Annotated in this window: 58 protein-coding genes and 3 pseudogenes (1 of these 61 cut by a window edge); 36 read left to right on the top strand and 25 right to left on the bottom strand. The window is 60.3% G+C overall.

Annotated features, from left to right (window positions below; genetic code table 11):
* From rbbA to BMZ91_RS15565, 15 genes are all read left to right on the top strand, one after another.
* Positions 1–876, top strand: partial view of a ribosome-associated ATPase/putative transporter RbbA gene (gene rbbA / locus BMZ91_RS15635; RefSeq protein ID WP_092840919.1) — the 3' end only. It extends 1,857 nt beyond the left edge of the window; 876 of the gene's 2,733 nt are visible here — the last part of the coding sequence; its start codon lies beyond the left edge, outside the window; its stop codon occupies positions 874–876.
* Between the two features lies 1 nt (position 877).
* Positions 878–1,999, top strand: a complete 1,122-nt coding sequence (locus BMZ91_RS15630) for an ABC transporter permease (RefSeq protein ID WP_092840917.1) — start codon at positions 878–880, stop codon at positions 1,997–1,999.
* Positions 2,000–2,143: 144 nt separating this feature from the next.
* Positions 2,144–3,592, top strand: a complete 1,449-nt coding sequence (locus BMZ91_RS15625) for a YfcC family protein (RefSeq protein ID WP_092840915.1) — start codon at positions 2,144–2,146, stop codon at positions 3,590–3,592.
* Between the two features lie 14 nt (positions 3,593–3,606).
* Positions 3,607–4,836, top strand: a complete 1,230-nt coding sequence (locus BMZ91_RS15620) for an arginine deiminase (protein WP_092840913.1) — start codon at positions 3,607–3,609, stop codon at positions 4,834–4,836.
* 18 nt (positions 4,837–4,854) lie between these two features.
* A complete protein-coding gene (gene argF, locus BMZ91_RS15615; protein WP_092840911.1) occupies positions 4,855–5,856 on the top strand; it encodes an ornithine carbamoyltransferase in 1,002 nt (333 codons plus the stop codon).
* Between the two features lies 1 nt (position 5,857).
* A complete protein-coding gene (gene arcC / locus BMZ91_RS15610; protein WP_092840909.1) occupies positions 5,858–6,781 on the top strand; it encodes a carbamate kinase in 924 nt (307 codons plus the stop codon).
* Positions 6,778–8,172 (top strand): F0F1 ATP synthase subunit beta, encoded by a 1,395-nt coding sequence (atpD, locus tag BMZ91_RS15605; RefSeq protein ID WP_092840907.1) that lies wholly within the window; start codon positions 6,778–6,780, stop codon positions 8,170–8,172. Before arcC ends, atpD begins: the two co-directional genes overlap by 4 nt.
* Positions 8,169–8,579, top strand: coding sequence for an ATPase (locus BMZ91_RS15600; protein WP_092840905.1), 411 nt, complete (start codon positions 8,169–8,171; stop codon positions 8,577–8,579). Before atpD ends, BMZ91_RS15600 begins: the two co-directional genes overlap by 4 nt.
* Positions 8,576–8,863: an AtpZ/AtpI family protein gene (locus BMZ91_RS15595; RefSeq protein ID WP_080456807.1), complete on the top strand. Its 288-nt coding sequence runs from the start codon at positions 8,576–8,578 to the stop codon at positions 8,861–8,863. Before BMZ91_RS15600 ends, BMZ91_RS15595 begins: the two co-directional genes overlap by 4 nt.
* Positions 8,860–9,159 (top strand): ATP synthase subunit AtpR, encoded by a 300-nt coding sequence (locus tag BMZ91_RS15590; RefSeq protein ID WP_218145676.1) that lies wholly within the window; start codon positions 8,860–8,862, stop codon positions 9,157–9,159. The genes BMZ91_RS15595 and BMZ91_RS15590 overlap by 4 nt, the downstream gene beginning before the upstream one ends.
* On the top strand, positions 9,156–9,851 hold the full coding sequence (locus BMZ91_RS15585) for a F0F1 ATP synthase subunit A (RefSeq protein WP_092840903.1): 696 nt from the start codon (positions 9,156–9,158) through the stop codon (positions 9,849–9,851). Before BMZ91_RS15590 ends, BMZ91_RS15585 begins: the two co-directional genes overlap by 4 nt.
* The gene (locus tag BMZ91_RS15580; RefSeq protein WP_092840901.1) at positions 9,848–10,135 is read left to right on the top strand and encodes a F0F1 ATP synthase subunit C; all 288 of its coding nucleotides are present in this window, start codon (positions 9,848–9,850) and stop codon (positions 10,133–10,135) included. Before BMZ91_RS15585 ends, BMZ91_RS15580 begins: the two co-directional genes overlap by 4 nt.
* A 3-nt stretch (positions 10,136–10,138) precedes the next feature.
* The gene (locus BMZ91_RS15575; RefSeq protein WP_092840899.1) at positions 10,139–10,909 is read left to right on the top strand and encodes a F0F1 ATP synthase subunit B family protein; all 771 of its coding nucleotides are present in this window, start codon (positions 10,139–10,141) and stop codon (positions 10,907–10,909) included.
* Positions 10,899–12,437: a F0F1 ATP synthase subunit alpha gene (locus BMZ91_RS15570; protein WP_092840897.1), complete on the top strand. Its 1,539-nt coding sequence runs from the start codon at positions 10,899–10,901 to the stop codon at positions 12,435–12,437. Before BMZ91_RS15575 ends, BMZ91_RS15570 begins: the two co-directional genes overlap by 11 nt.
* Positions 12,421–13,350 (top strand): F0F1 ATP synthase subunit gamma, encoded by a 930-nt coding sequence (locus BMZ91_RS15565; RefSeq protein ID WP_092840895.1) that lies wholly within the window; start codon positions 12,421–12,423, stop codon positions 13,348–13,350. The genes BMZ91_RS15570 and BMZ91_RS15565 overlap by 17 nt, the downstream gene beginning before the upstream one ends.
* A gap of 220 nt (positions 13,351–13,570) precedes the next feature.
* Here BMZ91_RS15565 and BMZ91_RS21160 read toward each other — a convergent pair whose 3' ends face one another.
* Together BMZ91_RS21160 and BMZ91_RS15550 are read right to left on the bottom strand one after the other, a co-directional pair.
* On the bottom strand, positions 13,571–14,167 hold the full coding sequence (locus BMZ91_RS21160) for an EF-hand domain-containing protein (protein ID WP_177193888.1): 597 nt from the start codon (positions 14,165–14,167) through the stop codon (positions 13,571–13,573).
* Positions 14,168–14,230: 63 nt separating this feature from the next.
* Positions 14,231–14,503: a hypothetical protein gene (locus BMZ91_RS15550; protein ID WP_092840891.1), complete on the bottom strand. Its 273-nt coding sequence runs from the start codon at positions 14,501–14,503 to the stop codon at positions 14,231–14,233.
* A gap of 169 nt (positions 14,504–14,672) precedes the next feature.
* On the opposite strand from BMZ91_RS15550, the gene BMZ91_RS15545 reads away from it, so the two are divergent.
* Positions 14,673–15,395: a response regulator gene (locus BMZ91_RS15545; protein ID WP_092840889.1), complete on the top strand. Its 723-nt coding sequence runs from the start codon at positions 14,673–14,675 to the stop codon at positions 15,393–15,395.
* Complete coding sequence (locus tag BMZ91_RS15540; protein WP_092840888.1) at positions 15,392–16,804, top strand: ATP-binding protein; 1,413 nt, start codon at positions 15,392–15,394, stop codon at positions 16,802–16,804. Before BMZ91_RS15545 ends, BMZ91_RS15540 begins: the two co-directional genes overlap by 4 nt.
* Positions 16,805–16,871: 67 nt before the next feature.
* Here the strand turns inward: BMZ91_RS15540 and BMZ91_RS15535 are convergent, their stop codons facing one another.
* The 4 genes from BMZ91_RS15535 to BMZ91_RS15520 form a co-directional block, all read right to left on the bottom strand.
* Entirely contained in the window at positions 16,872–17,783 is a 912-nt protein-coding gene (locus BMZ91_RS15535; RefSeq protein ID WP_092840886.1) for a cation diffusion facilitator family transporter, read from the bottom strand.
* Positions 17,784–17,884: 101 nt separating this feature from the next.
* Positions 17,885–18,586 (bottom strand): copper resistance protein B, encoded by a 702-nt coding sequence (locus BMZ91_RS15530; RefSeq protein ID WP_092840884.1) that lies wholly within the window; start codon positions 18,584–18,586, stop codon positions 17,885–17,887.
* Positions 18,587–18,612: 26 nt separating this feature from the next.
* Entirely contained in the window at positions 18,613–20,484 is a 1,872-nt protein-coding gene (locus tag BMZ91_RS15525; RefSeq protein WP_092840882.1) for a copper resistance system multicopper oxidase, read from the bottom strand.
* Between the two features lie 196 nt (positions 20,485–20,680).
* Positions 20,681–21,016, bottom strand: coding sequence for a hypothetical protein (locus tag BMZ91_RS15520; protein WP_143076355.1), 336 nt, complete (start codon positions 21,014–21,016; stop codon positions 20,681–20,683).
* Positions 21,017–21,232: 216 nt separating this feature from the next.
* Between BMZ91_RS15520 and BMZ91_RS15515 the strand changes: the two genes are divergently transcribed.
* The 3 genes from BMZ91_RS15515 to BMZ91_RS15505 are packed head-to-tail and all read left to right on the top strand — an operon-like array spanning position 21,233 to position 22,617.
* Positions 21,233–21,691, top strand: a complete 459-nt coding sequence (locus BMZ91_RS15515; protein ID WP_092840878.1) for a c-type cytochrome — start codon at positions 21,233–21,235, stop codon at positions 21,689–21,691.
* The gene (locus tag BMZ91_RS15510; protein WP_092840876.1) at positions 21,691–22,038 is read left to right on the top strand and encodes a hypothetical protein; all 348 of its coding nucleotides are present in this window, start codon (positions 21,691–21,693) and stop codon (positions 22,036–22,038) included. Before BMZ91_RS15515 ends, BMZ91_RS15510 begins: the two co-directional genes overlap by 1 nt.
* Before the next feature lie 45 nt (positions 22,039–22,083).
* Positions 22,084–22,617 carry a cupredoxin domain-containing protein gene (locus tag BMZ91_RS15505; RefSeq protein ID WP_092840874.1) on the top strand — a complete coding sequence of 178 codons (534 nt, stop codon included), beginning with the start codon at positions 22,084–22,086 and terminating at the stop codon, positions 22,615–22,617.
* A 67-nt stretch (positions 22,618–22,684) separates the two neighbouring features.
* Here the strand turns inward: BMZ91_RS15505 and BMZ91_RS15500 are convergent, their stop codons facing one another.
* On the bottom strand, positions 22,685–23,590 hold the full coding sequence (locus tag BMZ91_RS15500; protein WP_092840872.1) for an EamA family transporter: 906 nt from the start codon (positions 23,588–23,590) through the stop codon (positions 22,685–22,687).
* Between the two features lie 609 nt (positions 23,591–24,199).
* Between BMZ91_RS15500 and BMZ91_RS15490 the strand changes: the two genes are divergently transcribed.
* Positions 24,200–25,240, top strand: coding sequence for an aromatic ring-hydroxylating dioxygenase subunit alpha (locus tag BMZ91_RS15490; protein ID WP_092840867.1), 1,041 nt, complete (start codon positions 24,200–24,202; stop codon positions 25,238–25,240).
* 102 nt (positions 25,241–25,342) lie between these two features.
* The gene (locus BMZ91_RS15485; RefSeq protein ID WP_092840998.1) at positions 25,343–26,032 is read left to right on the top strand and encodes a histidine utilization transcriptional repressor HutC; all 690 of its coding nucleotides are present in this window, start codon (positions 25,343–25,345) and stop codon (positions 26,030–26,032) included.
* Between the two features lie 45 nt (positions 26,033–26,077).
* Here BMZ91_RS15485 and hutU read toward each other — a convergent pair whose 3' ends face one another.
* From hutU to hutI, 4 genes are read right to left on the bottom strand one after another with little or no spacing between them, the layout of a single operon-like run.
* Positions 26,078–27,745, bottom strand: a complete 1,668-nt coding sequence (gene hutU, locus BMZ91_RS15480) for a urocanate hydratase (protein WP_092840865.1) — start codon at positions 27,743–27,745, stop codon at positions 26,078–26,080.
* Positions 27,742–28,542, bottom strand: a complete 801-nt coding sequence (hutG, locus tag BMZ91_RS15475) for an N-formylglutamate deformylase (protein ID WP_092840863.1) — start codon at positions 28,540–28,542, stop codon at positions 27,742–27,744. Before hutG ends, hutU begins: the two co-directional genes overlap by 4 nt.
* Complete coding sequence (gene hutH / locus BMZ91_RS15470) at positions 28,539–30,077, bottom strand: histidine ammonia-lyase (RefSeq protein WP_092840861.1); 1,539 nt, start codon at positions 30,075–30,077, stop codon at positions 28,539–28,541. The genes hutG and hutH overlap by 4 nt, the downstream gene beginning before the upstream one ends.
* Positions 30,074–31,285: an imidazolonepropionase gene (gene hutI / locus BMZ91_RS15465; RefSeq protein ID WP_092840996.1), complete on the bottom strand. Its 1,212-nt coding sequence runs from the start codon at positions 31,283–31,285 to the stop codon at positions 30,074–30,076. The genes hutH and hutI overlap by 4 nt, the downstream gene beginning before the upstream one ends.
* 85 nt (positions 31,286–31,370) lie before the next feature.
* On the opposite strand from hutI, the gene BMZ91_RS15460 reads away from it, so the two are divergent.
* Positions 31,371–32,729, top strand: coding sequence for a formimidoylglutamate deiminase (locus tag BMZ91_RS15460; RefSeq protein WP_092840859.1), 1,359 nt, complete (start codon positions 31,371–31,373; stop codon positions 32,727–32,729).
* On the opposite strand, the gene BMZ91_RS15455 is transcribed toward BMZ91_RS15460, so the two are convergent.
* The 3 genes from BMZ91_RS15455 to BMZ91_RS15445 all read right to left on the bottom strand — a co-directional run bounded on the left by BMZ91_RS15455 (position 32,690) and on the right by BMZ91_RS15445 (position 35,696).
* The gene (locus BMZ91_RS15455) at positions 32,690–33,277 is read right to left on the bottom strand and encodes a HutD/Ves family protein (RefSeq protein ID WP_092840857.1); all 588 of its coding nucleotides are present in this window, start codon (positions 33,275–33,277) and stop codon (positions 32,690–32,692) included. The two genes, BMZ91_RS15460 and BMZ91_RS15455, sit on opposite strands and share 40 nt — an antisense overlap.
* Positions 33,278–33,338: 61 nt before the next feature.
* Positions 33,339–34,661, bottom strand: a complete 1,323-nt coding sequence (locus tag BMZ91_RS15450; protein WP_092840855.1) for an acetamidase/formamidase family protein — start codon at positions 34,659–34,661, stop codon at positions 33,339–33,341.
* A 111-nt stretch (positions 34,662–34,772) separates the two neighbouring features.
* Positions 34,773–35,696 carry a hypothetical protein gene (locus tag BMZ91_RS15445; protein ID WP_092840853.1) on the bottom strand — a complete coding sequence of 308 codons (924 nt, stop codon included), beginning with the start codon at positions 35,694–35,696 and terminating at the stop codon, positions 34,773–34,775.
* Positions 35,697–35,840: 144 nt separating this feature from the next.
* Here BMZ91_RS15445 and BMZ91_RS15440 point away from each other — a divergent pair, with 144 nt between their 5' ends.
* The 3 genes from BMZ91_RS15440 to BMZ91_RS15430 are packed head-to-tail and all read left to right on the top strand — an operon-like array spanning position 35,841 to position 38,281.
* Positions 35,841–36,614, top strand: coding sequence for an SDR family NAD(P)-dependent oxidoreductase (locus tag BMZ91_RS15440; RefSeq protein ID WP_092840851.1), 774 nt, complete (start codon positions 35,841–35,843; stop codon positions 36,612–36,614).
* On the top strand, positions 36,607–37,914 hold the full coding sequence (locus tag BMZ91_RS15435) for an amidase (RefSeq protein WP_177193887.1): 1,308 nt from the start codon (positions 36,607–36,609) through the stop codon (positions 37,912–37,914). Before BMZ91_RS15440 ends, BMZ91_RS15435 begins: the two co-directional genes overlap by 8 nt.
* Positions 37,901–38,281 (top strand): TSUP family transporter, encoded by a 381-nt coding sequence (locus tag BMZ91_RS15430; RefSeq protein ID WP_092840847.1) that lies wholly within the window; start codon positions 37,901–37,903, stop codon positions 38,279–38,281. The genes BMZ91_RS15435 and BMZ91_RS15430 overlap by 14 nt, the downstream gene beginning before the upstream one ends.
* Positions 38,282–38,315: 34 nt before the next feature.
* On the opposite strand, the gene BMZ91_RS21975 is transcribed toward BMZ91_RS15430, so the two are convergent.
* Positions 38,316–38,819: an acetyl-CoA carboxylase biotin carboxyl carrier protein gene (locus tag BMZ91_RS21975; protein ID WP_281243380.1), complete on the bottom strand. Its 504-nt coding sequence runs from the start codon at positions 38,817–38,819 to the stop codon at positions 38,316–38,318.
* Positions 38,779–39,666: an IclR family transcriptional regulator gene (locus tag BMZ91_RS15420; RefSeq protein WP_092840843.1), complete on the bottom strand. Its 888-nt coding sequence runs from the start codon at positions 39,664–39,666 to the stop codon at positions 38,779–38,781. Before BMZ91_RS15420 ends, BMZ91_RS21975 begins: the two co-directional genes overlap by 41 nt.
* 298 nt (positions 39,667–39,964) lie before the next feature.
* Between BMZ91_RS15420 and BMZ91_RS21830 the strand changes: the two are divergent.
* The 4 genes and pseudogenes from BMZ91_RS21830 to BMZ91_RS15405 all read left to right on the top strand — a co-directional run.
* Positions 39,965–40,694 (top strand): annotated as a pseudogene (locus BMZ91_RS21830) (ATP-binding protein); the annotation flags it as partial.
* Complete coding sequence (locus BMZ91_RS21825; RefSeq protein ID WP_342741957.1) at positions 40,692–41,153, top strand: biotin carboxylase domain-containing protein; 462 nt, start codon at positions 40,692–40,694, stop codon at positions 41,151–41,153. The pseudogene BMZ91_RS21830 and the gene BMZ91_RS21825, both read left to right, overlap by 3 nt.
* A complete protein-coding gene (locus BMZ91_RS15410; RefSeq protein WP_092840841.1) occupies positions 41,150–42,598 on the top strand; it encodes a pyruvate carboxylase subunit B in 1,449 nt (482 codons plus the stop codon). The genes BMZ91_RS21825 and BMZ91_RS15410 overlap by 4 nt, the downstream gene beginning before the upstream one ends.
* Before the next feature lie 21 nt (positions 42,599–42,619).
* Positions 42,620–43,036: a 3-keto-5-aminohexanoate cleavage protein gene (locus tag BMZ91_RS15405; RefSeq protein ID WP_245736424.1), complete on the top strand. Its 417-nt coding sequence runs from the start codon at positions 42,620–42,622 to the stop codon at positions 43,034–43,036.
* A gap of 236 nt (positions 43,037–43,272) precedes the next feature.
* Here the strand turns inward: BMZ91_RS15405 and BMZ91_RS15400 are convergent, their stop codons facing one another.
* From BMZ91_RS15400 to BMZ91_RS15375, 7 genes are read right to left on the bottom strand one after another with little or no spacing between them, the layout of a single operon-like run.
* On the bottom strand, positions 43,273–43,554 hold the full coding sequence (locus BMZ91_RS15400) for a hypothetical protein (protein WP_092840839.1): 282 nt from the start codon (positions 43,552–43,554) through the stop codon (positions 43,273–43,275).
* A complete protein-coding gene (locus BMZ91_RS15395) occupies positions 43,551–44,219 on the bottom strand; it encodes a hypothetical protein (protein WP_092840837.1) in 669 nt (222 codons plus the stop codon). The genes BMZ91_RS15400 and BMZ91_RS15395 overlap by 4 nt, the downstream gene beginning before the upstream one ends.
* Positions 44,216–44,644, bottom strand: coding sequence for a universal stress protein (locus BMZ91_RS15390; protein WP_092840835.1), 429 nt, complete (start codon positions 44,642–44,644; stop codon positions 44,216–44,218). The genes BMZ91_RS15395 and BMZ91_RS15390 overlap by 4 nt, the downstream gene beginning before the upstream one ends.
* Positions 44,645–44,656: 12 nt before the next feature.
* A complete protein-coding gene (locus tag BMZ91_RS15385; RefSeq protein ID WP_245736422.1) occupies positions 44,657–46,072 on the bottom strand; it encodes an APC family permease in 1,416 nt (471 codons plus the stop codon).
* 3 nt (positions 46,073–46,075) lie between these two features.
* Entirely contained in the window at positions 46,076–46,252 is a 177-nt protein-coding gene (locus BMZ91_RS21500; protein WP_177193886.1) for a hypothetical protein, read from the bottom strand.
* A gap of 27 nt (positions 46,253–46,279) precedes the next feature.
* The gene (locus BMZ91_RS15380; RefSeq protein ID WP_092840833.1) at positions 46,280–46,657 is read right to left on the bottom strand and encodes a hypothetical protein; all 378 of its coding nucleotides are present in this window, start codon (positions 46,655–46,657) and stop codon (positions 46,280–46,282) included.
* Positions 46,658–46,669: 12 nt separating this feature from the next.
* Positions 46,670–46,966: a hypothetical protein gene (locus BMZ91_RS15375; protein WP_245736420.1), complete on the bottom strand. Its 297-nt coding sequence runs from the start codon at positions 46,964–46,966 to the stop codon at positions 46,670–46,672.
* A gap of 289 nt (positions 46,967–47,255) precedes the next feature.
* Here BMZ91_RS15375 and BMZ91_RS15370 point away from each other — a divergent pair.
* A pseudogene (locus BMZ91_RS15370) lies at positions 47,256–47,571 on the top strand (DDE-type integrase/transposase/recombinase); the annotation flags it as partial.
* Positions 47,572–47,771: 200 nt separating this feature from the next.
* Here the strand turns inward: BMZ91_RS15370 and BMZ91_RS15365 are convergent.
* A complete protein-coding gene (locus BMZ91_RS15365) occupies positions 47,772–49,190 on the bottom strand; it encodes a PAS domain S-box protein (RefSeq protein ID WP_177193885.1) in 1,419 nt (472 codons plus the stop codon).
* 257 nt (positions 49,191–49,447) lie between these two features.
* On the opposite strand from BMZ91_RS15365, the gene BMZ91_RS15360 reads away from it, so the two are divergent.
* From BMZ91_RS15360 to BMZ91_RS15340, 5 genes and pseudogenes are all read left to right on the top strand, one after another.
* Entirely contained in the window at positions 49,448–50,683 is a 1,236-nt protein-coding gene (locus BMZ91_RS15360; RefSeq protein ID WP_092840829.1) for a putative DNA modification/repair radical SAM protein, read from the top strand.
* The gene (locus tag BMZ91_RS15355) at positions 50,683–52,113 is read left to right on the top strand and encodes a UdgX family uracil-DNA binding protein (protein ID WP_092840827.1); all 1,431 of its coding nucleotides are present in this window, start codon (positions 50,683–50,685) and stop codon (positions 52,111–52,113) included. The genes BMZ91_RS15360 and BMZ91_RS15355 overlap by 1 nt, the downstream gene beginning before the upstream one ends.
* 111 nt (positions 52,114–52,224) lie before the next feature.
* Positions 52,225–53,868 carry an FAD/NAD(P)-binding protein gene (locus BMZ91_RS15350; protein WP_092840825.1) on the top strand — a complete coding sequence of 548 codons (1,644 nt, stop codon included), beginning with the start codon at positions 52,225–52,227 and terminating at the stop codon, positions 53,866–53,868.
* Between the two features lie 103 nt (positions 53,869–53,971).
* Positions 53,972–54,124 (top strand): annotated as a pseudogene (locus BMZ91_RS15345) (pseudouridine-5'-phosphate glycosidase); the annotation flags it as partial.
* 525 nt (positions 54,125–54,649) lie between these two features.
* Positions 54,650–55,060, top strand: coding sequence for a GFA family protein (locus tag BMZ91_RS15340; protein WP_092840823.1), 411 nt, complete (start codon positions 54,650–54,652; stop codon positions 55,058–55,060).
* Positions 55,061–55,141: 81 nt separating this feature from the next.
* On the opposite strand, the gene BMZ91_RS15335 is transcribed toward BMZ91_RS15340, so the two are convergent.
* The coding region (locus tag BMZ91_RS15335; RefSeq protein ID WP_143076303.1) for a DDE-type integrase/transposase/recombinase at positions 55,142–55,417 on the bottom strand (276 nt) is incomplete at its 5' end.

The following is a 55,417-nucleotide window of genomic DNA, read 5'->3' as shown; positions in this document are numbered from 1 at the left end:
GCGACCGAGCTTGCCGCGCGCCTGCGCGACGCAGAGATCGCCATTGCCATCGAAATCCCGCCTGACTTCGGTCGGGACCTGTTGAGCGGCAAAACCCCCGAAGTGCGCGCCGCTGTCGATGCAGCAATGCCGTTTCGGGCGGAAACGACACGCGGCTATCTGCTCGGGTTGGCCCAATCCTATATGGCGGATCAGATCGAGCGCACCTACGGCGAGGGCGTCGATACGAGTGCCGCCGATATCGAGACCCGTTTTCGGTATAATCAGGCGTTCAAAAGCGTCGTTGCCATGGTGCCATCGGTAATCATGCTGATGCTTGTTCTCATCCCGTCGATGATGGCGGCCATGGGCGTTGTGCGCGAAAAAGAGACCGGATCAATCGCCAATTTCCGCTCGACCCCCGTGACGCGGGCAGAGTTTCTTCTGGGCAAACAGCTGCCCTATGTGGTCATCGCGATGCTTAGCTTTTTGACCCTGTTGATGGTCGCATATGGGGTGTTCGAGGTGCCCATAAAGGGCTCTGGCCTGACGCTTGTGATCGGCACATTGCTCTATGTACTGGCGACAACCGGGTTCGGGGTTCTGGTCTCGACCTTCACCAAAACGCAGGTCGCCGCCACCTTTGCCACAGCTATCATCGCCATCATTCCGGCGGTCAATTTCTCGGGGCTTCTGGTTCCGGTCTCCTCGCTTTCGGGCAGCGGGCAGATGATCGGGCTAAGCTTTCCGTCGGGTTGGTATCAACAGATCAGCGTTGGCACATTCACCAAGGATCTTGGCTTTGCGGAGCTTTGGAAAAACCATCTCGCCCTGGCGGGTTTTGCTGTTTTCTTTGTCGCGGTGTCGATCCTTGCCCTTAGCAAACAGGAACCCTGAGATGCGGCAATGGCTGTCCAATATTTACCGGCTCGGTCTCAAAGAGCTTCGCAGCCTGCGGGCCGATCCGGTTCTGCTTTTCCTGATTGCCTATGTCTTCAGCTTTGCGGTCTATGCGGTTGCGACCGGGGCCAAGCTTGAGGTGATCAATGCGTCGGTGGCCTATGTCGATCTTGACCGCTCTGATCTGAGCGGGCGGATTATCGGGGCGATTCTGCCGCCGGAATTTGACACCCCTCAGGAAATCGCGGCCTCCGATATTGATCGCGTCATGAACGATGGCAGCTATGTTTTCGTGCTGTCCTTTCCGCCGCGCTTCGAGGCAGACGTGATCGCCGGATTGCAGCCATCCTTGCAGTTGAACGTGGATGCCACGGCGATGGTGCAGGCGGGCAACGGGTCGGTTTTCCTTCAGGAAATCATAACCGGGGAAATCACCAAATTCGTGGCAGGCGACGATACATCGAGCACGCTGCCGATAGATCTGATCGTCACGGCGCAGTTCAATCCAAACCTGCAATCGACATGGTTTTCCTCTGTGATGCAGGTGATCAACAACGTCACGATCCTGGCAATTCTGCTGACCGGCGCGGCCCTGATCCGCGAGCGCGAACACGGAACAATCGAGCATTTGCTGGTCATGCCGGTCACGCCGTCGGAAATCATGCTGGCCAAGATCTGGGCCAATGGCCTGGCGATCATTGTCGCCGCCGTTTTGTCGCTTTGGCTGGTGGTTCAGGGCATACTTGGCGTGCCAATTGCCGGATCGCTTACGCTTTTCGTGACGGGTACGGTGCTCTATCTGGTGTCGGTCACAGGGCTTGGCATTCTGTTGGCAACCTTCACGACCTCGATGTCACAGTTCGGTTTGCTGGCCCTGCCGGTTCTGGTGGTCATGAATCTGCTCTCGGGCAGCACAACCCCGATGGAGAGCATTCCCGGCTGGCTTCAAACCGTCATGCAGATCGCGCCATCCACGCATTTCGTGGCCTTCTCGCAGGCCATCCTCTATCGCGGCGCCGGTCTGCAAACGGTCTGGCCGGATATGCTTGTGATGATCGGGCTGGGCGGTGTCTTTTTCGCCATCGCACTATTGCGGTTTCGTCAGACCATGGCAGCCTGATCGTGGATGTCGCAACCCGCTGTTCGCCTATTGATGCAGGTCAATGCCGCGAAGACATATCCTGTTATCTCTCTTTCTTACCGTAAGCACGGATCAGTCACCCCCAATCGGGGGGCTAGCACGGCAAGCCGAAGGGAGAGCCTCATGCAAGATGACACGCAAGCCCCGCCAAACCCGGAAGAGCAAACCAGTTCCAGGTTTCCCACCGCTTATACAATCCTGTTCCTGTTGATCATTCTGGTGGCTGCGCTGACATGGATTATTCCCGCCGGACGCTATGACAGGGTGATGAACGACACCGTCGGAAAAGAGATTGCCGTCGCCGGAAGCTACCAGGAGGTAGACCCGAACCCGCAGGGGTTTTTCGATGTCATGCTGGCGCCGGGGGCCGGTTTTTATGATCCCGACAGCTATGCGGCAAATGCCATTGATGTGGCGCTCTTCGTTCTGTTTCTCGGCGGTTTCCTCGGAATCGTGAATGCAACCGGGGCGATAGATACCGGCATTCGGACGGTCATGCACAGGCTTGAAGGGCACGAAATCTGGATGATTCCGATCATGATGTCGCTGTTTGCGCTTGGCGGCACGACCTATGGCATGGCCGAGGAAACACTGGCGTTCTACGCGATCCTGATCCCTGTGATGATTGCCGCCGGTTATGATGCTGTGACCGGGGTTGCGATTATCCTGATCGGGGCGGGGATCGGCGTTTTGGGGTCGACCATCAACCCGTTTGCCACCGTGATTGCCGCCAATGCGGCGGGGATTCCCTTTACCGATGGCATGGCGTTGCGCTTTATCCTTCTGATCGGCGGGGTGGTCATTTGCGCGGCTTACGTGATGCTCTATGCGCGCCGGGTCAAGGCCGACCCGCGCAGATCCGTCGTGGCGAAACAGGCGCAGGCACATCGCGCGATCTTTCTCAAGGATCGCAAGGACGACTCGGACACGGCCAATCTCACCGGAACCCAGTCGATTGTCTTGATTATCTTTGCTCTCACCTTTGCGGTCATGATCTGGGGCGTGTCCTCGCAGGGCTGGTGGATGGCCCGCATGGCGGCGCTGTTCCTTGGGTCCGCCATCGTGATCGGCCTGATCGCGCGCATGGGCGAAAAGCAGCTGACCGGAAATTTCATCGACGGGGCGCGTGACCTTCTTGGCGTGGCGCTTGTGGTCGGCCTGGCCCGGGGGATCGTCGTGATCATGGAAAACGGGCTGATTGCCGACACGATCCTTCACAGTGCCGAACAATCGCTTGGCGGTCTGGGTGATCTGGCCTTCATCAACCTGATGTTCTGGATCGAAGTCGGCATGAGCTTTTTCGTGCCCTCGTCCTCTGGTCTGGCCGTCATGTCGATGCCGATCCTGGCGCCGCTGGCCGATTTTGCAGGCGTTGCCCGGTCTCTCGTCGTCACCGCCTATCAATCGGCCAACGGCTTGGTGAACCTGATCAACCCGACCTTCGCCGTCGTGGTCGGTGGTCTTGCCATCGGACGGGTTTCCTATGATCGCTGGCTGGCCTTCATCTGGCCGCTGCTGCTGATCCTGACCGTCTTCATCAGCGCCGCTCTCAGCGTTGCAACCCTCGTATAAGAAAGGCTCTCAAGATGACCGATCAAACCTTGGGTGTTCACTCCGAAACCGGAAAATTGCGCCAGGTTGTCGTCTGCCGCCCCGGTCTGGCCCATCGTCGATTGACGCCTGCCAACTGTCAGGATCTGTTGTTTGACGATGTGTTCTGGGTCAAGCAGGCGCAGAAAGACCACGATGTCTTTGCAACCACGATGCGCGATGAGGGGGTCGAGGTTCTGGACGTCAACGATCTGCTGGCCGAAACGCTGGATATCTCCAAAGGGCGTGACTGGGTGCTGGATCACCGGATCACACCCGACCAGATCGGCGTTGGCATGATGTCGGAACTGCGCGCCTGGATGGACGAGCTGCCGGGGGCGCAACTGGCGGAATACCTGCTCGGCGGGCTGGCCACCGACGATCTGCCGTTCAAGCCTTCGGGGCTGTTCGGCAGCTATCTTGGCGCGCACGGGTTTATCCTGCCGCCATTGCCAAACGCGCTGTTCACCCGCGACAATTCCGCGTGGATCTATGGCGGTGTCTCGGTCAATCCGATGCACTGGGCCGCGCGGCGCCCGGAAACCCTGCTGAACACCGCAATCTATAAATTCCACCCGAAATTCGCGGGCAAAACGACGGTCCATTGGGGCGACCCGACCATTGATCACGGGCTGGCGACGCTGGAAGGCGGCGATATCATGCCCGTCGGCAACGCAACGGTTCTGGTCGGCATGGGCGAGCGGTCGTCGCCGCAGGGCGTTGGCCAACTTGCCGAGGCGCTGTTCGATACGGGCGCCGCAGAGCGGGTGCTGGCCTTTGCCATCCCGAAATCGCGGGCGGCGATGCATCTCGATACGGTCTTCACCCTTTGCGGTGGCGATGTGGTCACGACCTTCAAGGAGGTGGCGGACGAACTTAAATGCTACGACATTCGCCCCGGCGATGGCGCCGCCCCTTTGCAATTTCGCCATGACCCGCGCCCGATTTTCGATATCGTGGCCGAGGTTCTGGGCTACAAAAGACTCCAGATTGTGCCGACGGGCGGCTCTACCGGGGAAGAGCGCGCGCGCGAACAATGGAACGATGGCAACAACGTGCTGGCCCTGCGCCCCGGCGTGGTCATCGGCTATGACCGCAACGACGACACCAACGCCGCGCTTGCGGCGGCAGGCATCGACGTGCTGGCCATTCCCGGCGCCGAACTCGGGCGCGGGCGTGGCGGCGGCCATTGCATGAGCTGCCCGACCCTGCGCGATCCTGTTTGACCCCGAAAGGCAATCCAAATGGCTTACAACCTGAAGAACCGGCATTTCCTGACGCTGCGCGATTATACCCCGCGCGAAATCGCCTTTCTGCTCAAGCTCGCGGCTGACCTCAAGGTCGCGAAATACACCGGCACCGAGGTGCCACGGCTGCAAGGCAAGGATATCGCGCTGATCTTTGAAAAGGACAGCACCCGTACCCGCGTGGGGTTTGAGGTGGCGGCCTATGATCAGGGCGCGCGTGTCACCTATCTGGGGCCGACCGGCAGCCATATCGGCCACAAGGAATCGGTCAAGGATACCGCCCGCGTGCTGGGCCGGATCTATGACGCGATCGAGTATCGCGGCTTTGGCCAGAATGTCGTTGATGAGTTGGCCGAATATTCCGGCGTGCCGGTCTATAACGGGCTGACAAACGAGTTTCACCCGACCCAGATCCTCGCCGATTTCCTGACCATGCAGGAGCATGTGGAAAAGCCGCTGCACCGCGTCGCCTTTGCGTTTCTGGGGGATGCAGGCAACAACATGGGCGACAGCCTTTTGATCGGCGGCGCCAAGATGGGCATGGATGTGCGGCTTTGTGCGCCAAAGGCGTGCTGGCCCAAAGCAGCGATCATTGATGAGGCCAAGGCGATTGCCGGGGACACCGGCGCACAGGTGACGATCACCGAAGACGTGGAGACGGGCGTCAAAGGCGTCGATTACGTCTATACCGATGTCTGGGTGTCGATGGGCGAACCCAGGGAAAAATGGGCCGAACGCATCAAGCTGCTGACGCCCTATCAGGTCAACGCCGATGTGATGGCCAAAACCGGCAATCCACGCGCCTGTTTCATGCATTGCCTGCCCGCATTTCACAACACCGAGACCACCGTCGGGGCCGACATCAAGGCCGAATTCGGGCTTGATGCAATGGAGGTGACCGAAGAGGTATTTGAAAGCGCCGCCTCGATCGTGTTTGATCAGGCCGAAAACCGGATGCATACGATCAAGGCGGTTCTTGTCGCCACATTAGGAGCCTGAGATGCTAGTAGTCGCGGCCGTGGGGGGCAATGCGCTGTTGCAAAGGGGCCAGCCTCTGACCGCAGAGGCGCAGCGCGCCAATGTCAAAGCGGCGGCAGAGGCGCTTGCCGCTATCGTGCGCGCCGGGCATCGGTTGATCGTGACCCACGGCAATGGCCCGCAGGTGGGTCTTCTGGCCTTGCAGGGGGCCGCCTATAAGCCTGATGAGACCTATCCGCTGGACGTTCTCGGGGCCGAAACCGAAGGCATGATCGGCTATCTGATAGAGCAGGAGTTGGAAAACGCGCTTGGCCACGATCATGCGGTTGCGACCCTGTTGACCCAGGTGGTCGTGGATGGGCGCGATCCGGCCTTTGGTACGCCGACCAAGTTCGTCGGGCCGGTTTACTCAAAGGATGAGGCCGAGACGCGCGCTAAAGCGGCAGGCTGGAGCATTGCGCAGGACGGCGCCTATTGGCGGCGTGTGGTTCCATCGCCCAGGCCTGTGGAAATTCCGGATTTGCGGGTCATACGATTGCTGCTCGATCAGGGCGTGATCGTGATCTGCGCGGGCGGTGGGGGCATCCCGGTTTTGCGCCGTCCGGATGACAGCATGATCGGCGTCGAGGCGGTGATCGACAAGGATGCCGCAAGCGCGCTTCTGGCCGCCGATATCGGCGCGGATGCTTTGTTGCTGCTGACGGATGTCGATGCGGTTTACCAAGATTTCGGGACCGATGCGGCCAAACCTATTTCTCACCTGACACCGCAGCGCGCGCGCGCTCTCGACATGCCGAAAGGCTCGATGGGGCCAAAGCTGCAAGCCGCCTGCGATTTCGCGGATCGCGGCGGCGTTGCGGGCATCGGGCGTCTGGCCGATGCGCTCGCGATCCTTGACGGCATGGCCGGTACGCGTGTGTCGCTGTCTAATGAGACCGCAAGATGACGCCCGAGGTCCGCACTGACAACGCCACCAAAACTGATGGTCGCATCGCCGCCATTCGCGGCGGGGTTGTCGATGTGATCTTCGACGGCGCCGTCCCCCACATCCACGATCTGCTTTATGCCGGTGAGGTCGCGCTTGAGGTCTCGGGGCTGATCGGCGAGGGCATGGTACGGGCCATGGCATTGGCGCCGGTGCGCGGGCTTGGCCTTGGCATGACCGTTACGGCCACCGGCGGGCCGATCCGGGTGCCGGTGGGAGAGGGCGTTCTGGGACGGATGCTGGATGTTTTTGGCGCGCCGATTGATGGGCGACCCGAGGCGGCGGCCGTGGAACTTCGCTCGATTCACCGCGCGCCGCCCGCGCTAAGCGAGCGTGTCTTGCATTCACAGATCCTTGAAACCGGGATCAAGGCGATTGATCTGTTGTCGCCCATCGAGCGCGGCGGCAAGACCGGGCTTTTTGGCGGGGCGGGTGTGGGCAAGACCGTGCTGATCACCGAGTTGATCAACAACACCGTCCAGAACCACAAGGGCGTCAGCCTGTTTTGCGGCATCGGCGAACGTTCGCGCGAGGCCGAGGAACTTTACCGCGAGATGGGCGCGGCGGGCGTGCGCGAGAAAACCGTGATGCTGTTTGGCCAGATGAACGAGGCGCCGGGCGTGCGCTTTCGGGTGGGCAATACCGCGCTTACCATGGCCGAATATTTCCGCGATGACAAAGGCCAGGATGTGCTGTTGTTGATCGACAACATCTTTCGCTTTGTTCAGGCCGGCTCTGAGGTGTCGGGCCTGATGGGGCGGATGCCCTCGCGCGTGGGCTATCAGCCGACGCTGGCCACGGAACTTGCGGGCCTTGAGGAACGGATCACCTCGACCAAACGCGGCGCAATCACCTCGATACAGGCGGTCTATGTGCCCGCCGACGATTTCACCGACCCGGCGGCGGCGCATATCTTTTCGCATTTGTCGGCCTCGGTGGTTCTGTCGCGCAAACGCGCCAGCGAGGGGCTCTATCCGGCGCTTGATCCGCTGGCCTCGGCCTCGGTGATGTTGACGCCCTCGGTGGTTGGTCAGCGGCATTATGACATCGCGCGGGCGGTGCGCCGGACGCTGGCGGAGTATGAGGAACTGCGCGACATCATCGCGATGCTGGGGCTGGAGGAGCTGTCGTCGAACGACCGCGCCACCGTCGCGCGCGCCCGGCGGCTGGAGCGGTTTTTGACGCAGCCGTTCTTTACCACCGGATCGTTCAGCGGGATGGAGGGCAAGCGGGTGTCGATCGCAGAGACGCTAGAGGGCTGCGAGACGATCCTTGAACAGACCCAATTCGATCTGCCCGAAAGCGCCTATTACATGATCGGCGGTCTCGGTGATCTGGAGGCGGCATCATGAGCCTGGCCGCCGAGATGACCGTCACCCTGCGCCTGCCGACCCGCACCCTGTTCGAGGGGCAGGCCACGCGCCTGACAGCGGTCGCGCCGAATGGCGCCTTCGGCCTCTTGCCGAACCATGTCGATTTTGTCACTGCGCTTGTGCCCTCGGTCATGACGCTGTGCCTTGTCGATGGGGCCGAGGATATCTTTGGCCTTGATGAGGGGCTGCTGGTCAAGACCGGGCATAGCGTTTGCGTGATTGCCCTGCGCGGGGTGCAGGGCGACGATCTGGGTAGCCTGCAAGACACGGTCGAGGAGAGCTTTGTCCAGATGGATGAAGAGGAACGCCAGGCCCGCTCTGCGCTATCGCGGCTTGAGGCTGATATGGTGCGCCGCTTTGCCGAATTGCAAAGGCCGCTGCCATGACGCCCAAACCCGATAAATCCACCGAGGACATCGCACGTCAGGCCAGGCGGATGAAATCGACGCGCGACAATCCGGGGCCAAGCCCGCTGCGCGGTATCGGCACATTCGGAATGATCGGCTGGTCAATCGCCGTGCCGACAGTTGGCGGGGCGTTTCTCGGCCTCTGGCTTGACCGTGTGGCGCCGCAGGGGTTTTCATGGACCATCGCCCTGATCCTTGGCGGCGTGGTGCTGGGCGCGTTCATTGCCGCGTCATGGATCAACAAGGAAGGGGGCGACAAATGATCGCGATTGACTGGACTGCGCTGGTTCTGGGCGGGGCCTCTGGCCTCGTCATGGGGGGGCTTTTCTTTGTCGGGCTGGCCCTGGGAATGCGGCTGGCATTGCGCAGCGTGAGCCCGGTCAAACTCCTGACGCTCAGCGCGACGCTGCGGATCGCGGCCTTGCTCGGTGTGGGATGGGTTGTGATCGGGCAGGGCGGGCCATGGGCCGCGCTTGGCTATGCCATCGCGTTCCTTATGGTGCGCATCATCGCCACGACCATCGCCCGTGTCGGGGCGCCCGCAGGTCGCGCATCATGAACCTTACGCCGGATCAGATCGTCATGTTCGACGCCTGGGGCGTGCCGATCAACGCAACCATTTTCTATACCTGGATCGTGATGGGCCTTTTGACCGTCGCCTCGATGCTGATCACCCGCAACCTGCGCGCCGATGTGCCGCCAGACCGCTGGCGCACGACGCTGGAGGTGATCGTGCAGGGCATTCAGGGCCAGATCGACGAAATCGCCCAGGGCCCGTCGCGGCACCTGTTGTATTTTTCCGGCACGCTGTTTCTGTTTGTCGCGCTGTCGAACCTGCTTCTGGTCATTCCGGGGTTCCGGCCGCCGACATCCTCCTTGTCGACGACGACCGCCCTGGCGATTTCCGTGTTGATCGCGGTGCCGCTGTTCGGTGTAAGCAGCCGCGGCCTTGGCGGCTATCTCAAGACCTATCTGCAACCATCGCCGATCATGCTGCCGTTCAACATCATCTCGGAATTCTCGCGCGGCATCTCGCTCGCCATTCGTCTTTACGGCAACATCATGAGCGGCGCCGTCATCGCGGCGATCCTGCTTGGTGTCGCGCCATTCTTCTTTCCCGTGGTGATGGATGTGCTCGGGCTTCTGACCGGCATGATCCAGGCCTATATCTTCGCGATCCTGGCGACGGTCTATATCTCAAGTGCCACCGCGACCCCATCACACCCGCTTTCCGAAAAGGACAATTCATGACCGATCTTGGTATCATCGCCGGCGTTTCAATCTTCACGGCCGGCCTCACCGTCGCGTTCGGCGCCATCGGCCCCGCGCTCGGGGAAGGGCGCGCGGCCTCGACGGCGCTGAGCGCGATTGCACAACAGCCCGACGCGGCCCCAACCATTTCGCGGACCCTCTTCGTCAGCCTTGCGATGATCGAATCCACGGCGATCTACTGCTTTGTCGTCGCGATGATTCTGATCTTCGCAAACCCGTTCTGGACTGCGGCGGTGGAAGCGGCGCAGGCGGCGGGCGGCTGAGCGATGTCCGTCGACTGGATCACCGTCGCGGCGCAGATCGCCAACTTTCTGGTGCTGGTCTGGCTTTTGAAGCGGTTCCTCTACCGGCCCATTCTGGATGGCATCGACGCCCGCGAGGCCGAAATCGCCACCCGGATGCAGGAAGCGGAGCGAGAGAAGGACAAGGCGGCCGCCATCGAGGCGGAATATCATGACAAGGTACGCGCGCTGCATGTCGCGCAGTCCGAGATGACCGAAACGGTGCGAAAACAGGCCGAGGAACAGCGCGATGAGTTGCTGGCCGAGGCGCAGCAGCGCATGGAGCGCGAGCACGCGAGCTGGCGGGCGCATCTTGACGATGAGGCCCGGAAATACACCGCTCAGATGCATCACGTCGGGGCAAGCGCGCTGCTGTCGCTGACCCGCAAGGCGTTGAGCGACCTTGCCGATGAGACGCTGGAGGCGCGCATCGCGCATCACCTTGTCGAGAAGGTCAAGCCGATGGCCGCAGATCTGGCCCGCGCCGCAGGGCAGGCGAGGGTGGCCGTCATCACAAGCCATGACCCGTTGCCACCAGCGGCACAAAAAGCCGTGACCGGCGAATTGAACGCCCTGTTTCCGGATGTCCCGGTAAGATTCGAGAGCGACCCGGACCAGGCGCCGGGCCTGATGCTGCGCATCGGCGGCGCGCAGGTGGCCTGGACCGTCGAGTCCTATATCGAGGGGCTGGACGCGCTGATTTCTGAAAAGCTGGCCAGGGGCACCGAGCCGAAGGCGCAAGACCATGAGCGGTGAAACCGGCGACATCGGCGCCGGTCCCGAGGGGCTGTTGCAGGCCCTGCTCGACAGCCCCGCGCCCGGCCCCCGCCTGAGCGAAATCGGGCAGGTCGCCGAAGTGGCCGACGGCATCGCCATCGTCACCGGGCTGGAACGTGCCTTGTCCGACGAGCTGTTGCGCTTTGAAAACGGCGTGCAGGGCATCGTCCTTGATCTGGAGCCGGGGCGCCTTGGCGTTGTCCTGCTTGGGCCGTCCGAGCGTGTTGCCGTCGGCACAGGTGTTGCGCGCACCCACAAGGTGGTGAGCGCCAGGGTCGGCCCGGCGCTTCTGGGCCGGGTCGTGGATGCGCTTGGCAATCCGCAGGATGGCAAGGGCGCGATCAAGGTCGAGGCGATGCGGCCCGTCGAGGCCGAGGCGCCCGAAATTCTTGACCGCAAGGCGATCACGCGCCCTCTGGCCACCGGGATCAAGACGGTCGATGCGGCGGTGCCGATCGGGCTTGGGCAACGCCAACTGGTGATCGGGGACAGGCAGACCGGGAAGACATCCTTGGCTGTGGATGCGATCCTCAACCAGAAATCCACCGATGTGACGTGCATCTATTGCGCGATCGGGCAACGTGGCGATGCGGTGGCCAAGGTGATCGGGGCGATCACCGACGGCGGCATGCTGGGGCGCACGGTCATCATGTCCGCTGGTGACGAAGAGGCCGCCGGGCTGGCCTATATCGCGCCCTATGCGGCGCTGAGCATGGCCGAATATTTCGCCGCTCAGGGCCGCGATGTATTGGTGGTTCTGGATGATCTGACGCATCACGCGCGCTCCTACCGGGAGTTGTCGCTGTTGCTGCGCCGCCCGCCGGGGCGCGAGGCCTTTCCCGGCGATATCTTCTATATCCACGCGCGGTTGCTGGAGCGCGCCGGACAGTTCTCCGAGGCGGTTGGCGGCGGGTCGATTACCGTGCTGCCGGTTGTCGAAACCCAGGCCGAAAACCTGTCGGCCTATATCCCGACCAACCTGATCTCGATCACCGACGGGCAGATCTATCTGTCGCCGCGCCTGGTGCGCAAGAACCAGTTTCCAGCGGTCGATCTTGGCGTGTCGGTCAGCCGTGTCGGCGGCAAGGCGCAAAGCCGCGCGTTCCGCTCGGTGGCGGGCAACCTGCGCGTCACCCTGTCGCAATTTGAAGAGTTGGAGGATTTCGCCCGGTTCGGCACCCGTCTTGACGATGCGACCCGCGCCCGGCTGACCCGCGGGGCGGCGGTGCGCGCATCCCTGCGCCAGGCCGAGCGCGACCCCATGGCGGCGGTCGAACAACTCGCCGTTCTGATCGCGGCAATGGACGGGCAGCTAGACGGGCTGAGCGAGGCGGAGACCTTTGCCGTGATGGCCGCGATCCGAACGGCCGCCACGCGTGATCTTGGCGAGATGGCGGATAGGATCGCGCAGAACGAGCCCCTGGACGACGCCGCCCGTGCCCGCATGGCGGCGCTCGGTCAACAGGCCCGAAAAACACTGGGGGAGCAGCATGGCGCAAACCCTTGAGACGCTCGCGCGGCGCACAACCAGCATGCAGGGAATCCGCAGCGTGGTTCACACCATGAAGACGCTGTCGGTCATCAATTCCGCCCCTTATGAACATGCGGCCCGCGCCATCGAGGCCTATCACGACACGGTGCTTGAGGGGCTGCATGCCTTCCTGTCGCAGTCCGGGCCACTCCAGACAGAGACGCCCGGCGCGGGGGCGCGGGTCATGGTTGTGTTCGGCTCCGATCACGGCTTGTGCGGGAACTATAACGAGGCGCTTGCCGGGCATGTCGGGCGCCAGATCAACGCCGATGCAGACCACGCCACAACCGTTCTTTGTGTCGGGGCACAGATGGCGGATGCACTGGCCGATCAAGGTCTCAGGGTGAAAAAGACGTTTTTTCCGCCCGCTTCTGTCGATGGGATCGGGCGGCTGGCAAATCTTCTGACGCAAAAGCTCGACGATATCCGGCGTGATAGTCACCCCCATGACGTTGCTGTCACACTGGCCTATTTTGCGCGCGGCGAAGGCGGAACGCAGGCTGCCGAAATCGCGGCATTGCTGCCGCTCGATCCTGCGCTCATCGCCGAGCTTCAGGCAAAGCCGTGGGTCTCGCGCAGCCTGCCGTATTTTTCGATGCCTCGGGGTGACCTTTTCATGTCATTGATTCGGGGGTATTTGTTTGCAAGCCTGTTTCGGGCCTCTGCCGAGGCGCTGGTCACGGAAAATGCTGCGCGGCTGGCCCTCATGCAGCAGGCGGAACAATCGGTCGATGAGCAACTTGAAGACCTGAAATCCGAAACCCGCGCTTTGCGTCAATCTGAAATAACGACGGAATTGCTTGACGTGATCATCGGCTTTGAGGCGCTGAAGAAAGACAAAAGGTCAAAAACAGGCTCGGATGACGGCACTGGCAAGCCGCCAGATTGACCCAACAGCCAGAACGGGCTTGGAGGTCTTTGCCCCGAAAAGGCAGATACGGGTTGAGGATTTAGATCCCCGGAGCGATGGAACCCTCCGGGACGAGGCGCGCGCCCTGCGCCAAAGGCTTGCGCCCTGTTTTGCCCCTGACGCTGCCAATGAAGCGGCGCGGATCAAAGAGGGCGGTGCGACGATTGCCGTTCCGCCCTCTCTGGCCTGATCTTTGGGATCAGTCGCCTTGCTTGCGTGTGCCGTCCTGCATCATCGCGCCTGGTTTCATGCCTTTCTGGGGCATGTCGCGGGCGTTCTGCATTCTCTCCATCCGCTTTTGCATCTTCTCGATCTTCTTTGCCGGGGCCGCCATTTCCCCGGCGGTTATGGCGCCGTCGCCGTCATTGTCGAGATGCTGGAACCGGTCGACCATGCGCTCGCGGATCATGCGGCTGTGCAGGATCTCGAATTCGGCGATATCAAGCGCGCCATCGCCATTTGCGTCGTTATCGGAGAGAAGGGTCTCAAGCGCGGCGCGCGCTTCGGCGGGCTCGATCCTGCCATCCTCGTTGGTGTCGAGCAGGGCGCGGAATTCCGGCCCCATCGGACCCGCCTTGCCCTTCATGCCGCCCTGCATCATACCCTTGTGCATGGTCATCATCTGCTGATGCATGGGCATCATGCCACTCTGGCCCGAGGCATGCTGTCTGGCGGGCTGCTGGCCGTGGCCGTGCTGGCCTTGTTCCATACCCTGTCCCATGCCCTGCGCCATGGCGGCGTTGCCGCCGACAAGGATCGCCGCCACGGCGATTGCCGAGATATACCTGGTATTCATCATGTTTTCCTTTCGGATCATTCCGATATGACTGTTGTTTTCGGGTGTCTGGTCTTGGCAGCGTCAGCGGTCCTCGCTTGCGTTACGTTCTTCGAACATCCGCTGAAATTCAGACGCCGCCTTCATGTGGGTCTCCATTTCATCACGCGTGACCTTGCCGTCTTCGTTCTGATCCGCGTGGTCGAAATGACCGCGCATCGTGTCGGTCATGTGAATGTTGTTGTCGCGGTCAGGCAGATTGTGATGCCCGGAGATATAGCCCATATTGGCGAAGGCCGCGCCGCCGATGGTCGTAGCGATGGCGATTGCGAGGCCGCGTGTTAGTCTGCGTTGCATTGAGTGTTCTCCTTTTTGAGATGTAAGACACACTCAAAATGGCAAATGAAATGCCCTATGCAACGGGTGCGCCTGACGATTGCGTAACGGTCTGTCGCAAAGCGCCGCCCGGTTACAATCCGTGACAGTTTTCCTCGGCACCGGCCGTGCAATCGCCTAGGGTCGTACCATGACAAAGCCACCCCATATCCTGCTTGTCGATGACAGTGCCGAAATTCGCAAAGCCGTCGCACGATACCTGGAAAAGAGTGATTTGCGCGTGACGACGGCGAAGGACGCGACCGAGATGGACGGGCTGCTCGACGTCGGGCGTTATGATCTCGTTGTTCTTGACGTGATGATGCCTGGCGAGGACGGGATATCGGTCTGTCGCCGCCTGTCCGCCAAGGGGGCAACGCCGATCCTCATGCTGACCGCGCTTGGCGAGGAAATGGACCGGATTATCGGGCTTGAGGTCGGCGCCGACGACTATCTGCCCAAGCCGTTCAATCCGCGCGAGCTTTTGGCGCGGATCAGGGCGATTCTGCGACGCGCACAGCGGTCCGAACCGCTGGCCGGGGGGCTTACGGGGCGGCATGTCCGGTTCGCGGACTGGACCCTGGAAACCGACACCCGCCGCCTGGTCGCGGCGGATGGCCGCGAGGACGTGCTGACGACATCGGAATTCAAGCTGTTGACGATCCTGCTGGAACGCCCGCGTATCGTGCTGAGCCGCGAGCAGCTTTTCGACCTGACAGCCGGGCGCACGCCCGCCGCGTTCGATCGCACCATCGACAACCAGATCAGCCGCCTGCGCCGCAAGATCGAGGCAAATCCGGGGCGCCCAAGGATTATCACGACGGTTCGAAACGGCGGCTACTGCCTTGCAACGGATGTCGAGACCGCCCCATGATCCGCACCCGTCTTGACAGTTTGCGCGTGCAGCTCTTGTTGCTGATCATCGGCAGCCTGGTGACGGCACAGGCGATCAGCCTCTGGCTTTTCGTGGATGAGAGAAGCCTTGCCGTGCGGGCCGCCATCGGCGCAGAGGCCGCCGGGCGCGCCGCGAATGTGGCCCTGCTTCTGGAGCGGGCGCCACAAGACCTGCATGCCTCGATCTTGCGCGCCGCCGACTCGCCGCTTGCACGGTTTCGCGTCGATGCGCACGCGGCCGTAGATCATCTCGATCACAGGGCCGGAGGCGCTGTCGAGGCGGGCATCAGGTCGCTGCTCGGGACCGAAGACACACGCGAAATCCGTGTGGAATTGCACGAGGTCGAGCGCGCATTTCCGCCGATGAGAACGGTCCCGCCACACATGGCCGCGATGCACAGGCAGATGATGCATGACAAAATCACGGGGCTTGAATTGACGCTTTCCATCGCGCTTGCAGACGGCGCTTGGCTGAATATCGATACGCGCTTTCAGCGCCCGCCGCTGCAATGGCCGGTCTTCTCCGCGGTGAGTTTTGGCCTTACGGCGGCGTTGCTGATCGGGGTCGCCTGCTGGTATCTTCTGGCGCGCCTGACCTGGCCGCTTCGACGCTTGGCACAGGCCGCCGAAAGCCTCGGCAGGGGCGAGGAGGGCAAGCCGATCCCGGTTGCCGGTCCGAGAGAGGTTCGCGATCTGACGGATACCTTCAATCTCATGCAGGAGCGGCTGGTGCGCACGGTTGCGGACAAGACACGCATCATGGCCGCTCTGGGGCACGATCTGCGCTCGCCGTTGACCGCGCTGCGCGTCCACGCCGAGATGGTGGAGGAGGCGGAAACACGTGATGCCCTGGTCACGTCGATCGAGGAAATGCAAGACATGGTCGAGCGCACGCTGGCCTTTGCACGGGGCATGGCGATCAGCGAACCCCCGGAAACGGTTGAGTTGGGGGACTTTCTGACGCGCCTGAAGCGGGACATGCTCGACGCGTTCCAATATGAGACCGGCGCGCCGCTTCAGATCAGGCTGCGGCCTCACTCCATGCGCCGCGCCCTGCGCAATATCATAGAGAATGCGGTGCGCTACGGTAGCGATGCCAGGGTCAGCTATACCCGAGAGCACGACAGGGTCTTGATCCGGGTGCGCGATCACGGTCCCGGCATCCCCGAAGCAGAGCTGGACGAGGTCTTTGAGCCGTTTTACCGGGTCGAAACGTCACGCTCGCGCGAGACAGGCGGCACCGGTCTCGGCCTGTCCATCGCGCGCAGTATCCTGCGCTCGCATGGGGGCGACGTGACCTTGCAGAACCACCCGGAGGGCGGGCTTCTGGTGCAATTGGAATTGCCGCTTTCGCAAAACTCAGATTCGCAAGATAGGACTGGATCATAAGGCGACATATGCGTTTACCGCTCGGGGTTGTGGCTGTGGCCGGGATTCGGTGTGGCAAACAAGGGCATCAATCCTTAGCCGTGATATCAATCATCTCGGCGCCGCTTTCATCAAGACAGCGGTCCTCGACCTGCAAGGTGACAAAGAAAAAGCCAAAGCGCTCGCGCAGCATTTGATGGGCTTCCCTTAATACCTCTTGCGGATCGTCGTCGCCGTGAATGCGCAGATGGGCGGAAAAGACGTATTTGCCGCTGGTCAGCGCCCAGGCATGCACGTGATGGGCGTTCGCCACACCGCGCAACGCCTCAAGCGCCTGCATGACGTCGCCAAGGCTTACATCCTCGGGCGTGCCCTCCATCAGCAGATGCATGGAGTCGCGCAGAATTCCCCAGCTTGCCCAGACCAGCACGAATCCGAAGGCCATGCCGAGGATCGGGTCGATCAGCAGGAATCCGGTAAACTTGATCACCAGCGCGGTGACGATGATCAGCAGGCTTCCGACAAATGTCTGGATGATGTGCCAAAGCGCGCCCTTGACGTTCAGATCGCTCTGGCTCTGCTTCCAGATCAGCCCGAGCGAGATGAGTTCGGTCAAGAGCCCGCCCGCGGCGGCCAGCAGCATCGGGCCGGTCGGCAGATTAATCGGAGAGTTTAGCCGCATCGCAGCCATCACGATCACCACTACCGCCATGCCAAGCAGAAACCCGCCATTGACCAGGGCGCCGATGATCTCTGCGCGATACCAGCCAAAGCTGCGATCCTCGTCGGCCGGGCGCCTTGCAAGGCGCGCGGCAAGGATCGCCACAAGGACGCCGCCGACGGCAGAAAAGGTATGAAAAGCGTCCGAAATCACCGCGATCGAGCCGGTCCAGAGCCCGATTGTCATCTCGATGAAGAAATAGATGCCCGTTAACCAAGCTGAAATCGCCATGCCGCGACCGCTCGATGGCATGTGGCCCGCGTGCCCTTGTCCGCTCATCACAGGTTCCTTTCCAATTTGGTTTTCAAAGCTCTGCGCACCATCCGGGCGACAAGCACGGTATGTGGCCGCCCCGGCACGTGACCGGGGCGGCCCTCATTTCAGAACATCAGGCGTGTGCCGATCACGATCGCGAAGGCATCGGTATCTCCGCCGCTGGCGCGGATCCGGTCCTTGGTATCGCCAAGTGCGGCCTCGTAATTCACCCCGATATAGGGCGAGAACGCGCGATCAACGACATCGTAACTAAGCCGCGCCCCGATTTCCACGACGGCACCGCCCGCGCCACGATCGCGCGCCGCATCATCCTTGAGCGGCAGGTTGACCTCGATATTCGGGGTCAGGATCAGGCGATTGGTCAACAGCGCCTCGTATTCCGCCTCAAACCGGAAGAACGGGTTCTCGGAGACAAACAGATCGGCGTCAATCTCGAACCATTGCGGCGCAAGCCCCTTGATGCCGACCACCCCGGCATAGCGGTTGGGCGCGCCATCGGGCGTATCGGCATAGGCCCCGATCACCGCGTCGAAAAACGTCGAGACGGGAAATTGCAGGCGCGCCTGGTTTTCCAGCTTCTCGAAGTCCTCCGACGTGAGGCCAAGTTCGGCCTCACTGCGCCAGATGAATTTCAACTCATCCGATCCCACAAGGGCATCAAAATCCCAGACGAAGGCATCCTCGCCATCCATCGCGCGATATTCGAACTGCTCTGCTTGAAACCCCCAGATTAGCGGCTCGGCATATGTAACCTGAGCCAGGGGCAGAAAGAGGCCGACTAGTCCGGCCAGTTTGAAACGTTTCATCTTGATTTTCCTTTATATTGACTGGCTCAGGCTGGGCGCCCTCTGACCACGACTTTGCGGAACATGCCGCCATCGGCGTGATAGGAAAGGTGGCAGTGAAAGGCCCATTGGCCTGGCGCATCGACCTCGACCTCGATGTCGGTGGTCACTCCGGGTTGAACGCTCACCGTGTGTTTGATCGGGTTGCGCGCGCCCTGACCGGTCTCGACCATCGACCACATCCCGTGCAGGTGCATCGGATGCGCCATCATGGTTTCGTTGATGAACCGGATGCGCACCCGCTCGCCATAGGTCAACACGATCGGGTCGGCATCGTCGTATTTCACGCCGTTGATCGACCAGATATAGCGCTCCATATTGCCGGTCAGGCGTAGCTCGATGGTGCGCGACGGGGCACGGTGGCGATAAAGCGGTCTTGCGGCGCGCAGATCGGTGTAGGACAGAAACTTGCCGCCATTATAGGCTTTGGGCGTCAGCCCGCTGCCCGGCGCGTAGAACAGATCGGCACCATCCTCCATCGTCATCCCGGCGTGATCCATGCCCTGCATGGCAGGCGTGCCGGTGTTGTTCATATCGGAGGGGGCCATGCCATCCATGGCTGGTTGGTCTGGGGTCTGCATCTGCGAGTGGTCCATACTCTGCATGCCGGAGCTTTCCGCGGGCTCCATGTTGGCGTGGTCCATAGCGGTCATGTCCTGCATGCCACCGGCGTTCTGCATCACGTGGTCGCCCATATCCATGCCGCCCATCATGCCGCCCATATCGGCCATGGTAAGCAGCGGCCTGGGCCTGAGCGGTGGCACCGCGCCTGCGTAGCCGTCTTTCGGGGACAGGGTGCCGCGAACGAGCGCGGTCCGCCCCATCGACTCGGCAATGATGCTATAGACCTTGTTCTCGCGCGGCTGAACGATCACGTCATAGGTTTCCGCGACGGCGACCCGCAGCTCGTCCACGGTGACCGGCCTGACGTCATTGCCGTCGGCCTGAACGACCGTCATCCTGAGGCCGGGGATGCGCATGTCGAAATAGGTCATGGCCGAGGAATTGACGATCCGCAGGCGGATTTTCTCGCCTGGCCGGAACAGCCCGGTCCAGTTTTGCGAGGTGCTCTGCCCGTTGATGAGCGGGGTAAATCCCTGCACATCCTCGATATCCGTGGGCATCATCCGCATCCGGCCCCACATGCCGCGATCCTTGAGCGCGGCTTTCAGGCTGTCCTGACGTGAGTCTTCGATCAGGGTCTGCAAGGTGCGTTGCGAGCGGTTGTAGTAATCCGGCATCCTCTTGAGATTACGCATGATCCGGCTGCCGGGATGCGGGTGCTTGTCGGCCAGTTGCACGACATAATCGCGATTGGCGCGAACGCGTTCACCGCCACGCGGCTCGATCACGATGGCACCGTAAGCGCCATCTGGCTCCTGAAAGCCCGAGTGACTGTGGAACCAGTAGGTGCCGGCCTGCTGGATCGGGAACCGATAGGTGAAGGTTTCACCGGGGGCGATGCCGTTGAAGCTGATGCCGGGCACGCCGTCCTGACGGAACGGCAGGACAAGCCCGTGCCAGTGGATCGAGGTGCTTTCGCGCAGGTTGTTGGTCACGTTGATGGTGACCTCTTCGCCCTCCTTGAACCGCAGAACGGTCGGAATCTGGCTCTTGTTGTAGCCGACTCCCATTTTCCGAAAGTTCCCCGTGTCAATCCGAACCCGGTCGACAGTGATGTCATAGGTCCCTTTCGATGTGATCTTTGGCGATCCGTGCGCGCGCAATACCGTCGGCATGGCGAGCGCGGCAGCCGCAGTCAAACCGAACTGACGCCGGGACAGACCTGCTGCCAGATGTTGTGACGAGCCGAGCGCTGTCTCGGAAAGCGCAGACCGTTTTGCTTTGAAGAGACGCATTCTCTTCTCCTTTGTAATGTCCAAAAGTCGGCCTGACGCGCCTGCGCCAGAGCCATGCTTCATCCGTGAAATGAGATTTCCCGCGACCCTGCGTGGCCACCGCGCAAGCCAGAGTGGCGTGCGTTCCGGCCCTGCGCGCAGGGCAGGGCGTTTCAGGGTCTTAAACAGAAGGCGCGGAAATCGAGGCTATGACCAGTCAGGCGCGCGGCGGTGGCGAGGCGGCCTCTGGCGCGACGCTCTCGGCGTGGATCGGGCGAAACCGGTGATAGAGTGCGACGACGATGACGCGCGGCTCTGATGTCGTTCGGCCAAAATCAAGAACCGCCACGCAATGTAGCATCATACCCGGGCAGGGCGCGTCGGTGCCATCCATGTCAACATGTGTGCCACAGTCCCGGACATCCAGCACGGCCATGCGGTGCGGGCTGTCCTGCGGCGCGCTTGCGTCAGACGCAACAAATGGCACCGCCGCGACCATCAGGACGACGAGCGATAGGATATGGGCCATGCGTGTCAGTCGAAAAAATCGCATCACGAACCGGTTTGTTGCTTCGTGACAGAAAAGAACGCGATTGCGGGCAAAGATCAAGGATACATTTCGTTACAAAATTAACCTCACTGAATCCGTGGATTTGCTTGACCTTCCAGCGCTGGAACATGGCAGATGCCCGATCGAACGTCAGTGTTTTCTGGCGACCTGTGCGCAAGCTATTCAGGCTATCGGAGGTTTCAGAGTGGAAGATCAAGCATGAGCAAACTCGGTTGGATTGTCGTCGCGGTGCTGATTGCGGCGGGCGGTGCGTATGTCTGGCAAACCACGCGTCCCACGCCCGGCCCGGCGGCGCATTCGATGACGCCGCCAGATACATCAGATATCGAAAAGGGCGCTGCGATTGTCGAGGTTCGGCTTCCCGCCGAGCTGTCCCCACAGGGGGAGATGGGCGCACGTGCATTCAAGGCGAAATGTGCCACCTGTCACGGTGCCAATGCCGCAGGCCATGAGGGCAAGGGCCCGCCGCTTGTGCACAGGATTTACGAACCCGGCCACCATTCGGATATGGCATTCGTTCTGGCCGCGAAGAATGGCGTCAGATCCCATCACTGGCGCTTTGGAAACATGCCCCCGGTAGAGGGCGTAACGGACGCGGACGTGAAGGCGATCGCGACCTATGTGCGCGAACTCCAGAAGGAAAACGGGATTTTCTGATGGTGCCGATATGGCGTGTATGCACAACCTTTTTCGGTTGGATGGCCATAGGTGCGACCATTGCGTTTTTGTTCAGTGGTGCAGCCGCCTTTGCCGCTCAGGAACCGTCCCGGCAGGTTGAGGCGGCATCCGGTGCCGTCGATTCTGTACCCCATGAGCATGAGGACTACACCTCGACGGACAAGTGCCATCCTGGCATGGCCTGTTCTTTCGCCGCACTCTGCGTGCCGCATGACAAGGCGACGCTGACACAGATCGCATGTGACGTGGAACGGCTTGCCGTGACCGTGATCATGGACCGGTTCACGCCGGAGTTTGACCCGCCGCCGCCGCGACGGGCGAGGTGATTTCAAACCTGCACCTCTATCCTCACTCTCTAAAAGGAACCCGACATGAAACCTTCTATCAATATCCTCGCGGGCATCGCGCTCGCCCTGACCACAACAGCCGCAGTCGCCGGTGCGGGTCACAATGCCGGTCACGGCGGTGGCCATGCCGCCATGATGGGCACGCCAGGTCTTTTGGCAAATGCGGACCGCGTAATCGAGGTCAGCATGACCGAGATGAAATTCGAGCCATCGAACATCGAGGTCATGGAAGGGGAAACCATCACTTTCGTGGTCAGGAATGACGGCGAATTCGTGCATGAGTTCAACCTTGGCACTGAAAGCATGTGGCAGGGTCACATGGACGAGATGACCACAATGATGGAAACCGGCATGATGACCGCGGACACCGTCAATCACCACAAGATGATGAAGGCCGGCATGATGCATGACGATGCCAACAGCGTTCTGCTCGAACCTGGCCAAACCGCCAAGGTGACCTGGACCTTCGGCAAGGAAACCGAGATCGGGTTTGCCTGCAACGTCCCCGGACATCGCGAAGCCGGTATGGTCGGCGAAATCGGTTTCATGACGCACTGAGTATTGGCCTCGCATGACCGGCGAAAACCCGGCATCACAGCAAGGTAAGGGGCGCTTTCGGCGCCCTTTACGACTCTTGAAACGGGTGCTGCCCTGATCGGGCCGACGGATTCATGCCCGCCGGGCGCGGTCGGTTTGCGATCTGTCCGCCCCAGACAGAGCCGAGGACGATGAGCGCACCGGCGATCTGCACCGCAGTCAATGCCTGCCCCAGCCAGAGCCATCCAAGCGCGACGGCGGTCACCGGGCTCATCATGCCCAGTATCGAGACGGCACCGGGGTCAAGCCGTGCAAGACCGCGAAACCAGAGCCAGTAGGTCGCCGCGGCACCGATCAGGCCAAGCCAAGCCAAACCGACGAGGTTGGTTTGCGTGATTGTCGGCAACGGGGGCTCAAGAAACAGGGCAAATGGCAAAAGGATCAACCCACCGGCCGTCAATTGCCAGGCCGTAAACCCAAGCGGAGGCACGGGCGGTTGCCACTTGCGGCTGAGCACGGTCCCGGCCGCCATCGAGGCCGCACCGCCAAGCCCTGCGGCAATGCCGATCGGGTCAAGCGCCACGCCCGGCCCAAGCAACAGAAAGGCAACACCGACGACCCCTGTGGCGGCTGCGGCCACTGCGCCGGGGCGCACGTCTGTGCCAAGCCAGCCCCGCGCCATCGCTATAACCATCAGCGCCTGCAAGGCGCCGAGGGTGGCCGCAACGCCGCCGGGTAACCGGTAGGCCGCCACGAACAGCAACGTCCAGAACACCGCGAAATTCAGCGCACCAAGCGCAAATGCCCGCCCAAGCCAGGCCCGCGGCGGCAGGCATCGGGTCACGGCCAGCAGAAGCAACCCCGCAGGCAGCGCCCGCAGGACGGCAAGCGTGACGGGATAGCCTGCGGGGAGCATCTCGGTCGTTACAAGATAGGTGCTTCCCCAGATCGTCGGCGCCAGTGCGGTCGCCAGAATGTCGGTCGAGCGTGTCATGACTGGTGTCCTTTCACGGGGTTGCAATGCTGCGTGCTTTGGGCACGCGGTGAATGTCGTCCGGGGGGGCCGGGAATGCGGGCCATGGTTGCCTCCTTTCGGGCTGGTTTCGTCATCAGCAGGATGGGGGAGGCGGTGACGCGGAAAAACCGGCGCGCTTGCAACTCAGTCTTTACCTGCGTTGAAGAATGGCCGGAGGGTCGTGCCGGGCGGATGCGAATGAACAGGTCGACCCCGCCTTTGAGCATGTAACGTTCCGCTCATTGCGCGCCAGCGTCAATCTGGCGCCCGGCACGGCGCCAGAGGCCGCTGCGGCGGGTCCGGGCATCACGCTGGCGCAATTTTCTTTGCCTCGGTGGACCTTGATCTTGGACGGCCTGTCCGTCTGTCGGATCGCCCCATAGAAATGCCAGGCTCCTATTTTATCTGTTGGCCGCCCCTGATGCCGGAGAAGGAAACCTCAGGAAATTTTCTGAATTGGATAGCGTCAGTAGCCGGTGGCGCATAGGGTGGAAAACCTAACGGATTGGCGAGGGAAAACCGTTTTTATTTGGGTCTGTCCTTTTATAATGCCGCTAACCGCAGACAAAATCTCAGCTAGGAAGTCATATGTTTCTCAAGAATGCTTGGTACGTCGCCGCGTGGAGCGATGAAATTGTCAACGATTTGCAACAGGTAAAGGTGCTGGGCGAAAAAATTTGCATGTTTCGCAACAGCGACGGCGAAGTGATCGCCATGGAAGACGCCTGTCCGCATCGCAAGCTGCCTCTTTCCAGGGGGCGGATCAAGGGCGACACCGTGGAATGCGGCTATCACGGGCTGACGTTTGATTGCGCGGGCCAATGCGTTTGGGCCCCGGGCGGCGGGCGCATCCCTTCGGCGGCGCGCGTGCGCCCCTATCCGGTGCATGAAAAATACGGGCTGATCTGGATCTGGATGGGCAATGCGGCAATCGCGGACCCCGAAGATATCATCGACATCCCCAATTTCGACAGCCCCGAGTGGGGCATCAACCGCGGCGCGGCGATGGAGCTGAACTGCAATTACCTGCTGATGTGCGACAACCTGCTGGACCCCACGCATGTGGCTTGGGTGCATGAAACGTCCTTTGCGTCGGCCGAGACGAAGGATGCTCCGCTCCGGGTGACCAAGACTGATACGGGCGTGATCGTTCACCGTTGGATGATGGATCACGAGCCTGCGCCGTTTTACAAAAAGGTCGTGGAATTCGAGGGCAATTGCGACCGGCTTCAGCATTACGAGGTGCGCTATCCCAGCCACGCGTTGATCCGCGCGGTGTTTACCCCTGCGGGCACCGGGGGCGTCGATGGCACGCTGCACGAAAATACCTTCGTGATGGACAGCTACAACTTCATGACCCCCACGAGTGAGACCGAGACCAGATATTACTGGTTCCAGCTGCGCAATATCCGGCCAGACGACGAAGAACTGTCAAAGATGATGAGCGAAGATGTGCGCAACGCCTTTGAAGAGGATCGCGCGGTGCTCGATCAGGTTCAGATCGGGATGGATGAGAAAACATCGCCACATATTGATCTTGGCATTGATGCAGGTCAGCTGCGGTTCCGCCGCCAATTGGAAGCAATGATCGCCGAAGAGTCGATGGTCGACGCAAAGATGAGCCGGTAAAATGGCGCAGGGGCATCGCGAATGACCGTTATCTACCGCCTTGGTGAACCATTAAACTTAGGGTAGATGGTTATAAGCACAGTCTTAATGAAGGCGCGGCCAATGAAAGTCACCTATAGGGACGTCAAAACCGACATCCTGTCGAAGATCACCAAAGGGGAATGGGGGCCGGGAAGCCTTGTTCCCAATGAGATCGAGCTTGCGGGGACATATGGCTGTGCGCGCGCCACCGTGAACCGCGCCATGCGCGAGCTTGCCGATGATGGCATCATCGAGCGCCGCCGCAAGGCGGGCACGCGGGTGCGCCAAAGCCCGGTCCGTCAGGCGCGGTTCGATATTCCGCTGGTGCGCAGGGAGATCGAGGAAAAGGGCGCGCAGTACCGCTATTCTCTGGTCAGTCGCTCAGTGGTGGCGGCGCCTGACTGGCTTCGGGCGCGTCTGAAATTACCGATAGGGTGCAGGGTCGTGCATCTGGTGTGCATGCATTACGCCGACGGCGACCCCTATCAACACGAAGACAGATGGATCAATCTTGCGGTTCTGCCGCAGGCCGAAACGGCCGATTTTGCGGTGACGGGGCCCAATGAATGGCTTGTTGCCACAATCCCGTTTTCCGACGCCGAGATCAGCTTTTCCGCCGGGTTGGTGGATCTGGACCTGTCGCAATATCTTGCCAGCAAGATCGGCGATCCGGTTTTCACCGTGGAGCGGTCCACCTGGTGGGAGGGGCAGGCAGTTACCTATGTCAAGCTGTCCTATCGGCTCGGACATCGGATGACGACGCGCTATTGATGGGCAAGGGCACCGCCGCCCGGGGTAAAGCGACGGTGCAGGTCTTCAGAGAATTCCCGGCAGGGTCAAGCCATTCTCGCGGGCGCACTCGAGCGCCTCGTCATAGCCCGCATCGGCATGGCGCATCACGCCGGTGGCCGGATCGTTCCACAACACCCGCGCGATGCGGCGATCCGCATCCTCGGTGCCGTCACAACAGATCACCATGCCGGAGTGCTGGGAAAAGCCCATGCCAACGCCGCCACCGTGGTGCAGCGACACCCAGGTTGCGCCCGAGGCTGTGTTGAGAAGCGCGTTGAGCAAAGGCCAGTCGCTAACCGCATCAGAGCCGTCCTTCATCGCCTCGGTCTCGCGGTTAGGCGAGGCGACCGAACCGGAATCGAGATGATCGCGGCCAATCACGATCGGCGCTTTCAATTCGCCGCTGCGTACCATTTCGTTGAATGCAAGGCCGAGCTTGTGGCGCACGCCAAGACCCACCCAGCAGATCCGCGCAGGCAAGCCCTGAAACGAAATCCGCTCGCGCGCCATATCCAGCCAGTTGTGCAGATGCGAATCCTCAGAGAGGATTTCTTTCACTTTGGCGTCGGTTTTATAGATGTCCTCGGGATCGCCAGACAGCGCCGCCCACCGGAACGGGCCAATGCCGCGACAAAACAGCGGGCGGATATAGGCGGGCACGAAGCCGGGGAAATCAAAGGCGTTGTCCAGCCCTTCTTCCAGCGCCATCTGGCGGATGTTGTTGCCGTAATCGACGGTCGGAATACCGGCGGCGTGGAAATCGACCATCGCCTTGACCTGCACCTTCATGCTGGCGCGGGCGGCCTTTTCGACCTCTTTCGGGGCGCTTTCGCGTTTGTCTTTCCATTGCGCCATGGTCCAGCCCTGCGGCAAATACCCGTTGACCGGGTCATGCGCCGAGGTCTGGTCGGTGACGATATCGGGCCGCACGCCGCGTTTGACCAGTTCGGGAAACACATCCGCCGCATTGCCCAGCAAGCCAACGGATTTCGCCTCGCCCGCTTTGGTCCAGCGCTCGATCATCTCAAGCGCTTCGTCCAGCGTTTCGGCCTTTTCGTCGACGTATTTCGTGCGCAGACGGAAATCAATGCTGTCGGGGTTGCACTCGACCGCCAGACAGCAGGCCCCGGCCATCACCGCCGCGAGGGGTTGTGCGCCGCCCATACCGCCAAGCCCGCCGGTCAGGATCCATTTACCTTTGAGATCGCCATCATAATGCTGGCGGCCGGCCTCGACAAAGGTCTCATATGTGCCCTGCACGATGCCTTGGCTACCGATGTAGATCCACGACCCGGCGGTCATTTGGCCGTACATCGCCAGACCCTTTTTATCGAGTTCATTGAAATGGTCCCAGGTGGCCCAATGCGGAACCAGATTGGAATTCGCGATCAAGACGCGCGGCGCATCTTTATGGGTCTGGAACACGCCGACAGGCTTGCCCGATTGCACCAGCAGCGTCTGATCGTCCTCCAGCGCGCGCAGCGAGGCGACGATCATGTCGTAATCCTTCCAGGTGCGTGCAGCACGGCCAATACCGCCATAAACCACCAATTCATGTGGGTTTTCGGCAACGTCGGGGTGCAGGTTGTTCATCAGCATCCGCAGCGGCGCTTCGGTCAGCCAGCTTTTGGCCGTCAACTCGGTGCCGGTGGCGGGAAAAACGTCACGGGTGTTCTTGCGCGGATCGCTCATGATGTGCCTTTCAGGGTCGGGGCCACGGAGGCCAGTTTCGTCAGGATGGTTTTGAGGTGCAGGCGCAGGCGCGCGGCCTTGCCTTCGTCATAGCTCCATGGCGCCGCCTCGGCGCTCAGGTAGGTGCTTTGCGCCAGTTCCATCTGGATGGCGTGCAACCCTTCGGTGGGGCGGCCATAGTGGCGGGTGGTCCAGCCGCCTTTGAAACGGCCGTTGGTGATTGAGGTATAGCCCTCGGCAGCGGCGCAAATGCGCTGCGTGGCCGCTTCAATCTCAGGCGCGCAGGTGCTGCCCAGATTGGTACCGATGTTGAAGTCGGGCAGGGTGCCGTCAAACAGGAACGGAATGTTTGAGCGGATCGAGTGGCAATCATAGAGGATTGCGATGCCATGCAGATCGCGCACCCGGTCAAGTTCTGCCTGCAAGGCGGCATGGTAGGGCGCATGGAAAGCTTCACGTCGCGCTTCAATGGCGGCCTCAGTCGGCGGTTTGGTCCAGATGTCGTGGCCGTCAAAATCCGTCATTGGCACCAGCCCGGTGGTATTCTGGCCAGGATAGAGCGAAACGCCCGACGGGTCGCGATTGGCGTCAATAACATAACGGTGGAACGTCGCACGTACCGTGGTCGCGCCTGCCAGAACACCGTCATAGAGCCTGTCAATATGCCAGTCGGTGTCATCCAGCCCACGTCCGCGCGGGTTCAGATCGGCCAGGATATCCTCGGGCACAAAGGTGCCGGTATGCGGCAGGCCCAGCACTATGGGGCTGTCACCGTGATATATTTCTACAGGGTTCATGTCGCAACACCCGGCATGGTGATGCCTGCGGCGGCGACGATATCGCCCTCTGCGATCATCACCGCGGCGCGTTCCAGATCAGGCGCGAGGTAGCGGTCCTCGCCCAGTGTCGCGACATCGCGGCGCACCCGTGCGACAACGCGCTGCAAGGTGTCGCTGGTGGTGAGTGGCGCGCGAAAATCAATGCCTTGCGCGGCGCAGAGCAGCTCCACCCCCAGAATGCGGTTCAGGTTCTCGATCATCTGACCCAAGCGGCGCGCGCCATGGGCGGCCATGCTGACGTGATCCTCTTGGTTGGCCGAGGTCGGCGTGCTGTCGGTAACGCAAGGGTTTGCCAGATGCTTGTTCTCGCTCATCAGGGCGGCGGTGGTGACCTCGGCAATCATGTAGCCGGAATTGAGGCCGGGATCGGGCGTCAGGAACGGTGGCAGGTTAAAGCTCAGCACCGGATCGACAATCAGCGCCACCCGGCGTTGCGCGATGGCGCCGATCTCGGCGATGGCAAGCGCGATCATATCGGCGGCAAAGCCGACCGGTTCGGCATGGAAATTGCCGCCCGAGACGATCAGATCGGCCCCGACCAGCACCAGCGGATTGTCGGTCGCGGCATTGGCCTCAACCTCAAGTGTGCGGGCCGCCATGCGCAACACGTCCATCGCCGCGCCTGTCACCTGCGGTTGGCAGCGGATGCAATAGGGGTCCTGCACCCGCGCGTCATCGACGACATGGCTGTCGCGAATTTCTGATCCGGCCAGAAGGGCGCGCATCGTTTCGCCCGCTTCGATCTGGCCAGGGTGGCCGCGCAGGGCGTGGATTTCGGGCTGTAACGGCGCGGTTGAGCCCATGATCGCATCGGTCGACAGCGCCGATGTGACAAGCGCGGATTGCGCCGCCCGCCAGGCCCCGAACAGCCCGGCAAGGGCGAAGGCGGTGGAAAACTGCGTGCCGTTGATCAGCGCAAGCCCTTCTTTCGGGCCAAGCTCGACTGGGGTCAAACCCGCCGCTTTCAAGGCCTTGTCTCCAGACATGACCTGCCCGTCAAACTCGGCCTCGCCATGGCCCATCATCGCCGCCGCCATATGCGCCAGAGGGGCAAGATCGCCCGACGCGCCGACCGAGCCTTGCGCGGGAATGACCGGTGTCACGCCTTTGTCGAGCATGGCCTCGATCAGGCTCACAATCTCAAGCCGTACACCAGATGCACCGCGCCCAAGGCTGAGCAATTTGAGCGCCATCAGCAAACGCGCATGTCGGCGCGAGATTGCGGGGCCGACACCACAGCAATGCGACAGGATCAGATTGCGCTGTAGCGCTGCGGTGTCTTTGGATTCGATTTTGACCGAGGCCAGCTTGCCAAAACCGGTGTTGACGCCATAAACGGCATCGGTCCCCGCAACCGCCTTTGCGATGCGGGAATGGGCAAGTTCAATGGCAGGGTGGCACGCGGGATCAAGGCGCACCGATGCCTCATTCCAGAAAATTTCCGCCAGATCATCCAGCGTGACAGCGCCGGGGGTGAGGGTGAGTGTGGTCACGATGTGCCTCCGAAAATGCGGGAATGTAGAGGGTTGAAGCCGATGCGATAGGCCAGTTCGGCGGGGTGTTTGATATCCCAGACCGCCATGTCGGCGCGCATGCCGGGGGCGATGGTGCCGGTGTCCGTGAGACCAAGCGCGCGCGCGGCGTTTGCGGTCGCGCCGCGCAGCGCCTCTTCGGGGGTCATGCGAAACAGGGTGCAGCCCATGTTCAGCGTCAGCAACAGCGAATTGAGCGGCGACGACCCGGGGTTGATGTCGGTGGCCAGGGCCATCGGCACGCCATGCTTGCGCAAGAGATCAATCGGCGGTTCTTGCGTTTCGCGCAGGGTATAGAAGGCGCCCGGCAGGATGACGGCCACCGTGCCGGCATCGGCCATCGCCTTGACGCCGTCTTCATCCAGATATTCGATATGATCGGCCGATAACGCGCCATAGCTGGCCGCCAGCCTGGCGCCGCCAAGGTTGGACAATTGCTCGGCATGCAGTTTCACGGGCAGACCCAATTCACGCGCCACATCGAAGACGCGGGCGATCTGGTCGGGCTGAAACGCGATGCCTTCGCAGAACCCGTCGACCGCATCAACCAGCCCTTCGCCGTGCGCCGCACGCAGGGCCGGGATGCAGACCTCGTCGATATAGGCATCATTGTGCCCGGCATATTCGGGCGGGGTCGCGTGGGCCCCGAGAAAGGTGGTCTTCACGCGGATGGGGCGGTTTGCCATGACCGCGCGGGCGACGCGCAACATGCGCAGCTCGGTTTCGATATCAAGGCCATAGCCCGATTTGATCTCGATGCTGGTCACGCCCTCGGACATCAAGACATCAACACGGCGCAGCGCGTCGGCCAGCAATAGATCCTCGCTCGCGGCGCGGGTGGCTTTGACGGTGGACACGATCCCGCCACCGGCGCGCGCGACCTCTTCATAGCTGGCCCCGTTCAGGCGCATCTCGAATTCCACGGCGCGGTCACCACCGTGCACGATATGCGTATGACAATCGATCAAACCGGGGGTAACAAGGCGGCCACCAAGCGGCTGCTGCGCAAGGGTCGCATATTGCGCGGGCAGGTCGTTGCGCGCGCCGACCCAGTCAATCCGTCCGTCGCTGACCGCGATGGCCGCATCTTCGATCAAACCATAGGCCGTTTGCGTCACACCCATGGTTGCAACAGTCAAATCGACGAAGACCCTGTGATTCTCAGTCATTTCATTCACCATTGGCCAGAATTCGCCTTTTCTGGTACGCGTTAATGTGTAATATGTCTACACATAAAAAACGAAAGAGAGCCAAATGATTTTTGCATCGCTTGCCAGGCTGCCCGGTGGTTGGGTCGACAACGTTCGTCTCAAGGTCGAAAATGGCCGGATCAGCAGGATCGAGACCGATCAACAGCCGCAGGCCTCTGACACCCGCGTCGATACGCTGTTGCCTGCGCTTGCCAACCTGCACAGCCATAGCTTTCAGCGGGCGATGGCGGGGATGACCGAATATCGCATGGCGGGCAAAGACAGCTTCTGGACATGGCGTGATCTGATGTATCGCTTTACCGCAACCCTGACGCCCGAGCATATCGAAGCCATCGCCGGGCTTGTCTTTCTGGAGATGCAGGAAGCGGGCTATGCCAGCGTCGGCGAATTTCACTACCTGCATCATCAACCCGGCGGGGTGCCGTATGACGACCTAGGTGAGCTGTCGGCGCGGATCGCGGCGGCGGCGGCAACCACCGGCATTGGGCTCACCCACCTGCCGGTTCTCTATAGCTATGGCGGCGCGGGACAGGTGCCGCTTGAGGCGGGGCAGGCGCGGTTTGGCAATACGGTGGATCGGTTCAACGATCTGGTGGCGCGGGCAAGGGTCGCTGTTGCGAACTTGCCTGCCGATTGCCGCGTCGGTATTGCGCCGCACTCCCTGCGCGCCACATCGCCCGATGATCTGACCTCGGTCCTGAGCGCCCACCCGGCGGGGCCGATTCACATCCACATCGCCGAGCAGCCCAGGGAAGTGGCCGATATCAAAGACTGGCTGGGCGCGCGACCTGTAGAATGGCTGCTGGCGAATGTGGATGTGACGCCGGACTGGTGCCTGATCCATGCCACCCATATGACGGCGGATGAGACCGCCGATATGGCCAGATCCGGCGCGGTTGCCGGGCTTTGTCCGGTGACCGAGGCTAACCTCGGCGACGGGCCATTCAACGGCCCGGCCTATCTTGGAGCAGGAGGCGCATTCGGCATCGGTTCTGATTCAAACGTACTGATCTCGCTGACCGAAGAATTGCGCACCCTGGAATATTCCCAACGCCTGCGTGACGTCGCGCGCAATGTGATGGTCGTTGGCGAAGGGTCGGTTGGCGACACATTATATACCTGCGCGGCAAAAGGCGGCGCGCAGGCCCTTGCCCGTGGCGCAGGCGAGATTGCCGTTGGTGCCATGGCCGACCTGACGGCGATTGACAGCAAAGCCCCGGCGCTTTGCGCCTTGCGGCGTGACCAGCTTCTTGACGGGTTGGTGTTCGCCGCGAAGGACAGGGTTGTCACCGATGTATGGTCCGCCGGGCGCCACGCCGTGCAATCGGGCCGCCACATCCGGCGCGATGAAATTATCGCAGCCTATCGTTCAGCCATGCAAAGCCTGATGGCATCGCTCTGATCGAGATAGCGCAGGCTGATCTCAAGCAGGGCGTCGTCTTGGGCAAGGACAAGCGCCGCGTCTGTTTCTGTGATCAACGCGGTGTCGCCTGTGCTCAGTCGCGCCGCGTTGATCATCGGACTGCCTGAAAGCACATGAAACGCGAGGATACCCTGCATGGGCCGCCGGGCGATTTGGTCAAGCGGCCCTCGGTGCGTGATCACGTCCCCTTCGCACAGGGTCGGATCAAACATCAGGTTCAGGTCGGTCAACGGGCCGTCTTGCAGGCGCGAATGAACCTTGAGAGCGCCCTCAAAGCGCACCGGCTCCCAGAGGTTTGCCTCCAGCGAGGTGCTCGTGGTGTCGAGCGTCATCGCGCCGCCCGACACCACGGTCAGCACCCGCATCATGCCCGAGAAATCCGAAAACGCACCGTCCTGCGCCACATCCGCGCGGCTGATCGTCCAGACCACGTGGTCGCGGCGCATCCCTTTGGCGATATTACGGGTGGTGCCGCCACCGTTTTTCCAGGGAACGTCGATCAGGGCGTTCAGCGGGAGAATTTGCATCGGATCATGTCTTTTTCACAGCGCAGGGGCGGACGACAGGTGTCATCCGCCGCATTCGCTGTCAGATACCATATTGCTCTCGCGCGTAGTCACCCAGACCAACGGCGTCGAGTTTGCTCAAAGGGGCGAGGAAGGTGACCTGAATCACGCCCGGCGCGCGCCCGATCTCGATTGCGCCATTCACGGTGGCCCGGTTGCGAACCTCCGCCACCGTGACATCAAGCAGTTTTGCCGCCCGCGCCAAGCCGTTCTCGATGGCATCGTTCAGGTTTGCGGCTGTGCCGACGACCGAAATCGGGGCAAGCGGTTCCATGGTCGAGACCCCCCACTTGGTGGCAAGACGCTGGCCTTTTGCTTTTTCGGCATCGGTGAAGGGCTTTGCCAAGGGGGGCAGATCCTCTTCGAGCGGAAACAGGACCGGCCCGTCCAGTGGGAAGTTCTTGACCACTTCGACCTGTAGGGTCACGCTGCCTGAAACATCCATCGTGTGCCCGGCGATTTCGCCATCTCCCTGGCCGGCATGCATGTCGCCCATGTAAACGCCGGCCCCGCGCACTTTTACCGGGGCGACAAGGATCGCGCCTGCGCGCACGGCGTCGATATCCATATGGCCGTCGGTCTTGTGTTCGGCCAGTTGTTCGGGGGTGATCGCATAGGCATGCGGCGCCCCCACAAGGAACGCCCCGAAATCGCCGGCATTGTGGCTGTCGGGCATTGGCATCGACGGGCAGGTGCCAAGTTGCCCCATGAATGGTCGCATGCGAATAAGCGTGCCGGGCATGTCGGATGGCGCAAAGTTCAGGATCGAGTGTTGGCGGCTTTCATCCGGCAGGGCCGAGTAATGATCGGCCTCTTTCGCAATGGTCTCGGCCGCCTCTTTCGGGAGCGTGAGACCGACGGTGTGCGTATCATCGAATGTGACGGTGTAGCCGTGAACGATTTCGAAGGGTTTGACCGCATTGCCGCAGACGTCACATTTGACCGAATCCTGGCCGACGCCTTCAATATGGGTTTCGGGCCAGATCACGTCACAGACCGGGCAGCGTGCGGCGACATAGGGGTCACCAAGGCAGAAGCCTTCCGGCGAACTGTCATGGCCCGAGGCGGTGGCGATCGAGGTCACGGTGATGTCGCGGATGCGGATGGCCACGCCATCGCCGATCTCTGCACCCTCGACAAAGACAGGCTGCGTCACTTCGTGGCCGCCGCGAAGGCTGGGCGTGATCATCGGCCCCCAGCAGCCCGGCGCGGTGTTCGCGATGATTGTTCCGCCGTTTTCGACCGGGCCGAGCATCGGCTCGTGGGGATCAAGCACACTATTGGTGAATTCACGAACGACAACGCTGCGTTGCGGTGATGAGGTCGTCTTGCTTCCGTCTGGCATGGTGTTCTCTCTTTCGTGTGGAATCGGACAGCGCAAGGATAGTGTACATGGCGCAATCCGCAAACCCGCGATCCGTCGACCCAAACCGCACCCAATGATCGAGAGCTTCTTTCAGGTTGAGCCGAAGCGCCGCCCTTTTTGGGGGTGAACCGTCTCAGGGCTTGTCATGCGGTGGCATCCGACACGCCTCTGCGCCGGGCCCGCGGCTCCGCCAGGGACACGGCGGCCCGTGGCCTTGCCGGCTTCGAGAACCATGTCGAGCATCCCGACACCAAGAAGGATCGCCGCATAGATGATCAGAAAATAGATCGCATCGGCGGCGACCTGCGCCAGATAGTAAAAGCCCTGATTGGTGCCAAGGCCGATATAAATCATTACGAATTCATTCGAATACTGCGGCGTCATGAAAAGCGGGTTCTCGATCTTGTAGCCAAGAAAGAAATAGGCGATGGCCGCGGAAACCACGCTGGTGAGCAACCTGCCCCAGTGGATGAAGGTCAGCATCAGGATCGAGATCGTCATCAACCAGCCAAACACCATATCGGTCTTGTTGAAGAAGGGTTGCGACACTTCAAAGTGAACCGCGTTCAGGCGCACGTATCCCATGGCGATCGTGGCCATTATCAGGGCAACGGCGGCAAAGGCGAAACGGCCCCAGAAGTAAGGCCGCACAGGTCTGAGCATGTCTGTTTCGGGATCGGGAATCCCCAGTTTCTCGTCACACAGGTTGCGCACGGCCAACAGACCTGTCATCACCACGACCCCGAGAATGAAGTTCGAGTAGTGCTCGGAGGAGTTGCTTGTGTATCCGAAGGCGGCGAAACCGATATATTCCTGGGGCAGAAGCATCACGCCCGACCCGCTCTGGATCAGTTGGTTCATCAGAATGGTGTCGCCAGCCATCGGACCACACCCAAACGGGCATAGCAGAACGGGAATTGCGTCTGTTGCCTGCGCACTGCGCGCGCCGCCGCCAAGCACGGCGACGCTTGCCGCAGCGGCAAGCATGGGATTTTTGAGGTTGAAGCTTTTCATTGTTTTCTCCCTGGGACTGTTCATTCAGGCACCTTGCGGGGGAAAACTCTCTTTGGCGCATTCTCATTAAACAAGACGATATATATCACTTTCGGGACGAATTGTAATCACCGGTATAGGCTTGGCGCAAGAGTTTTCCGACGAATGGGAGGGAACGCGGTGGTTGGAAACAGCGACTTTCTGGACGTGAGCGGGCGCGTCTATCTTGTTGCGGGGGCCGCTGGCGGCTTGGCTGCCCCGCTGGTGCGGGCCTTGCTGGAACGAAACGCACGCCTTGTGCTGATGGACATGAATACCAAGGCGCTTGAGGCACTTACATCCGCCGCGCCAGAAGCGGTGGCGCTGGAAGGGGATATTACGGACAAGCGGATGACCGAGCGGGCTGTGACGCTGGCGCGCGACAGATTCGGGCGAATTGACGGCGGGGTGAACGCGGCGGGCCTTTTGCCGATTGCCGCGGCAGAGACCATGGAGGCGGACCTTTTTCGCCGCTGCATCGACGTGAATCTGACCGGCGCCTTTTTGTTCAGTCAGGCGTTGGCACCGGCCTTGCGCGCCGCCGGGGGCGGACGCATCCTTCATATCGCGTCGGTTTCCAGCATGGTGTCGAATCCGGCTTATGCGGCCTATGCCGGATCAAAGGGCGGGCTGGCGCAGATCGTGTGCGTTTTGGGGCGTGAATGGGGGCCGACTGGGATCACTGTGAACGCCACCGGACCGGCGCTGACCGACACGGCCCTGACCCATGAGTACCTGTCAGACCCTGCATTTCGCAAGAAGGCGATCAGCGATATTCCAATGGGCCGCCTTGGCGAACCTGAGGATCTGATCGGTATGGCGCTGCTTCTTCTGGGGCCGGGCGGTGGATTTATCACAGGTCAGACGATCTATGTCGATGGGGGGCGCACACTTGTCTAAACCGATTTCGGAGGGGCTTTCAGACTGGCGCCGCACGGCTGCGGCGGCCTCCGATGCCGGGGCCCTGGGCGGCATGATCGACGCGGTGGCGCGGCATGGCGAAGACCGGATCGGCGCCTGGCAGGTGCTGGATGGCGCGGCGACACTGGCTCAGGCTGAAACGCTTGTGGCGCGCCGGAAGTGGCGTGACTTGGCGCTTGCAGGGGTGCCTGTGGGGATCAAGGATATCTTTGATACAGCGGATTTCGTGACCTCTTATGGCTCTGAAATCTATGCCGCGCATCGCCCCGCCGCTGATGCGGCGGCGGTGGCCACCCTGCGACGCGCCGGGGCGATCCTGCCTGGCAAGACCGTGACGACGGAATTTGCCTATTGGAAAGCAGGCAAAACCCGCAATCCACATGATTTGGGCCACAGTCCCGGTGGCTCTTCTGCGGGCTCGGCGGCGGCGGTCGCGGCGGGCATGGTGCCGCTGGCGATCGGCTCGCAAACCGCCGCCTCGACGATTCGTCCGGCGTCTTACTGTGGTATCGTGGGGTTCAAGCCCAGCCTTCACCGCATAAGCCTTGCCGGTGTCAAGGGGCTGGCCGGGTCGATGGACACGGTCGGATGTTTTGCCCGCAGCGTCGCGGATGTTGCGGTGCTGGCGGCGGTGCTCGCCGGGCGGCCTGACTGGGCGGTGTCGGCAGGGCAGGGGCGGGCGCCCTCCTTGCGTCTGGTGGCGGTGCCCGAGTGGGATTTGGCCGCGCCGTGGATGCGCGACAGTATCCGTCGCATTGCCGGGCATCTTGGCGAGTGCGGCGCACAGGTGCAAACGGGCCGCGCCGCCAGCCGCTTTGCCGATCTGGCCGGGGTGCAGTCGCGCCTGATGGCGGCCGAGGCGGCGCGGGATCTGGCCGCAGAGGCGTCACGGTGCCGCCACCGCCTCAGCGCGCCCCTGCGGGCGTTGATCGAGCTTGGGGAGGCCATGCCCGCAGCACAACAGGATGCCGATTGCGCGCAGCGCGCCGAGGCGCTTGCGCATATCGCCCGGCTCTTTGACGGGGCTGATATACTGATGGCGCCGAGCGCGCTCGACGAAGCCCCGACTTACGGCGACGGAACCGGCAGCCCGGAGCTGAGCCGGGCATGGACCCTGCTTGGCCTTCCCTCGATTTCGCTGCCTGCGGGACGGGGGCCAAAGGGCCTGCCCTTCGGCATCCAGCTGGCCGCGCCGCCGGGTGAGGATATCCGGCTTCTTGACGCGGCCCGATGGATAGAGACGCATTTGCCGGACCCGGCGCAACATGACCGCGCTTGACCCGTTTCTGACGGGGCTGCCCTCGGGCGGCGGGCTGGCGATTGTTGCGTTTGTGACCGTGCTCGGCGGGGTGATGCGTGGCTTTACCGGCTTCGGCGCGGCGATGATTATCATTCCGGTGACGGCACTTGTCACCCTGCCGCGGGATGCGGTGGTCTATCACGCGCTGATCGAGATTCCGACCGCCCTTCAGTTGCTGCCTGACGGTCTGCGCGCGGCGCGGCGCTCTACGGTGCTTCCGATGGTGTTCGGTCTGGTGGGGGCGGTGCCGGTGGGCATGTTGCTTTTGGTCAGCCTGGCGCCCGATACGATGCGGGTCGCGATGTCGGTGGCGGCTGTGGCCACGCTGGTCGCGTCGCTGATCTGATCGCTGTGCGGCCCGGATGCACCGCAACACGGGCTTAGTCGATCACGAAAAGAGCCTGCCCGTAGTCCACCAACTGGCCGTCCTCCGCCAGAATTGCCTTGACCGTTCCGGCCTTGGTGGATTCGATGGTTGTGAACAGTTTCGTCACTTCGATGATGCACACCGGGGTGCCGATCTCGACCTGGGTTCCAACCGACACGAACTCGGGCTCATCGGGTGACGGGCGGCTATAGAACGTGCCCACCATCGGCCCAGAGATCTGGCCGCCCGCCTCGGGCGGGGCGGCAGGCGCGGGTTGCGCCGCAGGGGGGCATCCGGGTCTGGCGAGACTGGGCGCGGTGCAGGATCGGTTGCACTGGCCTGTGGCGCCGGATCGGCAGCCCCCTTGCGGCGGACCAGGATTTTCGCGCCTTCGATGTCGAGGGAAACCTCGTCGCAGTTGCTGCTGTCGATGATCTTCACGATTTCGGCAACGTCTCTGTAGCTGAGCTGGGGTCTCACTCCTCGATGGTATTATTGCTGTCCGGGCTGGTTTCAAAGGTTTTGGCGAAGTTGCGGGCAGCCTCTTGCATACGCGGGACGAATCCCAGCATCTGGTTCAGGGTCATGCGGGCCTCGGGGGCGGATACGGCGATACACCCAAGACAGGTGTCGTGATTGCCGATCACCGGCACCGCCACGCAGACCACGCCGTGCATGAATTCCTGATTGTCTGTTCCGATCCCGTCCAGCCGGACCTTGCGAACCGCCTCAAGCAGTCGGGCAGGTTCGGTGATCGTCGCGTTGGTATAGGCCGTCAGCGGGCGCGCTTCGGCTATGCTGCGCAGGTCGGATTCCGAACAATAGCTGAGCATCAGCTTGCCGATCGCGGTGCAATGGGCCGGCACGCGGCTGCCTGCGGCGAACCGCAGCCCGAGCGGCCATTTGGATTCGACCCGGTCCAGATAGATGACCTCTGCGCCCGACAGAATGCCATAGTTGCAGGTCTCGCCGGTTTCGGTGGCAATTTCCTGAAGGATCGAGTGCCGAAGCGATCGCGGGGCCGAGGTTACCAGCGTCCTCTGGGCCAGCGTAATCAGACGTGCGCCTTCGATGAAACCGTGATCCGCAGCGTCGCGCTCCAGAAATTCCATCTCAAGCAGCATGTTTACGACGCGGTGGGCCGTCGGCTTGGTCAGTCCGGTGATCCGGATCATCTCGGAGGTCGAAATGGGTTTGCTGTTGCGGGCAATCAGCTCCAGGATCATGAAAACCTTGCCGGTCACACCTAGTTCGGCCAGCTGCTCCCGGCGGTTTGCCTCGGCGATATCCTGAGCAAGATGGTCCTCTGCATCGCCTTTGGTAAAAAGGTTGATCACCGGGGTATGTCTGACGTCGCTTTTCATGTCGGCTCCTGTTTTTGCCACCCATCGGCAGGGGGTATGGCGATGTTTACTATGGCCTCTTGCGAAAAGGAAATCAATCGACCCATGATAAATTCGAAACGAAACGTTTTGTATGGTGAGACATAATGTTGGCCGGAAGCGGAAAAACGGACAGCCATGATATGAATACCCAAAACCCAAAAGCCACGACCGCGCCCGCAATCACGCGGGTTCTGATTGCCAATCGCGGGGAAATCGCCTTGCGCGCGATTAAGGTCTGCCGGGGCAGGGGTTTGAGACGGTTGCGGTCTATTCACAGGTGGATGCCGCATCGCCGCATGTCTGGGCGGCCGATGACAGCGTCTGTATCGGCCCGGCGGCGGCCAGCAAAAGCTATCTGTCGCCAAGGGCGCTTGTGCATGTTGCCGTGATGAAAGGCTGTGACGCGGTCTATCCCGGTTATGGCTTCTTGTCCGAGAACGTCGCCTTTGCCGAGCTTTGCGCCGAGCATGGCATCAAGTTCATCGGCCCGTCGGCCGAAGCAATCCGAATGATGGGCGACAAGGCCCGCGCCCGCGACGTGGCGACCAGTCTTGGCGTCCCGGTTGTGCCGGGTTCGGATGCGGCGTTTACCGATCCCTCCGCCGCGCGCGGCACGGCCGAAAAGGTGGGGTTCCCGCTTTTGCTCAAGGCCAAATCGGGCGGTGGCGGCCTTTGGCGATGGCGGTCTCTATCTTGAGCGCTTCTGTGATGCGGTAAGGCATATCGAGGTCCAGGTCATGGGCGATGGCAGGGGCGGGGCGGTTGCGTTTGACGAGCGCGATTGCAGCGTTCAGCGCCGCCATCAGAAACTGATCGAGGAATCGCCGTCGCCGATGGTTGATGAAAACCTCCGCGCGCGGCTCAAGTCAGCGGCGCTGAACCTCACCAAAGGAATTTCCTATGAAGGTGCCGGACCGATCGAGTTTATCCTCGATATCGCCAGCGGTGAGTTTTTCTTTATCGAGATGAACACCCGCATTCAGGTTGAACATACGGTTACCGAAATGCGGATCAACCGCGATCTGATCGGCATGCAGCTTGACATCGCGGGCGGCGCGCTGCTTGAGGGCGATCTTGAGGATCTGCCCGGCAAGGGCCATGCCATCGAATTCCGGATCAACGCCGAAAACTGGAGAAACGGCTTCATGCCGTCGCCGGGCCGCCCAATGGAATGGAGGGTGCCGCAGGGTGAGGGCATTCGCCTTGATACGGCGGTTTACCGGGGCCAGCAGATTTCTCCGTTCTACGATTCGATGATCGCCAAGCTGATCGTCTGGGGCGAGAGCCGCGAGGTGGCGCTGGCCCGCTCAAGGGCGGTGCTGGATGGCTGCCGTGTTGACGGGGTAGAGACGACAATCGGGTTTCACCGCAAGCTGATAGATCACGAGGACTTTCTGCATGACCCTGTGCATACGCGGTGGATCGAAACCGAAATGACATTGGATACTTTGGGAGAGGCGCCATGAGCAGGCAGGTCCGTTTTATCGACGTCACCTTGCGCGACGCGCATCAGTGCCTGTGGGCCACGCGGATGACCACCGGCATGATGAAAGACATCGCACCCTTTCTGGACACTGCCGGTTTTGAGGCGATTGATCTGGTGGGTGGCGCGGTGTTCGATGTCTGCGTCCGGTTTCTGCGGGAAGATCCGTGGGAGCGCATGCGCATCCTCAACCAGTGGATCACCAGGACGCCGCTGATCATTCACACCCGCGGGCAGAGCCTTTTCACCTTCGAATTCTTTCCCGATGACATCGTAAAGCTGGCGGCCGAGCGGTTTGCGGCCAACGGCATGCGCTATCACACCCCCTATGACCCGTTGAACGATATCCGCAATCTGAAGATCCCCGTGCAATCCGCCCGAGAGCTGGGCATCCACACCGTTCCGGGGCTGGTTTATACCTGGAGCCCGGTCCACACCGACGACTATTACAGGAAAAAGGCGGCTGAACTGGTCAGGATCGGCGTTGACGGTGTGTTTATCAAAGACCCAAGCGGCCTTCTGACGCCCGAGCGCGTGGCCACGCTTGTGCCCGCGATCAAAGAGGCGATCGGCGATCTGCCGTTGCAGCTTCACTCGCATTGCCTGTCCGGGCTTGCGCCTTATGTGGCGCTTCAGGCGGTCGAGCACGGGGTCGAAGTTGTGCATACGGCGACCTCGACGCTGGCCAATGGGGCGTCGCATCCGCCGACCGAGCAGGTGGTCGAGAATTGCCGCCGCCGCGGCCACACCGCCGATCTCGACCTCGGAGCGATCCGCGAGGTGGCCGAACGGCTTGACTATATCGCGCGGGTCGAGGGCAAGCCGGTGGGCCAGCCTATGGAATATGACGAATTTCATTTCCACCACCAGGTTGCGGGCGGCATGATCTCGAACCTGAAGGTTCAGCTTGAAACCGTGGGCCTCGCCGACCGGATCACCGAGATCCTTGAAGAGGCGGGCCGGGTGCGGGCCGATCTGGGATACCCCATCGTCGTCAGCCCCTTCGCCCAGTATATCGTGACCCAGGCCGTGCTTAATGTCACCTCGCAGGACAATGGCGGCGCGCGCTATGACAGTGTGCCGGATGAAATCCAGCTATATGCGCGCGGCGGCTATGGCGAGATCGCCGGTGAGATTGATCCAAATCTCTACGACAAGCTGACCGGCGGCAAAGAGGTGATCACAGAGCGCGCCGGCGCGTTGCTTGCGCCCGGAATCGAGCGTATCCGCAACGCGCGCGGGCCGTTTGCATCGGATGACGATCTGCTTCTGGCGGCATTTTATGACGATACGCAATTTCGTGCCCTCAAGCAGGCCGGGCCGGTCAACACCGAGTATCGCCTTGCCGAAACGCCGCTTTTGACGCTTCTGAAAGAAGTGGCGCGGCGTGATGATATCAAGACGTTCCATTTCTTTCAGAAACCGTGACCCGGTGTCGCGATTGCGCGTTTGACCTGGGGAAAAACCAGGATTTGCCATGACAACACCTGCATTTTTACCACGGGGATCACAGGGGCCATCCCCCGCACGACGGATTACCCCGCCGTTCCGGTTATGCCCACGCAGCAGATAGAATCCACGCATGAGACCGGTTCGGCCCTGGTCCATATCCACGTCCGAAACGACGATGAAAGCCCGGGCTCAGACCCCGATAAGTTTGCCGAGGTCCAGAACAGCGTAAAGAAACACTACCCCGGTATGATCATCCAGTTTTCCACTGGCGGGCGGGGCCGCGATCGGACGGCACGCGGTGCAGCGCTGGAGCATTGCCCCGACATGGCCTCGCTGACCACAGGGTCAGTGAACGTTCCGCGCCAGTGTCTGACGTCAGCGCCCATGGCTCCAAAGAGGAAGGCGTGCCCATGATCCACCTCCCGAAAGGAATGAAGCAGACAAAAGCCCGTTTAGCGCCCCCGCCGATTCAGATCAAACGCAAAGTGCTTTAGCCAAACCTTATAGGCGATCAGAGCGGAAACCACCGAAACCAAATGAAAGGCGGTTGGATTTATCAGCACGATCGCTGCATAGCAAAAACAAGGCATTGAACCGAAACCTTCCAAAGCGTCGCGGCAAGGCCAATGCAATAGTATGCCCGATCCGGTTTAACGCGAACGGGTTTCCCATTCATGGCGCCGGAATTTCGCGATCCGCACTGCATCCATAAAGGCAATCGCGTGGATCATGAACCCGCCTGCGTAGCGCCCGACAAAGCTGTGGTCCGGCGTCGTCAGGTTGTAGCTGACCCAGGCCAGGGAAAGCGCGGTGAATGCCATCATCAATCCACGGCTGGCCTGACCGTTCATGACCTGCCCCATGCCGGTCAGTACTGCCGAAACCAAAATGACAAGGATCGGAGGATAGGGTGGGCGTTCGGTTTGGCTCATTGCGCGCAGTGCTCCACGGTGTCACAGATGTTCATCGCCTGCCGCAATAACATGCTGGCGGTGTGCATTTCCACCTTTTGCTGTTCGAATTTGGGCAGCCTGGTCACCAGGTAATGCCCCCGGTCGCTTTCCGCGAAGCGATAGACAAGCCGCACACCCCTGGGCGTGATCAGGATTTCCTTGCCGCGTCCGTCGTCGAGGAAGTCGTTGACCTGACCTTCAAGCGGGCCAAGCAGTGGCGACATGGCGTTTGCCTTGTCGCTGCGTATCGTCAACTGATCATGCCAGCCCTTGGGCAAAGGTATTGCCTTGTTCAATTCGCCATGCGGAGAATAGTACTCTGAATTGGAGGCCCGCACCATCAGGTCGAGAACCCCGGGGACCGGCAGTTTCCGTTTGACCGTCACCATCAGCCACAAGATCGGAAGCTTGCGCAGCTGTATTGTGTCAGCCAGCAGCTTGAGCCCGACCTCATGCCCGTCGAAACGCCCGGCAAGCGACGGATAGCCGTCCTCTTCGAGGTGAAGCGAGCGATCCTGCAAGAGATCATGGCAGTCATCAAAGGCAACACTTCGGCGCGATTTCTCGCGCCGAAGGTCAGTCATGTAAACCGCGCCCAGCCCTGCCACACCGACAGCAGCGGCGGCAACCGCCAGGTTGATCATACGACCGTGACCGGCGGGTGCTGGCTTGTCTTGAGGATATCGTCAACGACCGACCCCGTGAGCAACCGCCCGAAAGCGGTGTGCCCGGTCGAGCCCATGACGATATGGTCAAAGCCCTCCTGCAAGGCGTAGCCAACGATAGCCGTGGCGACATCGCGTCCGCGTATCGTCACGCAGCTTGCCTGAAGATCCGCCGTTTGGGCGTGCTTCATGGCCTCTGACAGTTCCTTTTCAATCAGGGCCTCGCCGGCATTGAACAAGCGCGTGTCCCAGAAGGGGCTGTCGGCCGCACTTGCCTGCGATACCGTCGAAACGGTGACAAAGCGCAGATCGGCCTTGTTCTTTTTTGCCAGCGCGACACCGAAATCCACGGCCCGTTGGGCGGCTTTAGACCCGTCTATCGCACAAAGAATTTTGTCCATCATGGCTTTGCTCCTTCAATAACCTTCAGGCTTGGGCCAGTTCATGGTGAACTGATCCGCGCGCCGCACGTATTTGTAGCGATGCATAGAGAACCACAGCGAGACGATGACATAGAAGAACATCATCGCCAGAAGCTGCGTGCCGAACCCGAGATAGGTTGCAAAGAACGTGGTGATGCACAGCACCATCAGCACGATTGCCGGCAACGGGTGGAACGGATGCACATAGCCACGTCGAATGGTGCCAAGCGGCCATTTCTTGCGGAACAGGATCATGTTGATCGGCATGAACGTATATCCCAGCAGACCTGACAGGATCGAGAAGGTGATCACCTGGTCCAGCAGCCCGGTAAAGGCAAAGGACGCGGCGATCGGGATCAGGAACAGGATCGAGCGGTACGGTGTGCGATACCGCGGATGCACGGCGCCAAACCACTGTGGCATGTAACGGTCGCGCCCCATCGAGAACCACGCCCGCGACGCATCGTTGATGCACCCGTTGGCCGATGCGGTGGCCGCGAACATCGTTCCGACGAACAGGAAGACCTGCAACGTGGTGCTTCCGGTCATGCGCGCCGCGTCATAAAGCGGCACGATCGCCTGCCCCAGATATTCCCACGGCAGCAGGCCGGAACAGATGTACCACGTCAGCGTTGCGGCAATCAGAAGCGTCATAATCCCGGTCATGGTGCCCAACGGCAGCGACCGGCTGGGTGAGCGGACTTCCTCTGCGGCCTGGCAGGTGCCCTCGATCCCGAGGTAATACCAGATGCCGAACTGGAACGCCGCAATCACGCCGATCCAGCCATAGGGCAGGTCGGTCAGTAGATCCTGATGCTTGAGGATCGCGCCCGGCTGCCAGGGTTGCACCCCGACGAAGAGGATGATGATCGACGTGAACGCCGCCGCCGTGATGATGAAGTTCAGCGACAGCGTCATGAAAACACCGCGATAGTTCAGGAGCGCCAGTAGCGCGATGATCAGGATCACGAAAGGTTTCGGATCAAGCCCGCTATAGCCCGTCTGCTCTGCCAGGATGATCAGCAAGTCACCGACGATCAGCGCATCCGCCGCCTCCAGCATCGTGTAGGCCATCACCAGGTAGAGCCCGACATTGAAGGCCATGAGCGGCCCCATGATATGTTTGGCTTGGGCGTATTGTCCGCCCGCCGCGGCCACGGTCGATGTCACCTCGGAATCGATCATCGCCACGCAGGTGTAAAGCAGCCCGATCACCCAGCAGGCAATGAGCGCGCCCAATGCGCCGCCCTTGCCAACCGAGAAGTTCCAGCCCATGAATTCGCCGACAAGCACGATGCCGACGCCAAGCGCCCAGACATGAACCGGGCCCAATACACGCAGCAGACCAACACGTTCAGAGGGTTGGCCCTCTGCGCCTGCGGCATTTCCGTTTGCAGTTTGATCACTCATGGCTCAATGCTCCTTCGCTTCGGGTACATCGCCATGCTCAAGAAGCTCGTCGATGCCCTCAAGCGAGGACAACAGCGTATCCTCATCGAACTCCCGATTGACCCGGGCCGCGTCGGCCAACATCCACAGAAGAATGCCTGCCGATATCGCCCAGGCGCCGTATTCCAGTAAAATCCACATGTTTTGTCCCTTTCCGTCGCCCCCTGGTCAGAGGTCGAACTTTTCCCGAATGACGTCGCGATATTCCTTGTCGGATACTTTCACCATGAAGACGAAGTAACCGATGATCACGACCGCGGTGATCAGAAGAAGAAGCGGATCAATGGTGTAGTCGAACTTGGTCGTGATGATCTCGGCAGCGGTTTCGGGCGTGTAGCCCAGCTTTTCCCACTGCGCCTGCATGGTTGCGTTCTGGCCAAGTGTTTCCCAGTTGACGATCTCGGGCATCTCGTTTGTGCTGCCGGCACCCGTCAGCCCCAGGATCAGTGGAATGAAAAGCGCGACATAGACCAGCACCAGCAAGAAGATCGAATCGAAGAACTGCCCTGCGCCGCTCTGCTTTGGAGGTTCATAGTGTTCAGACATGATTTTGGGTCCTCAAGGGTTGTTCTTGGCTTTGCGCATCTCGTCGAGGTGACGGATATCCAGGCCGTAGATGAAGTCTTTTTCATGCGAGTAATGCTTGATCATCGCGACAATGGCTGCGGTGTTGAATAGCAAAACAAGGGCTCCGGCGATTGTCAGAACGGTCATGACCGTGCCCCCGCCCACCAGGGAATTCACTCTGAGAAACACAAAAATCACCGCCGCCCAAAGCACGACCACGAACCCGTAGGCGAATATCGCGTCCCCTCGAAACATCTTGTTTATTCGAGTTTTCATATTTTCTGTCATTTGGAATCTCCCTGTGGCTTGTTTCTTGTCGTTAATAAAACTATCTCAACAATGAATGACAATTATTCCCGAAAATCAACTTATTTTCATACGCTGCAATGCGGCGACGCTTCTGCTGACCGCAGATTCACGGTGTTGTTGGCAAGCATGGGTCTTGTGATCGCGCAAAATGAACATCACGCAGTTGCTTTCGGCAGGTGAGCATTCTGCATATGGCGGTTTCATCAACGCAGAAGCGCGATGAAGTCTTCGTTGCCGAAAACACTGCCTCATATAAGTTGGCCGCGGATATGGTCGGCCACGGATGACCGAAGAGTTGAAAGAGATCGGCTTGGATGTCGGGCACCGCCGGGTGGGCAGATTGATGCGCCAGAACGGTATATCCGTTGTCAGAACACGCAAACACAAGGTGACGACTGACAGCGATCATAAGTTCAACATTGCGCCGAACCTGCTGGATCGTGACTTCACCGCCAACGCGCCTAATCAGAAATGGGCCGGTGACATCAGCTATGTCTGGACCCGTGAAGGGTGGTTGTATCTGGCCGTGATCCTGGACCGTGCATTCACGGCGGGTCATCGGCTGGGCCTTAAGTAACCGCATGGGTCAATTCTCAGTGACATTCAACATGCATTGTTCAGAGACAGTCATGTCTACCCGCTGTCCGGCAGCTGATTGTGTAGTATTCAATGATGGGGCCCTGTTTGCGCGATTTGGTGTTCCATAGTCGTGCCGATTACCACTTGAAACTGCGCGGTCTCAGGTTGGTTGTCAGGGTTCAGCTGCAAAGAAGGCCCTCATAAATCAAAAGTGTGCCGGAACGCAGAAGTGTTTGGCGGAGATCGTAATTGACCACTTAACGTCGTGCGGCCCGACCTCGAATACGTTGTCTGCGCCAATCATTTTGGGTGTAAGAGATGTCAATACTGTGCTTCCAAAACCGCGAGGCTTGCAGTTTTGTCCCGTCTCGACGCCGGTTTCCTTCCAGCATAGATGGAGTGTTTGGTCGTCTTCGACCTGGTTGATAGCCCAAACAATGTCGATCTGCCCCGAACCTTGTTTGAGAACACCATATTTGGCCGAATTTGTCGCCAATTCGTGAAAAGCCATACCAATCGCCTGCACGCCTTGGGGTCTGAGTTCAACGTGCGGGCCGGCAAGGGAATGCCTGACATTGTTTGGGTCAACAAAAGGCTCAAGCTGGTCATTGGCAAGATCATGCAAGCCCACACCAGTCCAAGCGCTGTTCACCAGAAGGTCGGTTGATTGGGCAAGAGAATGGAGGCGCGCTTCAAAACTACGCTTGAAACCTTCCACCGTTCCCTCAATTCGGGCGGTTTGGCGCTGGATCGCAATGACGATGCTCAGCATATTCTTGGCACGATGGATGACTTCTTGCGCGATGAGATCGCGGGCCCTCTCTGCTTCGCGTATTTCTGTTACGTCGCGGTGAATATTGGAAACTGCGACAACTTCGCCTGAAACGCCACGAATGGGCGCGCAGCTGATCCAGACCTCGCGGTGCGTGCCATCCTTGCCGACGCGTGTCGCTTCGAAACTTTCCAACCGACCGGCGATTATCTCGTCCCGATAATATGACACGGGTTTGGGCCAGTTTTTGGGATAAAGAAGCTCAAGCGACTGACCCAATGCTTCTTCTTTTGAATAGCCATAGAGCTTTTGGGCAGCCCGGTTCCACGTGATGATGTTGCCGTCGAGATCATAGCTGATTATGGCATCTGACGTCGTTGCAACCAGCGCACCCATCGCATTTGAATCTATGAAGGCTTGTTCGATCTCGGCGCGTTCGATGTGGCGGATTGTGATGTTGCGATGTTGAACCACGAGGAATCTGTCATCATCGTCGATAAGCCGATTTGCGGTCAGTTCGAACCACCGTTTGACTGTCGGGCTATCGCAGGGGTATTCGCAGCGGAACAGTTCGCCAGTGCGCAGGGTATGCTCGAACCCATTGGGAATGATCGCGGCTTCCGCACTCGATGTGCCTTTTGCGTGACGACAGACCTCAATGTAATTTGAACCTGCAAAGGCATTGGCCGCATCGCCGCCATTCTCTGCACTGAACTGCCGCCATGCCTTGTTGGTCGCAACAATGACACCATTGCTATCAAGAATCGCAACCTCGTCCTGCATCGCATCAATGAAGCTGGTGACGTCAAGTCGACTGACCGGCACCGATGAATTCTCTGGAACTGTATGCATTTCGACACTGAGCCTAGTGGTTGGGGGGTGCCATAGCGACGGCCTAGATCGAAACCCCATATTACGGAAATTAACGAGTTAATCAAACACCCCTCATTGTTGAATTCTCCAACGCGGTTTCGCTTGGTTTGTTGCACAAGGGAAAATAGCCATTTCGCGTAACGATAAAACGTCGGGAAAAGCGGCTTTCCGCCGCAAAAATGATGAGGTTAACCAGACTTGTTGCGACTTCCGGGTTCGGAACATATAGTGAACATATGAAATGTAGCTCATTGGAATCAAAATTGGCCATCCTGAGCGATGCCGCGAAATACGACGCGTCTTGCGCATCGTCCGGATCGACCAAGCGCGATTCACGCGACGGCAAGGGCCTGGGGTCCAACACCGGCAGCGGAATTTGCCACGCCTATGCACCCGATGGGCGCTGCATATCTCTGCTCAAAATCCTGATGACGAATTTTTGCATCTATGATTGCGCATATTGCGTGAACCGCGTGTCGTCCAACATCCCGCGCGCGCGCTTCACGGTGGATGAGGTCGTGAAACTGACGATCGAGTTCTACAGACGCAATTATATCGAAGGGTTGTTTCTATCCTCCGGGATCATCCGATCGCCGGATATTACGATGTCCGACATGGTGCAGATCGCACGAAAGTTGCGACACGAAGAGAATTTTCGCGGCTACATTCATCTGAAGACTATCCCTGATGCGGCGCCGGAATTGATCGCCGAAGCGGGGCTTTTGGCGGATCGCTTGTCGATCAATGTCGAGCTTCCGACCGATACCGCCGTGACGCAACTTGCGCCGGAAAAGAACCCCACGCAGATCCGCAAAGCGATGGCGTTCGTGAAATTGCGAAAACAGGGCAGTGCCGAGAAAACCTACACCGGCAAACGCCCCCCCCGCTTTGCGCCAGCAGGACAGTCGACGCAGGTAATTGTCGGGGCGGATGCGTCAAATGATGCAACGATCCTTGGTCAATCAACGCGCCTCTATTCCAGCTATGGCCTCAAACGGGTTTACTACTCGGCTTTTTCGCCGATCCCAGATAGTTCAAAAAACCTGCCGCTGATCCGCCCACCGTTGAAGCGCGAACATCGATTGTATCAGGCCGACTGGCTACTCAGATTTTACGGCTTTGAACTGGACGAAATCACCGGCGTGACCAGAGACGGCAATCTCGATCTTGATTTTGACCCAAAGATCGCCTGGGCCCTGGCGCATCGCGGTTTGTTCCCGCTGGACGTCAACACGGCCAGTCGAGAGATGTTGCTGCGTGTGCCCGGTTTCGGCGTCAAGACCGTCAGCCGCATCCTTGCGACCCGTCGCCATCGCACGCTGCGCTACGAAGACCTGACACGTATGGGCGTTTCGATGAAAAAGGCGCGGGCCTTTGTGACAGCGGTCGGATGGTCGCCTGCCGGGCTGACAGACAGCGCCGATCTGCGCGCAAAGTTCGCGCCGCCGCCGGAGCAAATGAGCCTGTTTTGATGTATCGGATGACAATGCCGATGATCGGCACCGCGCAGTCTTGGCGTGATGCGGCGCGCGCGTTGATCAATGCAAATGTGCCACCCGCAAACGTCGCTTGGGGGGATGAAGCATCAGCCACCGGTCTGTGGGATGCGGCCCCGCCACCTGATGTCAAGCCCGCGCTGAAGGTGCCGCGCAGCTTCATTACGCTTGCCAATTCTGTCGTCTGGCACAGCGATCCAACACGGTTCAGCATGTTGTATCAGGTGCTGTGGCGACTGCGCGACAGGCCCCACTTGATGACCGACCGCGCGGATGCTGATATGTCGACCCTGCGCCGGATGGAAAAGAACGTGCATCGCTGCCAGCACAAGATGAAAGCCTTCGTGCGGTTTCGCGACGTGGGTGCGCCCGACGATACCCGCCGATCTTTTGCCGCTTGGTTCGAACCCACCCACCATACAGTCGAGCCGACCGCCACCTTTTTTGCCCGCCGGTTTGGCGACATGGATTGGCGCATCATCACGCCCGATGTCAGCGCGTTTTTCATCAATGGCGAACTTACCTACGGCGAAGGCCAACCCAAACCACCGCTGCCCGAGGATGCCTGCGAACAGCTTTGGACCACCTATTTTCGAAACATCTTCAATCCCGCCCGGCTGAAGGTGAAGGCCATGCAGTCTGAAATGCCCAAGAAATATTGGAAGAACATGCCCGAAACGGCCGCGATCCCTGACCTTATTGCGACCGCCCCTGCGCGCGTTCGCGAGATGAATCGGGCGGCCCCCACGATACCACCCCTGCGGGCGGCCAAGGTGCAAAAGCAGGTGGCGGCCCTGGGCACGGCTTGGTCGGGATCGCCCGATGAACTTAGCGTTGCGGTTGCCGATTGCACGAGGTGCGACCTTCACTGCAACGTCACGCAGGCTGTGCTTGGCGAGGGTCCGCAGGACGCCTCCTTGATGATCGTTGGCGAACAACCCGGCGATCTGGAAGATCTGGCTGGCCGCCCCTTCGTTGGCCCGGCGGGTAAATTGTTCGATAAATTGGCAAGGGATGCCGGGCTGGACCGGGAAAAGGCCTATGTGACGAACGCGGTCAAACATTTCAAATTCAACCCCCGGGGCCATCGGCGCATTCACCAACGGCCAAACATCGGCGAAGTGACGCACTGCAAATGGTGGCTCGACGCTGAATGCGCCACCATAAAGCCAAAGGTCATTCTTGCGATGGGCTCGACTGCGGCTCTGGCCCTTACTGGGAACGGAAGCGATCTGACGCTACGCCGGGGCGAAGCCCTGAAACTTGACGACGGCACGCAACTCGTCCTGACATTCCACCCGTCCTTTCTTTTGCGTATGCGCGATCCAGACAAACGGCACACGGCGGAAAACGATGTTCGGCGCGATCTGGATCTGGCGAACCGGCTCAGCGGATTGGCGCCCTAGTTCGACGTTGGCAGGTCTGACCTTTTGCGCAATAGTCGAAGGGTTCGGCGCGAAAGTAAGGCCTGAACGATTGTCACAGTTATTAAGGGCGCTGAACGAACGGAGGCCAACATGTCAGAGACAAACCGCGACCTGCGTATTGCGATCATAGGCCTTGGCCCGCGGGCATTGGGCGCGATTGAAGCCTTGATCGTGGCGTCCAGGGACACCGATGTAACGCTGCACATAGATGGCTTTGATCCGCTGAAATGGGCCGGGGCCGGGCCGAACTATTCGCCTGAGCAAACCAGCAACTGCCTTCTTAACATACCGACGCGAGAGGTCGGTCTTCAGCCTGCCGCCGCGTTGAATCTGGCCATCGGCGATTTTGAGGATTGGCTTGGCGATCCGGCCGAGTATGACAAATTTCCAACCCGCGCAAAGCTTGGTGCTTATCTTGCAGAGAGGTTTACGCAAGTCATAAGCCGACATGCGAAGGGCGTCCTGTTTACTCAGAAGGCAGAGCGTATCACTGAGCTACATTCCAGTGACGACGGTATTTTTCTTCGGTCGGAAGAAGAGCGGTTTGGACCTTATGACGAAGTGCTGCTTACTTTGGGCCAACCCGCAACGAAACCGGACGATCAACTGGCGCGATGGATCGCACATGCTGCTGAAAGTGGTGCAGACGTTTGCGCCGCTTACCCCGACAGAAAACTCTTAGACCGGGCGCAACACTGGGCAGACCGAACCGTCGCCATCCGAGGGCTTGGGCTCTCGACGATGGATGTGCTTCGAATGCTGACCATTGGCAGGGGCGGGACGTTCAAAGACGGACGCTATATTCGCTCAGGTCAAGAGCCGTTGCGCATCCTGCCGTTCTCGCTGAACGGCCAGCCCCCCGCACCTAAGCCGCAGACTGAAAAACTCGATCGCACATTCGACCTTAATCGCGCTGAGTTGGATGCTTTTGCAAGGGCTTTGGAAGCGGGGACAAAACAGGCCCCCTCTGACGCGGTGGTGACGATCTGCGACGCCTTGGTGCCCCCCACCTTCCGCATTCTGCACGCTCAGAACCGCAAGGTTACCGCAGAAGACATTCAGGCTTGGCTTCGCTTGGAGCGTGCTGACCCGGGACAGCAGGAAACGCGCGCACCTGTCGATGCCTTACGCGAAAATATTGCGATTGCCACAGGCGAGGCGCCGCCGGGCATCGGATATGTCATTGGTCAGATCTGGCGCAAGGTTCAAAATGCGCTGCGCCGTGGGTTCAATCCGACCGCGATAGACCCTGACACCGCGGCCGCGATCACTGGTTTTGATGAAGGGATCAAGCGCTATTCTTATGGGCCGCCTGTGCGATCTGCCCAGGAACTGCTGATGCTAATCGAGGCGAAAATGGTCAGCCTTGTCGCGGCAAACTATCCCGATATCGAACAGACTGACGACGGCTGGATTCTGATTGAGGGCGATACAGAGGTTGTTGCATCTGTCATCGTCGATGCTGTCATCCCGCCCGCAAACTTGGAGCAGTTGACCGAGCCACTTTTCCGCAGTCTGTACCAGCAAGGATTGGTCAGTACGTTTTCAGATGGTCTGGGGCTGCGCACCGAACCTGATGGCCGTTTGATTGGACCCAACGGAGAGCCCCAGAAAAATCTCTGCCTACTGGGTCGCATGGCGCTTGGCAGCGTCATCGCGGTGGATTCGATCCATGACTGTTTTGGCGCATCTGCAAACCGGTGGGCGCACCAGTTGTTGGCAAGGCAGCTGTGATAGAACTGCGGGCGTCTTCAATTTCAAGAGCGACAATAACCACACCGTGTGAGGAGGGTCGCACGGGACACGCCTGCTTGAAAAGGCTTAGCCGTAGAGGCGCATTTCCGGCAAGGAGGTAACGCCCTTTCTACTGCAACGCATATTCGAGCTGTCAGAGGAACGGAGCCTCAAAGCCAATATCGCGCTGGTGAAGAACAACGCACAGCTGGCCGCCGACATTGCCGTCGCATTCCACGCACAGTCCCGCCCTTGATACGCCTACAAGCGGTGAAGTAGCGATCCAATTTTGGCCTGCGTCATCTGCCGCCCTCATCTCGAGCAATGAAAGTGACGTAGCGACTTCACCGAGTGATATCGTGCACTAGTTGAAGACGACCGTCCTTTGCCCAACCACCCGCTGGCGAAATGCATTACGTGGAGCAAATTCTCTATCAACCGTTTTGCGTGGTGGGGCGTGTCCTCCGGTTCCAACAACAACTCCCGCGCCCTCCCAAGTGACAGGGTGGATTGCTGATCGCATGCCCTCCGGCCACCTAAAATGCTGCACAACGTGTCGAATGGTTGGTTCGGTGAAACTGCAACGCAGAATCTGGCCAGTCGCCGAAAGGCCGGTCAGGGCCGTGAATGACGAAAAGCATGATTTTCAATCCGCTGATGCTCTGCCACGCCGAGACTGTCTCTCTTTAGCCCATTTTGACCCGAATCCAACACGTGGATATAAGGGAACAATGAATGCGTTCGACTGGCGGCAGGGCGGTGCCGGTCGTGAGGAGTGTGAATGGACAACAATCCGACTACGGGACAATGCCTCTGCGGCGCAGTGAAATTCCGCATATCGGGAGAGTTCGAGAGCTTTTTCCTGTGCCACTGTTCCCGCTGCCGCAAGGATAGCGGTTCGGCCCATTCGGCAAACCTGTTTTCGTCCACAGCCAAACTCATCTGGGTTTCAGGCGAGGCAAACATCAAGACGTTTCATCTCCCTGGTTCACGCCACATGAAAAGCTTTTGCTCCGACTGCGGATCCGCACTGCCTATTTCCCAGCCGGAGGCCGGTTTGCTTGTGGTGCCCGCAGGCTCGCTTGACAGCCCAATCGACATTCGCCCCAACGCGCATATCTGCTGTTCCAGTCGCGCAAACTGGGACGAAGCCCTGGCCTCCATCGAAAGCATCGACGGACTTCCCGGCTGAACGGTCGCGCTGATGATGCATCTCAGATGGTGGTGTCAGACGAATTCGAACTCGTCTCAGCTAGGTCTGGGTGGCCGCCTTTTATGCCATGCAAAGACCGCGCCACTCGATAAGAGCAGCGGCTCGGTTTTGTTTGAAAATCTGTCGGCTGGAGAGGCTTCGTTCCGAATTGAAGTGGTTGAAAACTGAAGAATGAACGACGGCGAATTTTTGCAGACTTCGCAGACGCCGGAAGCGGGTCATGGCGCGTTCTCGTCGTCGGAACGGCTGATGCGAATTCTCGGCGCGATTGTTCAGCCAGCGTCCGGTCATCTGGCGGTCAGCATTGCCGATTTCCTTCATGGCGGCGCCATAGGA

The sequence above is a fragment of the Roseovarius lutimaris genome (assembly GCF_900115165.1).
Taxonomy (GTDB): domain Bacteria; phylum Pseudomonadota; class Alphaproteobacteria; order Rhodobacterales; family Rhodobacteraceae; genus Roseovarius; species Roseovarius lutimaris.
Note: the sequence above shows the minus strand (reverse complement) of the source record. Positions and strands in the feature narration are given on the sequence as shown.

Bases quoted from the DNA above. Each gene is read 5' to 3' on its own strand.
- BMZ91_RS15630 (WP_092840917.1), top strand. From the start codon at position 878: ATGCGGCAATGGCTGTCCAATATTTACCGGCTCGGTCTCAAAGAGCTT.
- BMZ91_RS15625 (WP_092840915.1), top strand. From the start codon at position 2,144: ATGCAAGATGACACGCAAGCCCCGCCAAACCCGGAAGAGCAAACCAGT.
- BMZ91_RS15620 (WP_092840913.1), top strand. From the start codon at position 3,607: ATGACCGATCAAACCTTGGGTGTTCACTCCGAAACCGGAAAATTGCGC.
- argF (WP_092840911.1), top strand. From the start codon at position 4,855: ATGGCTTACAACCTGAAGAACCGGCATTTCCTGACGCTGCGCGATTAT.
- arcC (WP_092840909.1), top strand. From the start codon at position 5,858: ATGCTAGTAGTCGCGGCCGTGGGGGGCAATGCGCTGTTGCAAAGGGGC.
- atpD (WP_092840907.1), top strand. From the start codon at position 6,778: ATGACGCCCGAGGTCCGCACTGACAACGCCACCAAAACTGATGGTCGC.
- BMZ91_RS15600 (WP_092840905.1), top strand. From the start codon at position 8,169: ATGAGCCTGGCCGCCGAGATGACCGTCACCCTGCGCCTGCCGACCCGC.
- BMZ91_RS15595 (WP_080456807.1), top strand. From the start codon at position 8,576: ATGACGCCCAAACCCGATAAATCCACCGAGGACATCGCACGTCAGGCC.
- BMZ91_RS15590 (WP_218145676.1), top strand. From the start codon at position 8,860: ATGATCGCGATTGACTGGACTGCGCTGGTTCTGGGCGGGGCCTCTGGC.
- BMZ91_RS15585 (WP_092840903.1), top strand. From the start codon at position 9,156: ATGAACCTTACGCCGGATCAGATCGTCATGTTCGACGCCTGGGGCGTG.
- BMZ91_RS15580 (WP_092840901.1), top strand. From the start codon at position 9,848: ATGACCGATCTTGGTATCATCGCCGGCGTTTCAATCTTCACGGCCGGC.
- BMZ91_RS15575 (WP_092840899.1), top strand. From the start codon at position 10,139: ATGTCCGTCGACTGGATCACCGTCGCGGCGCAGATCGCCAACTTTCTG.
- BMZ91_RS15570 (WP_092840897.1), top strand. From the start codon at position 10,899: ATGAGCGGTGAAACCGGCGACATCGGCGCCGGTCCCGAGGGGCTGTTG.
- BMZ91_RS15565 (WP_092840895.1), top strand. From the start codon at position 12,421: ATGGCGCAAACCCTTGAGACGCTCGCGCGGCGCACAACCAGCATGCAG.
- BMZ91_RS21160 (WP_177193888.1), bottom strand. From the start codon at position 14,167: ATGAATACCAGGTATATCTCGGCAATCGCCGTGGCGGCGATCCTTGTC.
- BMZ91_RS15550 (WP_092840891.1), bottom strand. From the start codon at position 14,503: ATGCAACGCAGACTAACACGCGGCCTCGCAATCGCCATCGCTACGACC.
- BMZ91_RS15545 (WP_092840889.1), top strand. From the start codon at position 14,673: ATGACAAAGCCACCCCATATCCTGCTTGTCGATGACAGTGCCGAAATT.
- BMZ91_RS15540 (WP_092840888.1), top strand. From the start codon at position 15,392: ATGATCCGCACCCGTCTTGACAGTTTGCGCGTGCAGCTCTTGTTGCTG.
- BMZ91_RS15535 (WP_092840886.1), bottom strand. From the start codon at position 17,783: ATGAGCGGACAAGGGCACGCGGGCCACATGCCATCGAGCGGTCGCGGC.
- BMZ91_RS15530 (WP_092840884.1), bottom strand. From the start codon at position 18,586: ATGAAACGTTTCAAACTGGCCGGACTAGTCGGCCTCTTTCTGCCCCTG.
- BMZ91_RS15525 (WP_092840882.1), bottom strand. From the start codon at position 20,484: ATGCGTCTCTTCAAAGCAAAACGGTCTGCGCTTTCCGAGACAGCGCTC.
- BMZ91_RS15520 (WP_143076355.1), bottom strand. From the start codon at position 21,016: ATGCGATTTTTTCGACTGACACGCATGGCCCATATCCTATCGCTCGTC.
- BMZ91_RS15515 (WP_092840878.1), top strand. From the start codon at position 21,233: ATGAGCAAACTCGGTTGGATTGTCGTCGCGGTGCTGATTGCGGCGGGC.
- BMZ91_RS15510 (WP_092840876.1), top strand. From the start codon at position 21,691: ATGGTGCCGATATGGCGTGTATGCACAACCTTTTTCGGTTGGATGGCC.
- BMZ91_RS15505 (WP_092840874.1), top strand. From the start codon at position 22,084: ATGAAACCTTCTATCAATATCCTCGCGGGCATCGCGCTCGCCCTGACC.
- BMZ91_RS15500 (WP_092840872.1), bottom strand. From the start codon at position 23,590: ATGACACGCTCGACCGACATTCTGGCGACCGCACTGGCGCCGACGATC.
- BMZ91_RS15490 (WP_092840867.1), top strand. From the start codon at position 24,200: ATGTTTCTCAAGAATGCTTGGTACGTCGCCGCGTGGAGCGATGAAATT.
- BMZ91_RS15485 (WP_092840998.1), top strand. From the start codon at position 25,343: ATGAAAGTCACCTATAGGGACGTCAAAACCGACATCCTGTCGAAGATC.
- hutU (WP_092840865.1), bottom strand. From the start codon at position 27,745: ATGAGCGATCCGCGCAAGAACACCCGTGACGTTTTTCCCGCCACCGGC.
- hutG (WP_092840863.1), bottom strand. From the start codon at position 28,542: ATGAACCCTGTAGAAATATATCACGGTGACAGCCCCATAGTGCTGGGC.
- hutI (WP_092840996.1), bottom strand. From the start codon at position 31,285: ATGACTGAGAATCACAGGGTCTTCGTCGATTTGACTGTTGCAACCATG.
- BMZ91_RS15460 (WP_092840859.1), top strand. From the start codon at position 31,371: ATGATTTTTGCATCGCTTGCCAGGCTGCCCGGTGGTTGGGTCGACAAC.
- BMZ91_RS15455 (WP_092840857.1), bottom strand. From the start codon at position 33,277: ATGCAAATTCTCCCGCTGAACGCCCTGATCGACGTTCCCTGGAAAAAC.
- BMZ91_RS15450 (WP_092840855.1), bottom strand. From the start codon at position 34,661: ATGCCAGACGGAAGCAAGACGACCTCATCACCGCAACGCAGCGTTGTC.
- BMZ91_RS15445 (WP_092840853.1), bottom strand. From the start codon at position 35,696: ATGAAAAGCTTCAACCTCAAAAATCCCATGCTTGCCGCTGCGGCAAGC.
- BMZ91_RS15440 (WP_092840851.1), top strand. From the start codon at position 35,841: ATGGGAGGGAACGCGGTGGTTGGAAACAGCGACTTTCTGGACGTGAGC.
- BMZ91_RS15430 (WP_092840847.1), top strand. From the start codon at position 37,901: ATGACCGCGCTTGACCCGTTTCTGACGGGGCTGCCCTCGGGCGGCGGG.
- BMZ91_RS15420 (WP_092840843.1), bottom strand. From the start codon at position 39,666: ATGAAAAGCGACGTCAGACATACCCCGGTGATCAACCTTTTTACCAAA.
- BMZ91_RS21825 (WP_342741957.1), top strand. From the start codon at position 40,692: ATGCGGATCAACCGCGATCTGATCGGCATGCAGCTTGACATCGCGGGC.
- BMZ91_RS15410 (WP_092840841.1), top strand. From the start codon at position 41,150: ATGAGCAGGCAGGTCCGTTTTATCGACGTCACCTTGCGCGACGCGCAT.
- BMZ91_RS15400 (WP_092840839.1), bottom strand. From the start codon at position 43,554: ATGAGCCAAACCGAACGCCCACCCTATCCTCCGATCCTTGTCATTTTG.
- BMZ91_RS15395 (WP_092840837.1), bottom strand. From the start codon at position 44,219: ATGATCAACCTGGCGGTTGCCGCCGCTGCTGTCGGTGTGGCAGGGCTG.
- BMZ91_RS15390 (WP_092840835.1), bottom strand. From the start codon at position 44,644: ATGATGGACAAAATTCTTTGTGCGATAGACGGGTCTAAAGCCGCCCAA.
- BMZ91_RS15385 (WP_245736422.1), bottom strand. From the start codon at position 46,072: ATGAGTGATCAAACTGCAAACGGAAATGCCGCAGGCGCAGAGGGCCAA.
- BMZ91_RS21500 (WP_177193886.1), bottom strand. From the start codon at position 46,252: ATGTGGATTTTACTGGAATACGGCGCCTGGGCGATATCGGCAGGCATT.
- BMZ91_RS15380 (WP_092840833.1), bottom strand. From the start codon at position 46,657: ATGTCTGAACACTATGAACCTCCAAAGCAGAGCGGCGCAGGGCAGTTC.
- BMZ91_RS15375 (WP_245736420.1), bottom strand. From the start codon at position 46,966: ATGACAGAAAATATGAAAACTCGAATAAACAAGATGTTTCGAGGGGAC.
- BMZ91_RS15365 (WP_177193885.1), bottom strand. From the start codon at position 49,190: ATGCATACAGTTCCAGAGAATTCATCGGTGCCGGTCAGTCGACTTGAC.
- BMZ91_RS15360 (WP_092840829.1), top strand. From the start codon at position 49,448: ATGAAATGTAGCTCATTGGAATCAAAATTGGCCATCCTGAGCGATGCC.
- BMZ91_RS15355 (WP_092840827.1), top strand. From the start codon at position 50,683: ATGTATCGGATGACAATGCCGATGATCGGCACCGCGCAGTCTTGGCGT.
- BMZ91_RS15350 (WP_092840825.1), top strand. From the start codon at position 52,225: ATGTCAGAGACAAACCGCGACCTGCGTATTGCGATCATAGGCCTTGGC.
- BMZ91_RS15340 (WP_092840823.1), top strand. From the start codon at position 54,650: ATGGACAACAATCCGACTACGGGACAATGCCTCTGCGGCGCAGTGAAA.